Below are 57,671 nucleotides of genomic sequence, written 5' to 3' on the forward strand. Positions count from 1 at the left end.
CTTCCCATTTCTGCGCCGTCAGGCTGGCTTGCGCGGCATTGCCGGCCAGTTCGCCGAACTGCTTCGCGCTGCGCCCTTCCAGGCCCAGGGCGCGCAGGGTGCGTACGCCCGACAGCGACTCTTGCACATGGTCGTTGAGTGCCGAGAAGCGCTTGAGCGCATCGCCTTCGGCGGTGTGGATGTGGGTCGAGATATACCAGAACGCGAGCCCCATCAGCGGGAACGGCAGCAGCGCGACCAGGGCCAGGCGCCAGTCGACGCCCAGCATCATGATCCCCAGCACCATCACCAGCGTCAGCGTGCCGTCGAAGGCGGCCAGCAAGGCTTCGCCGGCCGCCATCTCGATGGCGTCGATGTCGTTGGTGGCCAGGGCCATCAGGTCGCCGGTGCGCTGGCGCTGGTAGAAGGCCGGGCCTTGCGCCGCCAGGCGCGCATAAAGGCGCGTGCGCAGCTCGACGCCCAGGTTGTAGGCGGCCGAGTACAGGCGGATGCGCCAGCAGACCCGCAGCACGTAGATCGCCACGCCGAGGGCGACCAGCTGGGCGATCCCGACCAGCAGGTCGTGCTGGCCGAGGCGGTTGGCGGCGAGGGCGTCGACCAGGGCGCCGACCTTGCGCGGGATGAGGACCGTACAGATGGCGACGCCGACCAGCATGACGGCCGACGAGGCATAGGATTGCCAATGTCGGCGCACGAAGCCGCCGATCAGCCTGGACAAACTCATTCGAAATCCTTGGAAATGCGCCCGAAAAAAAAGCGGGCCAGAGCCCGCTAGTGTAGTCGTTTTGCCTATCCGGCGCTTTTCGCTACCCCTGTTTGCAGCGGCTTTACTTGCGGCGCTTGGGCTTGTTGTGGACGCGGGCGACCGTGGCCGAATCCTTGTCCTCGACCGGCGCCGCCATCGGTTGCGGCACCACGGCCGCCTTCGGCGCACCCTTGGCGATGGCGCGCGCGATCGGCTTCTGCCTGGCGGCCGGCACCGGCTGCTCGCCGGTGGTTGCCTGGACTTCGTCGGCGCTGACGATCGGCGGTTCCTCTTGCACCATGACGGGCTCGGGCGGCGCTGCCTGCTCGGCCGGCGCCGGCGCGGCGTCGATCGCCTGGGCGGTGTCGTCGACGGCCGCCTCGCTGGTGTCGGTCACGGCCCTGAGGGCAGGCGAGCGCGCCTGCTCGACCGGCGCCGATGCCGATGCCGGGAGCGGTTCCGGGGCCGGTACTGCGGCCGATACCGGGGCAGGTTCAGGAGCGCTTTCGACGGCAAATGTCGAGGCAGGCTCTGGAGCGGGGGCCGGCGCGGCGAACGTCAGCGTCGCGGCCGGCGTCGCGGCGGCGATCGTGCGCAGGCCGTAGGGTTGGGCGTTGGCGCCGATGTTGAACAATTCGCGGCCGTAGTTGAACAGGCTGCGCACCTGTTCCTCGGCGTGCGTGCGCAGCACCAGCAGGTCGCGCGGCTGGGTCGCGTCGACCAGCTGGCGCAGCGTGTGCGACGAGCGCTCGACCGAGTCGCGCGAGGCCGACAGGTTCAGCGCGACGATGCGGCCGGCATTGTCGAGCGCCTGGGTGGCGAGGGTATGAAAGAAGCGGAACTGCGCATCCAACTGGGCGCTCAGTTGCCTGGTCGATGCTGCGGACAATTGCTCGGGAAGTGAATTCATGGGATTTTCCTATCGGTCAAGTATGGCGCGCTGCAATATCTTGAGTGTACCCATGATTGACGGGTGTTGCAATGCACCACGATGGCTTATTTACAACGGGTAATATTGCAATGCAGCATTGTTTGTTCGGCGTCAAGGTCAATATGCCGAAGTTGCTACAATTTACCGTCCCACCAAGGAGAAACCATGGACCTCGTGATCCGCAATGCGACGCTGCCCGACGGCCGCCAACACATCGATATCGGCGTCGTCCACGGTCGCATCGTCGCCGTCGAGCCGCACCTGGCCGCCCGGGGAGCGCGCGAGATCGACGCCGGCGGCGACCTGGTCAGCCCTCCCTTCGTGGACGCCCACTTCCACATGGATGCGGTGCTGAGCTACGGCCTGCCGCGCGTGAACCGCAGCGGCACGCTGCTGGAGGGCATCGCCTTGTGGGGCGAACTGAAACCGGCGCTGACCCAGGACGCCCTGGTCGAGCGCGCGCTGCGCTATTGCGACTGGGCGGTCGCGCGCGGCCTGCTGGCCATTCGCAGCCACGTCGACGTGTGCGACGACCGGCTGCTGGCGGTGGAAGCCTTGCTGGAAGTGAAGCGCCGGGTCGCGCCGTACCTCGACCTGCAACTGGTCGCCTTCCCGCAGGACGGCCTGCTGCGCAGCCCGACCGCGTTCGCGAACCTGAAGCGCGCGATCGCCATGGGCGTCGACGTGGTCGGCGGCATCCCGCACTTCGAGCGGACCATGGCGCAAGGCGCCGAATCGGTGCGCCTGCTGTGCGAATTCGCGGCCGAGCAGGGCTTGCGCGTGGACATGCACTGCGACGAGAGCGACGACCCGCTGTCGCGCCACATCGAGACGCTGGCGTACGAAACCGGGCGCCTGGGACTGCAGGGCAGGGTGGCCGGCTCGCACCTGACCTCGATGCACTCGATGGACAATTATTATGTGAGCAAGCTGTTGCCGCTGATCGCCGAAAGCGGCGTGGCGGCGATCGCGAATCCGCTGATCAACATCACCCTGCAGGGCCGCAACGACACCTATCCCAAGCGGCGCGGCATGACCCGCGTGCCCGAGCTGATGGCGGCCGGGGTCGACGTCGCCTTCGGCCACGACTGCGTGCTCGATCCCTGGTACGGCATGGGTTCGGGCGACATGCTGGAAGTGGCGCACATGGGCTTGCACGTGGCGCAGATGACGGGGCTGGCGGCCATGCAGGCCTGCTATGGCGCGATCACCGATACACCGGCGCGCATCCTCGGACTCGACGGCTATGGCCTGGCGCCGGGCTGCCATGCCGACCTGGTGATCCTCGATGCCGGCTCGGCGGTCGAGGCGATCCGGCTGCGCGCGGCGCGCCGGCTCGTGCTGCGGCGCGGCCGGGTGGTGGCCGAAGCGCCGCCGGCCACCAGCCGGCTGCACCTGGAAGGGCGGCCCGATGCTGTCGATTTCCGGCTGCCCAAAAGCAACTATTCTGGGAATCAGGATGCTCCGTGATTATTTGTGAGTTCTCAGGCAAAATAACTGACCGCCGGGTTCTGGCATTTGCATACTGACTGTTGTGAGAGATATTGAAATACGTCCCGCTGTGGAAGCCGATTTCGAGGCGATCTGGACCATTTTTTGCGCCCACATCGTGGCCGGAGAGAGCTATGTGTTCACCACCGCGACGTCGCGCGAGGCCGGCCACCATTACTGGCTGGGCCAGGGCGTGCGCAGCTTTGTCGCCGTGAGCGCGGCGGGCAGGGTGCTGGGCATGTACCGCCTGGTGCCGAACCAGGTCGGGCGTGGCCACCACGTGGCCAACGCCTCGTACATGGTCAGCCCGTCGGCGCAGGGCGCCGGCATCGGCCGCCTGATGGGCGAGCACAGCCTGGATGAAGCGCGCAGCGATGGCTACCTGGCGATCCAGTTCAACCATGTGGTCAGCACCAATGCCGCCGCCATCGGGCTGTGGAAGAAGCTGGGGTTTTCCATCGTCGGCACGCTGCCCAAGGCATTTCGCCACAAGCGCCTCGGCTATGTCGACGCCTATGTGATGTACCAGCTGCTGCAGGATCCCGATCACTGGCCGACCGCGGACGAGTAGTATGATCCGGCCATGACCGAGATCCTCCATACCGACCGCCTGCGCCTGCGCCTCGTTACCGAGGACGACGCTCCCTTCTACCTGGCCTTGGCGAACGACCCCGCCTTCATCGAGCATATCGGCGACCGCAAGCTGGGCACCGTCGAAGCGGCAGCGCGCGGGCTGCGCGAAGGCCCGATCGCGATGCAGGCCAAGCATGGGCACTCCTTGTACCTGGTCGAGCGTCTGCAAGACGGCGCGCCGCTCGGCCTGTCCGGCCTGGTCAAGCGCGACACCCTGGAGCACGTCGACATCGGCTATGCCTTCCTGGCCGAGCACCGTGGGCGCGGCTACGCCTTCGAGGCGGGGCAGGCGGTGGTGCGCCATGCGATCGGGCTGGGTATCCGGCGCCTGGCGGCGATCACGTCGCCCGGCAATACGGCGTCGATTGCCCTGTTGCAGCGCCTGGGCCTGCGTTTCGAACGCCGCGCCAGCCTGGCGCCGGGCCAGCCGCCGGTGAACATCTACCTGGCCGATCTGGATGGTTGAGTAGCGCACCTTGCGCCGGGTATTGACGGTGATACGATGGCGCATCCACAACGCTTATCTTATCGAATCGAACCGCGATGCCATCCACCGAGCTGCTGCCAGACGCCCATTTCTACATTGTCTTGAATGCGGGTTCCGGGCATTCCGAGACCGAAGAGCGCATCTCGACGATCCGCGAGGTCATGGACAAGTCGGGGCGGGTCTGCCATCTCGAGGTGGTGGACCAGCCGGAACGGCTGGAAGACATCGCCCGTGAAATGGCCGCCAAGGCGCTCGCCAACGATGGCGTGTTGGTGGCGGCCGGCGGCGACGGCACCATCAACACGGTGGCGCACCAGGCGGTCCTGGCCGGCTGCCTGTTCGGCGTCTTGCCGCAGGGAACGTTCAATTACTTTGGCCGCACCCACGGCATCCCGGAAGACCTGGCCGAGGCGGTGTATGCGATGCTGCGCGCCGAAGTGCGGCCGGTGCAGATCGGCATGCTCAACAACAAGATCTTCCTGGTCAATGCCAGCGTGGGCCTGTATCCGGCGCTGCTCGAAGCGCGCGAACACGACAAGCGCGAGTATGGCCGCAGCCGTGTCGTGGCCTTCCTGTCGGCGATCAAGATCGCCTTGCGTCCGCACCGCCACCTGCGCATCACGCTCGAACTCGACGGCAAGGAACAGCGCCTGCATACCACAACTTTGTTTGTGGGAAATAACCGCCTGCAGATGGAGCAGGTCGGCATGGAAGAATTGACCGAGGCGGTGGAAGAGGGGCAGCTGGTGGCGCTGGCGCCCAAGCCGATGGGCAAGCTCGGCTTATTGGGCTTGCTGGTCCGCGGGGCGTTTGGCAAGCTCAATGCCAGCGACGATGTCATTGCCTTCCCGTTCAAGACCATGACGGTGCGCACGCCCTCGTTCTATGGGCGCAAGCGCCTGAAGGTGGCGGCGGACGGCGAAGTCAGCAAGATGGCGACGCCGTTCGAATTCCGGGTGCTCGAGGGGCGGCTCAAGTTGCTGGTGTCCGAGCATGGCCAAGACGAGCCACGGCCGGTCAGGGGTAGTTTCGAGACGGCGTGAATCCCGCGCGCGCGGTAAGCGAAGAACTGCGTGGCGAGGCCCGCACGTCGTACCGGCGACGGCGGGGACCCAAGGGCGGCATGCGCTATCGGGATGCATGCAAACCTGCGCCCCCTTCGCGGGGGCGACAGTGACTGATCGGACCGCTCGGTCCAGCCAGGCCAGGATCTATTTCACCCGCAGCAGCCGCACGCCGTAGATGTCGAAGCGGTTCGACGGCGCCGCACCGCCGGCGCCGGTAAAGCTGCGGTTACTCTCGAGATAACTCATATTGTAGAAATCCGTCATCTCCAGACGATAGCTGCCCGCCTTTACGCGCGCCGCCAGCGGCGTCGAATACACGCTCGGCGTGTTTTCCTTGAACAGCGGCGCATGCGGCAGCTGGATCACGCCCTGGGCCACGATACGGCCACGGCCATCCTTCAGCGCCAGCCATTTCACGCCGCCGCTGATGCCCAGGTTCACCTGGTTGGCGCCGTTGTGGTAACGCACCTGGATCCGGTAGTCGCCCGGCCGCTCGACCTTGATGCCCTCGACGGCAAAGCGGTCATCCGGCTTGCCCCAGCCTGCCAAGTGGGCTTGGCCAAAGCGCGCATCGGGCGCGGTCGGCGCCAGGTTCGAGCGCACGCGGGCATCCGTCACGGGAATCAAGAGCCCCGCATCGACGCAGCGCGGCTGGCTGTGATGGCTCGCATTGCCGCTGTCGGCGAACAGCGCCTCCACCGCATAGCAGGACGTCGCACTGGCCGCGCGATCCGTCCACGCCCCGGCCGGCAGCTTGTCGGCCACCAGCTTGCCGTCGCGGTAGACGCGATAGCTGACGTTGGCCGCGTTGCCGTTGGCGCCGATCCGCAGGGTCACCGGGCCCGAGGATGCGCGCGACAGGCCGTCGATCGTCGGCTCGCGCGGACCGAAGACGGCGCTCGCTTCTTCGTACGGACTGGCGTTCACGCGGCGGATGTCCGTATGTCCCGCCACCAGCTTGCCCAGCACGATCTCGATGCGGTTGCTGTCGGCCAGATCAGGCAGGCGGATGGTGTCCTTCGCCGGCTTGCCATTCACGACGATGCGCTCGACGGCGTAATAGCCATCCTGCGCGCTCGCGGCGGGCAGCTGCAGGCGCACGTCGATGCGCTTGCCGTGCAGGCGCAGGTCGTGCAGCGCGATCTCGTGCGCGCCGCCGAAGGTCTCGCGGCGCAGCCTGGACGTAACGAAGGGCTTCAGCGCGATGCCGTCGTCCAGCATCTCGACCCCGAACACGTTCCCGATCACCATGCCGAGATAGCCGCCGACGGACCACAGCTGGCGGCGCGAGTTGATCACCGGCCCGCTCGAGCCGGGATTGTTCTCGTCGAGCAGCAGCGGCTGGCCCGACAGCCACTCGAGGTTTTCCATATTCGACAGGTTGACCGCCGCCCCGCGCATCAGCGAGGCATAGGCCACGTCGGCCACCGCCGCGTTCTTGCCCCGGCTCGCCGCGCGCAGGCCATAGGCGGTCACGAATGGCCAGGTCGAGCGGTTGTGGTACACCGGCGCGCCGATCTGCTGCGGCCAGATCATCGGCGCGCCCAGCGGGCCGTGCGGATAGCGCGCCAGGATCGAGCGCGCCTGGCCGTCGTCGGCGACGCCGCTGACGATGGCCAGCGCCTGTCCCAGCCAGTCGAACTTGTGCAGCGGCGCGTCGTCCAGGTGACCGGCGGTCAGGCTGCTGTACATGCCCGCGTCTTTCAACCACAGGCGCTCGTTGATCGCCCGCTTCAGTTCCGCCGCCCAGCGCGCATAGCGTTGCGCCTTGTCCGCATCCTTGTGCTCGCGCGCCAGTTTCGCCGCCAGGCCCAATGCCTGGTAATAGACGACGTTGGTCGACAGCGCCTTCGAGCTGGCCATCGAGGCCAGGTCGCCCGGAATCCAGGCGGCATAGGTCTGGTCGCGCCAGTCGAGGAAGGACTCCTCGCCCGTGTACAGGCCGGTCGCCGGATCGAAGGCCGCCACGCGGTCGATCTCGATCGTGTTCGACAGCGCTTTCAAGGCGCGCGCGGCGAACGGCGCACGCTCGGACCGGGGCAGGGTGCGCAGCGTTTCCTCGGCCGCCAGGGCCCAGGTCAAGCGGTCGGTGCTGACCGGCCAGCTGCCGCCGCTGCCGGTGTCCTGCACGATCTGCAGGCCGTCGGGCGAAGCGGGAACCTGCGGCGCTGCCTTGACCTCGGGACGCCAGCCCGAGAGCTTGAAGTCCAGTGAATTGCGCACCCGCTGCGGATCGAGCAGGGCCAGGCCCAGGTCGGCCGCATACGACAGGTCGCGGGTCCAGACATAGGCCCACTTCTCGCCGGTGGCAAAACAGGCGCAATCGATCGCATTGCCGCCGTTGTAGTTGCCGTCGTTGATCCGGCTGACCGAGTTCTGGCGCATCTCGCGGCCCGCCAGCGCGAACATGGCGTCGAAGGCCAGGTTGCCGCTGCGAACGCGCGGCAGGCCGTCTTCTTCGGCATACTCGACGTGCTGCGGACCGGGATCGCGCAGCAGCATGGTGCTCGACTGCACGTAGCGGCGCAGCAGCGCGTTCGCATCCGGCGTCGAGTAGCGTACCGTCTCCACCTTGCCGTCCCAGGTCGGCCATTGCTGGGATGCCTGGGCCGCGTGGCCCGCATGCGGATCGACGCCGCCGTCGCGCCTGGCGTCGGCAATGCGCGTCACCTTGAGCACGGGTTTCGACTTGTCGCGTGCATCGACCGTGAAGCGATACGTGCCCGGCTGGCGCACGAATAAAAAGGTCTCGGGACCGGACTGCTGCTCCAGGGGGTAGCCGGTATCGGGCTTGACGCTGGTGCTCTTGTCCGGATCGATTACCCACTCGGCGCGCCAGTCGCTGGTTCCCAGCTTGAAGGCGTGGTTGCCGGGCATGACCTCGACGTCGGCCTGGTAGACGCCATCGCCGCTGGCCGCGAGCGGGCTGGCCGTGCCCCAGCCATTGAAGGCGCCGCGCACGTACAGGGCGTCGACGTTCTGGGCAAGGACAGACCCGCAAGAGAGCAGGGCGGCCAGGGCGATGGCGTGGCGCTTCATTGCGGTGCCGCCAGTTCGAGGACGATGGCCGCGCGCGGCGCCAGCACCAGCTTCTGGCGCAGGTCGTAGGTCTTGCCGGTCAGCGCATCGGTGCCGCTGGCCACGCCGGAGAGCATCTCGCGGAAGCGGCTCACGTCCAGCGACATCTCCCTGGCGTTGTTGTTGAAGGCGACCAGCACCTTTTTCTCGTCGTTGTAACGGAAGTAGACCCAGGTATTGTCTTGCGGCCCATAGTGCATCATCTTGCCGTGATGGATGACCGGCTGGCTCTTGCGCCAGTTGGCCAGCTTGCGCACGAAGTCCTGCGCGTTGCGCTGCCTCGAGGTCAGGCCGATGCCCTTGAACGCATCCACCTTATCGCCCGCCCAGCCGCCCGGGAACGGGGTGCGGTAGGTGGCGTCGTTGCGCTCGCCGACCGCGCTGGTCATCAGGATCTCGTCGCCCGTGTAGAACTGCGCAATGCGCGGCGCCGTCATCATGAAGATCATCGCCATGCGGTACTTGTCGAAGTCCTCGCCCACTTCGCTGTAGATGCGCGACATGTCGTGGTTGTCCGCGAACAGGACCAGGTTGCCCGGTTCCGGATACAGGTAGTCGAGCGACAGCGTCTCGTAGACGTCGCTGAAGACGTTGCCCCCTTTTTTGTCGGCCAGCGCACGGCGCATCGCCTCGGCCACCGGGAAGTCCATCAGGCTCGGCGTGTAGGCGCGGTAGCCGTCGAAGTTCTGCTTGCCGCGCTGCCAGTAGGCCACCACCGGCACCTTGGTATTCCATTCCTCGCCCACCAGGTTGATGTTCGGGTACTCGGTCGTCAGGCGCCTGGTGTACTCGCTCAGGAAGGCCGGATCCGAGTAGCCGAAGGTGTCGATGCGCAGGCCGGACAGGCCGGCATATTCGATCCACCAGATATTGTTCTGGATGAGGTAATTCGACACCAGCGGATTGGACTGGTTCATGTCGGGCATGCTCTTGACGAACCAGCCGCGCGTGAAGTTGTCCGCGTCTTCCTTCGAGGCGTAAGGGTCCTGCACCGCCGTGTGGTAGTGGTGGGTCGGGACGAACTTGTTGTCGTAGTTGATCCAGTCCGGCGTCGGCAAGTCCTTCATCCACCAGTGGTGGCTGCCAATGTGCGACAGCACCACGTCCTGGATGATGCCGATGCCGTGCTTGCGCGCCTCTTGCGACAGGCGCTTGAAATCCTCGTTGCTGCCGTAGCGCGGGTCGATCTTGTACAGGTCGGTCGCCGCATAGCCGTGGTAGGAGTAGCCCGGCATATTGTTTTCGATGAGCGGCGTCGGCCACAGCTGGGTAAAGCCCATGCCGGACACGTAGTCGAGATGGTCGATGATGCCCTTGATGTCGCCGCCGTGGCGGCCCAGGCCGCCCTTGCGGTCGAGCTTGTCCGGCATGCCCTCGACGCTGTCGTTGGACGGATCGCCGTTGGCGAAGCGGTCCGGCATGATCTGGTAGATCGCATCCTTGCTGCTGAAACCCTGGCGCCTGGCCGAACCCGGCTCGCGCTCGAGCAGGCGGTAGGTATGGCTGGTGCTGCGGCCGGCGCCCTGGAAGGCGATGTCGAAGCTGCCGGGCTTGACCGTTGGTTCGAGCACCAGGTCGATGAACAGGTAGTTGCGGTTCGGGGTGCGGGTCACGCTGGCGATGCGCACGCCCGGATACGCCAGCGACGGGTCCAGGTCGGCGATCTTGTCGCCATACACCATCAGCTGGACCTGGTTGTGCTGCATGCCGGCCCACCAGAAAGGCGGCTCGATGCGGGCGATATCGGTGGTCTGGGCGTGGACGGCGAGCGAGGCGCCGCCGAGCACGATGCTGGCGAGGAGTTGTCTCATGATTATCATGCGCTGCCACTGCCGGGATCTGCTTAGGTAGTTAGACTACAAATCCATGCGGCGGGCATGTGGCGCGAGCGCGAAGTGTTGTTGTATTGGCGAAAGGGTACTATAGAAACCAGCGCCGAACAATCAATACACCCGGCGTTCTCCTTTCGTAGAACGCCTGTGTGAGACTCCCAATGATTCCAAGATTGCCTTTAGAAACAGGACGATTGTCGCGTTGGCGGGCTGAAATCGGCTGTTTTGGGTAGCTCCCTTACAACGAGCACGATACTGTTTTTTTCCAAACCTGCCATCATTCTCGATATACACGGTTATCCGACTGCAACATCTAGTTTTAGTACACCAAAACAGCCGGGCCTGATAAAAATTGTCGAGCCGACAGTCCGGCAGCGACAGTCCGGCAGCGACAGTCCAGCAGCGACAGTCCAGCAGGGACATGCCGCAGGACCAGCCTTCCATCGCGGAGGCATGTGAACGCTATCGCCACCAGGCGCGCCGGCAAGTCGGCGCATACCGCATCCCCGTTGTACCCGTTCGCGCGCTGGCCGTGCCCTGTGAATCGGTGTCGTCGCTGACGCCGTGCACGCGCGCCACCGCGCATCGATCGGGCTGGTAGTAGCGCATCCCGCTGCGGCGCCGTACCGGCAATGGCCATAGGGTTTGCAGCCATTTCATCGGCGGCGACGAGGCGGCGGCGGCCCTGCTGGCCAACTCGACGGCCGCGCGCTCGCCGAGCCGCGCATGATCAAGTTCCGCACCGGCATGCGCAAGCAGGCCTGGAACCGCAATGTGGTGGCGATCGGGCTGGCGGGCGGCTTCCTGGAGCGATCGAATCGACCAGCATCCACCTGATCCAGTCGGCGATCGCGCGCCTGGTCGAGTTCTTCCCGGACCGCCGCTTCAGCGACGCCGACCGCATCGAGTTCAACCGCCAGTCGCGCTTCGAATACGAACGCGTGCGCGATTTCATTATCCTGCACTATCACCTCAACCAGCGCGGCGGCTCGGCGTATTGGGGTAAATGCGCGCACATGGCGATTCCCGGCACCTGGCGCCAGAAGACAGACCTGTACCGCTCGCGCGGCAAGATCGTGCGCGTGAATAGCGAGCTGTTTCGGAAGTGGGCTGGCTGCAGGTGTTCGAAGGGCAGGACATGCCGATCGATGGGTACCACCCGCTGGCCGATACCCGGTCCGAGGCCGATATCGCCGACTACATGGGCAGCGTGCGCGATGTGATCCGCACATGCGTGGACGTGATGCCGTCGGATGACGGCTATATCGCCCAGCATTGCGTGGTGCGCCCGTCCCAGGCCTTGCACCAGCTGCGCCCGGTGGCCGTCCGCGGGCGGCTTTTTTCGCCGCTCACCGCCACACAAGCGCAGTCGCAAACCGGTCCTGTAGCAAATTTTCAGCGTTTGAAAGGCTTTCGAAACGATCTGAATGATTTACTACAAGATATGCACCATGATGGTGCACTGAGGCAATTTTATGCGAGGTTTTAGCGCTTTTGTAGCCCGACTACAGAGGTGCAAAAATAACGTGTCGCTCATATACAACGAAAAACCCCTGAATTTACCGAGACTTAGCGAAAAACCTGCCATGATCGTTGCTACAAATAACTCCCGTTGACAGTGCATCTAGTTTTAATACAGAATCCCGGCCAAGGTTGATTTTGTCGCAAAAAGCCGATCCCGGTCCGGGTCACGGGCTGTTTCGGGAACATATCGTTCTATCTGAGGGGACACATGAAAAACATCGCCACCAAGCGTGCCGCATTCCAGCTGAGCCCGGTTGCCGCCGGCTGCGCCATCTTTGTCACCGTCCTGGCCGGCAGCGCGCACGCGCAAACCGCCAGCACGGGTGAAACCGCCGCCCTGACGCCGGACGCGCCAGTCACGACCGTGACCGTCACCGGCATCCGCCGCGCGATCGAGGATGCGATCGCCGTCAAGCGCGAATCGACCGGCATCGTCGAAGCCATCTCCTCGGAAGACATCGGCAAGCTGCCGGACGTGTCGATCGCCGAATCGCTGGCCCGCCTGCCGGGCCTGTCGGCCCAGCGCGTCAATGGCCAGGCCCAGTCGATCAGCATCCGCGGCACCTCGGGCGACCTGTCGACCGCGCTGCTCAATGGCCGCGAGCAGGTCACCACCAGCTCGGACCGTACCGTCGAATACGACCAGTACCCATCCGAGCTGATCAATGCCGTCACCGTGTACAAGACCGGCGACGCCGCCGTGATCGGCCAGGGCCTGTCGGGCACGGTCGACCTGCAGACCATCAAGCCGCTGTCGCTGCGCGAGCGCACCATCAGCGTCAATGTGCGCGGCGAGAAGAATTCGAAAGGCTCGATCAGCGCCGGTTCGCCGGACACCGGCAGCCGCGTCAGCGCGTCGTACATCGACCAGTTCGCCAACCGCACCATCGGTGTGGCGATCGGCTACGCGCGCCAGGACAAGCCGAACGTGCACCAGCAATTCGAGACCTGGGACTGGGTGGACGACACCAACGCCGTGCCGGGCTCGACCGTCAAAGTGCCGAAAGGCATCAAGTCGATGGCCACCACCGGCGACCAGGTGCGTGACGGCCTGATGGGCGTGCTGGAATGGCGTCCGAACCGCAACTTCAGCTCGACCTTCGACGTGTATCACTCGCGCTTCGACCAGGAAGAAATCCGCCGCGGCATCGAGATCCCGCTGAAGGACGACGGCGAAGTGCGCTTCTCGAACGCGACCGTCGTGAACGGCACCGCGATCGCCGGCACCGCCAACAACGTCAATCCGGTCGTGCGCAACAACCGCATGACGCGCGACGACAAGCTGACCGCCTTCGGCTGGAACAACCGCTACACCAATGGCGACTGGGTCGGTATCGTCGACATCAGCCGCTCGAAGGCCGACCACAAGGAGCAATTGGTCGAGATCAACGCCGGCCGCGCTGCCCGCCAGACCCTGAACTACAGCTACAGCGGCGGCACCATTCCAGAGCTGGCCCTGTCCGGCGTGTATGACGACCCGTCGCAGATCGCCATCGGCGGCCAGTTCGGCGAAGGCTATGTCAACGCCCCGAACATGACCGACAAGATGACGTCGTTCCGCGTCAGCCTCGAGCGCAAGTTCGCCGACGGTCCGTTCAGCAGCATGGAAGTGGGCTACAACCACTCCAAGCGCGAAAAAGAAAAGGAACACCTGGAAACCGGCTTCTCGAAGATCGGCGACGGCACCTTCTCGCCAAGCGTACTGAACGGTTCGCAAGGCCTGTATGCGCTGCAGAACTCGCTGAGCTGGGATATCGATGCGGTGCTGGCGAATAACTTCGGCCCGTTCACCCCGACCGTCCTGGTGCCATGGGGCGCGACCAAGAACTGGTCGATCGAAGAAAAGGTCAAGACCGGCTATGCCAAGCTGAACCTCGACACCGAACTGATGGCGATGCCGCTGCGCGGCAATATCGGCATCCAGGTGATCGAGACCGACCAGAGCTCGACCGCCAACACGCTGCGCGCCTGGCCGTTTGCCGACCTGGTCCCGCTGACCGACGGCAAGAAGTACACCGACTACCTGCCGAGCGTGAACCTGGCCTGGAGCCTGCCTGACCAGCAGTTCATCCGCTTCGGCGCTGGCAAGACCCTGGCGCGCGCCAAGCTGAACCAGCTCAACGCCGCCCTGGAAGTGGGCCTGACCGCGCAGACCACCGGCACCCCATGGGGCAACGGCGGCAACGCCCAGCTGGATCCATGGCGCGCCAAGCAGGTCGACCTGTCGTACGAAAAATACTTCGGCAACAAGGGTTATATCTCGGCTGCCGGCTTCTACAAGGACCTGTCCTCGTACATCTACAGCGTGACCGTGCCGCGTGACTTCTCGGAGTTCAACCTGCAGGGCGCCCTGACCAATATCGGCACCATGACCCAGCCGATGAACGGCGAAGGCGGCACCCTGAAGGGCCTGGAGTTCGCGGCCTCGGCGCCGCTGGACATGATCCACCCGATGCTCGACGGTTTCGGCATTACCACCAACGCCTCGTTCACCAACAGCGAAATCTCGATCGTCGACCAGCGCTTCGGCAGCCTCGCGATCCCGCTGCCGGGCCTGTCCAAGCGCGTGTTCAACGTGACCGCCTACTACGAGAAAAACGGTTTCTCGGCCCGCGTCAGCCAGCGTTATCGCAGCGACTTCGTGGGTGAAATCGGCGGCATCGGCGGTGCGACCGAGCTGACCTACGTGAAAGCTGATAAAGTGGTCGACCTGCAGCTCGGTTACGACTTCAAGCAGATCGAAGGCCTGTCGGTGCTGTTCCAGGTGAATAACCTGACCGATACCGCGTTCCGCAGCTACGCCGGCACCGAAGATCGTCCGCGCGGCTACAGCAAATACGGCCGCCAGATGCTGTTCGGCCTGAACTACAAGCTGTAAGTATCGCATTGCAATACGGGCACGCCGCCGACCGCGGCAGCTGCCAGCCCTTGCAGGTTTGACCTGCAAGGGCTTTTGTTTTTTTCGGATTCTGTGGTTTTGGCCGCCGAATCCTCTCCTGTTTGGTCCGCGTGCGGGCCAATTTGGCGCCTTGCGCTGGGCGACGGTGTAAACTGTCGCTTTCGTTTCTACTTATTAAGAGCAATTCCTCCATGTCTGACACCCCTATCCCATCGTTTTCCGACCTTAATCTTTCGGCGCCCATCCTGAAATCGCTGAAAGACGTCGGCTACGAAACCCCGTCGCCGATCCAGGCCGCCACCATTCCCTTGCTGCTGGAAGGTCGCGACGTGTTGGGGCAGGCCCAGACCGGGACCGGCAAGACCGCCGCCTTCGCGCTGCCGATCCTGTCGCGCATCGACGTCAAGAAAACCGCGCCACAGGCGCTGGTGCTGGCGCCGACGCGCGAACTGGCGATCCAGGTCGCCGAAGCCTTCCAGAGCTACGCCGCCCACATCAAGGGTTTCCACGTGCTGCCGATCTACGGCGGCCAGAGCTATGGCCCGCAACTGTCGAGCCTGCGCCGCGGCGTGCACGTGGTGGTCGGCACCCCGGGCCGCGTCATCGACCACATCGAAAAAGGTTCGCTCGACCTGTCGCAATTGACCACCCTGGTGCTGGACGAAGCCGACGAAATGCTGCGCATGGGCTTCATCGACGACGTCGAGCAGATCCTGCAGCAGACGCCGGAAGGCCGCCAGACCACTTTGTTCTCGGCGACCATGCCGCCGGCGATCAAGCGCATCGCAAAGACCTACCTGCGCGACCCGGCTGAAGTGACCGTGGCCGCCAAGACCGGCACCGCCGACAACATCAAGCAGCGCTACTGGCTGGTGGCCGGCATGCACAAGCTCGACGCGCTGACCCGCATCCTCGAGGCCGAGCCGTTCGACGGCATGATCATCTTCGCGCGCACCAAGCTGGGTACCGAGGAGCTGGCGACCAAGCTGCAGGCGCGTGGTTTCGCGGCCACCGCCATCAATGGCGACATGGCCCAGCAACAGCGCGAGCGCACCATCGAGCAGCTCAAGAACGGCAAGATCGACATCCTGGTGGCGACCGATGTTGCCGCGCGCGGTCTCGACGTCGAGCGCATCAGCCACGTGATCAACTACGACGTGCCGTCCGATCCCGAGAGCTACACCCACCGCATCGGCCGTACCGGCCGCGCGGGCCGTAGCGGCGACGCGATCCTGTTCATCACCCCGCGCGAGCGCGGCCTGCTCAAGGCGATCGAGCGCGCCACCCGCCAGCCGGTCGCGCCGCTCGAGCTGCCGACCGTGAAGGCGGTCAATGAGGTGCGCATCACGCGCTTCAAGGACCAGATCCGCGCGGCCCTGGCCGAAGGCGGCCTGGAAGTGTTCCGTTCGCTGATCGAGGACGTCGAGCGCGAAGACAATGTGCCGGCGATCGATATCGCGGCGGCGCTGGCCAAACTGGCGCGCGGCGACGAGCCGCTGCTGCTGCAAAAACCCGACCGCGACGCCCGTCCCGAGTTCGTGCCGTCGCAGCGCGAGTTCGGTGGCGGCGTCCAGGAACGCGCACCGCGCGCGCCGCGCGGCGACTGGGAGGAGCGTCCGGCGCGTCCCGCGCGCGAACCGGGCTTCAAGAAAGAGCGCGTGATGCGCGACCCCGAGCCGGGCATGGCCACTTTCCGCATCGAAGTCGGTTTCGCCCACGGCGCCAAGCCGGGCAATATCGTCGGCGCGATCGCCAACGAAGCCAATATCCCGTCGAAGCACATCGGCCGCATCGAGATCTATGACGACTACTCGACCCTCGACCTGCCGGACGATATGCCGAAGGACCTGGTCGAGCACCTGAAGACGATCTGGGTCGCGGGCCGCCAGCTGGCCATCACGCGCGACGGCGAAACGCCGGCCACGCCGCCGGCCAAGAAGCCATATGCCGCGAAGGGCGCCGAACGTCGCCTGACCGAAAAGCCCGCGGGCAAGAAGCCGCACCGCAAGGGTCCAGGCCAGGGCTGATCGTTCGGCCGCGCCCCCCCGCACGTCGTTGCTGCCACTGGCGGCAACGACTTTCCCGCGCAGGCGGCAAACCCAAGTCCCATGCGCCGCACTGGCCACACACCCGGTCGGCCTGCACGCAGATCCGGGTTCCGGCCTGCGCGAGCACGACAGTCTGCAGGGCCTGGGTGGGCTGGGGCCGAATCGGTCCTGTTGTTTGACTACAAAAATCTGTCTTTACCCTGGGTTGTCGCGGTGTCCTCACTATGAGAACACCGCGATTGACACCTAGAAACCTCCATGTTATTTTGCTACAGATACGCTAGCCGGACTGTAGTCGTCTGTTTTTTCGTCCCTTCCGGCCCCGCGCTGCATCCTGCACAAGGCATCGGCGGTGCGCTCACGATCGAGCGGCCGTGCAATCACACACGAGAAAAGCCCGCCGACGTCGGGCCAGATTGGGGACACACAATGGATATGCAATCGACCGTGCTCAAGCCACGCCTGTCGTTCTGGCAGCTGTGGAACATGAGCTTCGGCTTCTTCGGCATCCAGTTCGGCTTCGCGCTGCAGAACGCCAATACCAGCCGCATCTTCGCCACCCTCGGCGCCGATCCCGACAACCTGGCCCTGTACTGGCTGGCCGCGCCGGTCACCGGCCTCCTGGTCCAGCCCATCATCGGCTACCTGAGCGACAATACCTGGCACCCGAAATGGGGCCGTCGCCGTCCGTTCTTCTTCGTCGGCGCCGTGCTGGCGGCGATCGCGCTGTTCCTGATGCCGAACTCCACCGCGCTGTGGATGGCGGTTGCCGTGCTGTGGATGATGGACGCGGCGATCAACGTGTCGATGGAGCCGTTCCGCGCCTTCGTGGGCGACAAGCTCGACCCGGCCCAGCAGACCGCGGGCTATGCGATGCAGACCTTCTTCATCGGCTGCGGCGCCGTCATCGCGTCCCTGCTGCCGACCTTCTTCGAAAGCATGGGCGTGTCGAACGCCGCCGTCGGCGGCGTGATCCCGGACACCGTGCGCTACTCGTTCTACGCCGGCGGCCTGGTGTTCTTCCTGGCCGTGAGCTGGACCGTGCTGTTCGCCGACGAACTGCCGCCGCCCGACATGGACGCCTTCCACCAGGAGCGCAAGGCTTCGCGCGGCCTGGGCACGATGTTCGTCGAGATCCTGGGCGGCTTCGGCAAGATGCCGCGCACCATGGTGCAGCTGGCCTTCGTGCAGTTCTTCACCTGGATCGCGCTGTTCGCGATGTGGATCTATACCGGCACCGCGATCGCCGACAACGTCTACGGCACCACCGACGCCCAGTCGAGCGCCTACCAGGACGCCGGCAACTGGGTCGGCATCATGTTCGCGGTGTACAGCGGCGTGTCGGCGCTGGCCGCCTTCATCCTGCCGGTGTTCGCCCGCGCGACTTCGCGCAAGACCGTGCACGCCACCTGCCTGACCATCGGCGGGCTGTCGCTGGCCAGCATGTTCATGATCACCGACAAACAGATGCTGGTGCTGCCGATGATCGGCATCGGCATCGCCTGGGCCTCGATCCTGACCATGCCGTACGCGATCCTGGCCGGCTCGCTGCCGGCCAAGCGCATGGGTTACTTCATGGGCCTGTTCAACTTCTTCGTGGTGATCCCGCAGATCGTCAGCGGCCTGCTGCTGGGCAGCGTGACCAAGCACCTGTTCGACGGCCACGCGGTCCTGACCCTGGTGCTGGGCGGCGGCTGCATGCTGGTCGCGGCGTTGCTGACCCTGTTCGTCACCGACAAGGCGGCGCCGGTCTCGAAGGCCTGACCCGACGCCGACGCCGACGCCATTACTGCGCCGTCATTTTTGCGGCTGTCGTATCGTAATGTTTTACTAACATATTTGCCCCGGCCAGTCCTGGCCCGGGACGGATGCGTGAGCACAAACTTACCCAGACAGGAGCACAGCATGACCATCCAGACCGTCGCGACCACCCCGTTCGCCGGGCAGCGTCCCGGCACTTCGGGCCTGCGCAAGAAGGTGAGCGAATTCCAGCAGCCCGGCTATCTCGAGAACTTTGTCGAATCCATTTTCCTGACCCTGGGCGAAGGCAAGTGCCGTCACCTGGTGGTGGGCGGCGACGGCCGCTATTTCAACCGCGAGGCGGTCCAGACCATCCTGCGCATGGCCGCGGCGCATGGGGTCGAGAAGGTGCTTGTTGGCCGCGGCGGCATTTTGTCGACGCCGGCCGTGAGCTGCGTGATCCGCAAGCACGCCTGTTACGGCGGCATCGTGCTGTCGGCCAGCCATAACCCGGGCGGTCCCGAAGGCGACTTCGGCATCAAGTACAACATCGAGAACGGCGGCCCGGCGCCCGAGAAGATCACCGACGCCATCTACGGGCACACCACCACGTTGACGCAATACCGCATCAGCGACGCACCCGCGGTCGACCTGGACCGGCTGGGCAGCATCCGCATCGAGAACACGACGATCGAGGTGATCGACCCGGTGGCCGACTACGCCGAGCTGATGGCGCGCCTGTTCGACTTCGATGCGATCCGCGCGCTGTTCGCGAGCGGCTTCCGGATGCGCTTCGACGCCATGCACGCCGTGTCGGGACCGTATGCCAAGGCGGTGCTGGAAGACATCCTCGGCGCACCCGCCGGCACCGTGGTCAACGCGCAGCCGCTCGAAGACTTCGGCGGCGGGCATCCGGACCCGAACCCGGTCAACGCGGCCGAGCTGATCGCGGCGATGTCGGCGCCCGATGCTCCCGACTTTGGCGCCGCCTCGGACGGCGACGGCGACCGCAACATGATCGTCGGCCGCGGGATCGCCGTCACGCCGTCGGACAGCCTGGCCATCCTGGCCGCCAATGCCACCGTGGCGCCCGGCTACGCGGGCTGCATTGCCGGCATCGCGCGTTCGATGCCGACCTCGCAAGCGGCCGACCGCGTGGCCGAGGCGCTCGGCATCTCGTGCTTCGAGACGCCCACCGGCTGGAAGTACTTCGGCAACCTGATGGACGCCAACCTCGCCACCATGTGCGGCGAGGAGAGCTACGGCACCGGCTCCTTCCATATCCGCGAGAAGGATGGCCTGTGGGCGGTACTGTTCTGGCTCAACCTGCTGGCCGCGCGCAAGCAGTCGGTCGAACAGGTCGTGCGCGCGCACTGGGCGCGCTTCGGCCGCAACTATTATTCACGCCATGACTACGAGGCGGTCGACGCGACACAGGCCGCGGACATGATGGACGCGCTGCGCGCACGGCTGCCCGAGCTGGCCGGCCAGACCCTCGACGGCCACCATGTGGCGCAGGCCGACGACTTCGAATACAGCGACCCGGTCGATGGCTCGATTGCGACGAAGCAGGGCGTGCGCATCATCATGAGCGACGGTTCGCGCATCGTACTGCGCCTGTCCGGCACCGGCACCGAAGGCGCCACCATCCGTCTCTACCTCGAACGCTATGAAGCCGATCCGTCGAAGCACGACCTCGACACCCAGCAGGCCTTGCAGGGCTTGATCGCCGTGGCCGAATCCGTGTCCGGCCTGCGCCAGCGCACCGGCCGCAGCGAACCCACCGTCGTCACCTGACCACCACACTCATTGACCCACCTACAGGAAACCGCATGAAACTACCCGTCCTCGCCGCCTCCATGCTGCTCGCCTTTGGCGCCATGTCGTCTGCGAACGCCCAGACCACGGCGCCAGCCGGCAAGCCCTTCGTCTGGGAGAACGCGACCGTCTATTTCCTGCTGACGGACCGCTTCAACAACGGCAATCCGGCCAACGACAAGGCATATGGCCGCAAGGACGATGCCGCGACGATGCGTGGCTTCATGGGCGGCGACATTGCCGGCATCACGGCGAAGATCAAGGAAGGGTATTTCAGCGACCTGGGCGTGAATGCGATCTGGTTCACGCCGGTGGTGGAGCAGATCCACGGCTCGACCGACGAAGGCACCGGCAAGAGCTACGGTTTCCACGGCTACTGGGCCAAGGATTTCACCGCGCTCGATGCCGCCTTCGGCACCGAGGCCGAGCTCAAAGAACTGGTCGACACGGCCCACGCGAACGGCATCCGCATCGTGTTCGACGTGGTGATGAACCACACCGGCCCGGTGACGCAGCAGGACCCGGTGTGGCCGGCATCGTGGGTGCGCACCGGCCCGCAGTGCACCTACAAGGACGCGCGCACCACGGCCGACTGCACGCTGGTGGCGAACCTGCCGGACTTCCTGACCAATAGCGACGCCAACGTCGCGCTGCCGCCGCACCTGGTGGCGAAGTGGAAGAAGGAAGGCCGCTACGAGCACGAAGTGAAGGAACTGGACGACTTCTTCAAGCGCACCGGCTACCCGCGCGCGCCGCGCTACTACCTGATGAAATGGCATGCGGACTGGGTGCGCAAGTACGGCATCGACGGCTTCCGCGCCGACACCGTCAAGCACACCGAGCCTGGCCTGTGGAAGGAACTCAAGAAAGAGGCCAGCATCGCTTTCGACGACTGGAAGCGCGCCAATCCCGGCAAGCGCCTGGGCGACGACAAATTCTGGATGGTGTCCGAGGTCTACAACTACGAGATCAAGCATGCGCGCAAGTTCGACCTGGGCGGCGGCGAGGTCGTCGATTACCTGGGCCAGGGCTTCGACAGCATGATCAGCTTCAGCCTGCGCAGCGACGCCAAGCAGCCTTACGAGAAAATCTTCTCTGATTACTCGGCCATCCTGCAGGGCGGGATGAAGGGCTATTCGGTCCTGAACTACATCAGCTCCCACGACGACAGCAGCCCGTTCGATCCGCTGCGCGAGCGTCCGTTCGAATCGGCCAACAAGCTGCTGCTGGCGCCGGGCGCGGCCCAGATCTATTATGGCGACGAGACCGCGCGCATCCTGCGCGTCGAAGGCGCCGAGGGCGACGCCACGCTGCGCTCGTTCATGAACTGGGACGAATTGACATCGAACGCGGCACGCGGCGCGCACCGCGTGGCCGACATCCGCGCGCACTGGGCGCGCCTGGGACGGTTCCGCGCCGCCCATCCGGCCGTCGGCGCGGGCGTGCACCAGATGATCGGTTCCAGCCCCTATACCTTCAAACGCACCTGGGAAAAGAACGGCGTGAGCGATCGCGTGGTGGTGGCGCTCGACCTGCCAGGCGCTCGGCCGACGGCGATCCAGGTGGGCGGCGTATTCAATGACGGCGCCACCGTGCGCGACTGGTACACCGGCAAGACGGCCGTGGTCAAGGGCGGCAAGGTACAGTTCGATACCGCCGCCCCGGTGGCGCTGATCGCCCAGGACTGATCGCCCGAGACCGGTCGTCCACGACTGATCGCCCATTCTCCGCGCGCGGCCGAATATCATCGGCCGTGCGCGACCCTGGTCCGTGCGCCATGCCTGGCGCATGGATTCCTGCCGCGCGGAATTCCCATCCGCGCATCCGCTGCGTTCGTCCGAAGGCTGTTAAGCTGGTAACAACATTCATGTCTTGCGCGACCGCCGCCGGCAGAGCGTGCGGCCGCAGCGCGTCACTGCGAACGACGCGAGAGGGGAGGGAATATGGGCAGCATGGTCAGAGCACGAACCATCTATCGCCAGGTGCGGGGCAGGGCGCGCCAGCTGATGCACGGCGGCCCTGCGCATCCGGGCCTGGCGGCACTTTACGAAACGGCGAGCCCGGATGTGCTCACCGATTCGCCCGATCCAAAGCTCGACTACATCACGCGCCTGGCGGTGCAGGCCGCCGGGGCCGACATCGGCGGCATCAGCCTGATGTTCAAGTCGCAGATCTGGCTGCCGTCGCATATCGGCATCCAGCAAAGTTTTTTCCCGCGCATCGGATCGTTCTGCGATACGGCCGTGGGCACCGGCGCCGACTGGTTCGAAGTGGCCGACGCCAGCCAGGATCCGCGCTTCGCCGCCAACCCGCTGGTGACCGAGGCGCCGCATTGCCGCCACTACGCCGCCATCCCCCTCCGGGCCGACAGCGAGCACCTGCTCGGCAACCTGTGGGTGATGAGCGCCAGCGCCCGCACGCTCGACGTCGCCCAGGCCGCGCAACTGCGGCTGCTGGCGCGCATCGCGGCCGACCTGCTCGAGCTGCGCTATTGCGACCCGGTCACCGGCATGTTCAACCGCGCGGTATTCCTGCACCACCTGGAAAGATTGCTGATCGAGAAGCATGACGTGGTGGTGACCGTCGGCATGATCGACCTGATCGGCTTTCGCCAGGTGAACGACCTGTTCCGGCGCGAGACGGGCGACCGCATCCTGTGCCTGATGGGCAAGCGCATCGAGGATTGGGCCGATGGCGCGCTGGTCGGTCATCTCGGCGCCGACCAGTTCGCGTTCGCGCTGTTGTCTCCTCCCGCGCAGCACCAGGCCCGCCTGGAGCGCCTGTGCGCCGCCATCGACCAGCCGTTCGAGGTCGAGCCGGGCAGCATGCACACCCTGCACGCGCGCATCGGCATCCGGCGCCAGAACTTGCCATGCGAGGAGAGCGCCGACGGCCTGCTCGATGCCGCCGACATCGCGCTCTCGTCGATCCGCCAGCAACAGGACGCCAGCGCCGTGCACGAGTACGATGCGGCGCTGATGGCCCGCGCGCGGCTGCGCTACGAGCTGCGCGAGGCGATCCGCGGCATCCACCGCTTCGGCCGGCTCGAAGTGCATTACCAGCCGCAGGTCGATGTCGCGCATGGGCGCCTGATCGGCCTGGAGGCGCTGGTGCGCTGGCGCCATCCGGTGTACGGGCTGGTCGGGCCCGCGATGTTCGTGCCGCAGGCCGAGAGCTCCGGCCGCATCTTCGAACTCGACATGCATGTGCTCGAACTGGTCTGCCGCGACCTGATGGCCTGGCGCAAGCGCCGCCTGGCGGCGCCGCCGGTGGCGCTCAACTTCTCGCGCGCTTCGCTGATGCATACCCAGATATTCGCGCGCCTGGCCGACATTCTCGCGACCAGCGGCGTGCCGGGCGAACTGCTCGAGTTCGAGGTCACCGAAAGCCAGTTGCTCGATTCGCCGACCTTGCTGCACCAGCGCATCTCGGCGCTGCGCGCGCTCGGGGTGAGGGTGGCGGTCGACGACTTCGGCACCGGCTACTCGAACCTCGACGCGCTCACCAGCTTTCCCTTCGACCGCCTCAAGGCAGACCGCCGCTTCGTGCATGGCGTGGCCAGCGACGCCCGCACCGCCGGCGTGTTTACCCTGATCCAGGGCATCGCCGCCGTGTTCGACGCCGAGCTGCTGTGCGAGGGCCTGGAAGACGAAGCCGACCTGTCGTGGCTGGCCGAGCGCGGCGTGCATTGCGTGCAGGGCTGGTACTTCAGCCGCGCGCAGCCGGCGCAGGCGATCGAGCGTGTGCTGCAGCGTTTCCAAGAGGCGCAGGCGGCGCCCCTGTCGGTATCCGAGATGCGCGCACTGCTGGCGTGAAAATCGCGGTACCGAAACGCCGGTGAACTGCGATAGACTGGACCTTCCGTCAACTCTGCATAGATTGCCATGCCAGTCTTTACACGCATTGCCCGCCTGGACCCGGGCATGGGTTTCCTCCGTGCTGTCGCGGGAATGAGTTTCGCCCTCGCGCTGCTGCCGGTGCACGCGTTTGCGCAGTCCACCGCGGAACCGGTGTACGGTCCCGAGCTCGAGGAATTCGGCTACCCCGAACCGACGCAGCAATACCGTTTCACCTCGCAGGGCGTCGATCTCCAGATGACCTATATGGACGTCAAGCCGGCCAAGCCGAACGGCCGCACCGTGGTGCTCATGCACGGCAAGAACTTCTGCGGCGCGACCTGGGACGGCACCATCAAGGCCCTGACCCAGGCCGGCTACCGCGTCGTGGTGCCCGACCAGATCGGCTTTTGCAAGTCGACCAAGCCGCGCCACTACCAGTACACCTTCCAGCAACTGGCCGACAATACCCACCAGCTGCTGCAATCGATCGGCGTCAAGAACGCGATCGTGCTGGGCCACTCGACCGGCGGCATGCTGGCCACGCGCTATGCGCTGATGTATCCGGGTTCGACCGACCAGCTGGTGATGGTGAATCCGATCGGCCTCGAAGACTGGAAGACACTGGGCGTGCCGTCGCTGGGTGTCGACAAGTGGTACGAGCGCGAGCTCAAGACCTCGGCCGACAAGGTGCGCGAATACGAGCGCACCACCTACTACAACGGTCAATGGAAGCCTGAGTACGAGGTATGGGTGCAGATGCTGGTCGGTATGTACCGCGGCAAGGGCAAGGAAGTCGTGGCCTGGAATTCGGCGCTGATCTACGACATGATCTACACGCAGCCGGTGGTCTACGAGTTCCCCTTGATTAAAGTGCCGACTTTCCTGTTGATGGGCTTGAAGGACACGACGGCGATCGGCAAGGATGCGGCGCCGGCCGCGATCCGGCCGACGCTGGGCAACTACCCGGTGCTGGCCCGGAAGACAAAGGAGGCGATTCCCGGCGCGAAGCTGGTGACCTTCCCCGAGATGGGGCATGCGCCGCAAATGCAGGAGCCGGCAACGTTCCACAAGGCGCTGGTGGAGGGACTGGTGCGCTGATCGTGGTGGTGCCGGCGCCGCCGCCGGCACCATTCTCCGGCATTTCGTTCAATGGTATCCTTCCGCGATGACCGTTGATCCAGACACCAAGAGCAAACCCACGCGGGCCGCCTTCGCCGACGGCCCGCGCCTGCTGGCCGACATCGGCGCCACCCACGCGCGCTTCGGTCTCGAGACCGCCCCGGGCGTGCTGAGCCAGGTCACCGTGCTGCGTTGCGACGACTACGACGGCATCGTTCCGCTGCTGCACGCCTACCTGGCCGATCGCCCGAACCAGCGCATCAACCACGCCGCCTTCGCGCTGGCCAATCCGATCAGCGGCGACTTGATCCGCATGACCAACCGCGACTGGCAATTCTCGACCGACGAGGTGCGCCGCGCGCTGGGCCTGTCGACACTGCTGATCGTGAACGACTTCACCGCGCTGGCGATGGCGCTGCCCGGCTTCCAGCCGAAAGACCTGCTGCAGGTCGGCGGCGGTTCGGCCCAGACCCATGCGGTATCGGGCGTGCTCGGTCCCGGCACCGGCCTTGGCGTGTCGGGCGTGATCCCGACCATCGACGGCTTCGTGACCCTGGGCAGCGAGGGTGGCCACGTCAATTTCGCGCCGAGCGACGAGCGCGAATTCGCGATCCTGCAAACCGCCTGGCGCGAATGGAAGCACGTCTCGAACGAGCGCCTGATTTCCGGCCCCGGCATCGAACTGACCTACCGCGCGCTGGCGCAGAGGAATAATGTGGATGCGCCGCCGCGCAGCACCGCCGACATCATGGCCGCCGCGCTGGACGCGGGCGATGCGCTGTGCCTCGAGGTGCTGGAAACCTTCGCCGGCATGCTGGGCAGCGCCGCTGCCAACCTGGCGGTCACCCTGGGCGCCTTCGGCGGCATCTTCATCGGCGGCGGCATCGTGCCGCGCATGGGCGAATGGTTCGCGACTTCTCCATTTCGCGCGCGCTTCGAGGCCAAGGGCCGCTTCACCGACTACATCGCCCAGATCCCGACCTTCGTCATCATGACGCCGAACCCGGCGTTGCACGGCGTCTCGGCGATCCTGACCGAACACCTGCGCGGCCGCAGCGGCGCCAACACGCTGATGGATCGGGTGCAGCAGCTGCGCCATGAGCTCTCGCCGGCCGAGCAGCGCGTGGCCAGCCTGGTGGTCGACCATCCGCGCAAGGTGCTGTCCGAGCCGATCGCCGAGATCGCGCGCCTGGCCGACGTGAGCCAGCCGACCGTGATCCGCTTCTGCCGCTCGCTGGGCTTCCAGGGGCTGGCCGAATTCAAGCTCAAATTCGCCGGCAGCCTGACCGGCACCATCCCCGTGCGTCATAGCCAGGTGCGGGTCAGCGACAGCACCCATGACTTGTCGGCCAAGGTGATCGACAACACGGTGTCGGCGATCCTGAAGTTCCGCGATGCGCTCGACGTGCATGCGATCGACCGCGCGATCGAGCTGCTGCGGCGCGCGCGCCGGGTCGAGTTCTACGCGATGGGCAATTCGCGCGCGGTGGCGCTGGACGGCCAGCACAAGTTCTTCCGCTTTCGCATTCCGGCCGCGCTGTATGGCGACGCGCACCTGCTCAACCTGGCGGCAGGCTTGCTGGGTCCGGGCGATGTGGTGATCGCGATTTCCACCGGTGGCCAGCTGCCCGACCTGCTGGAGGCGGTCGATACCGCCCGCGCCCAGGGCGCCGACGTCATCGCCATCACCAGCAGCAAGTCGGCGCTGGCGAAGAAGGCCAGCGTGTGCCTGGCGGTCGACCATAGCGAGGACAGTACGACCTTCCTGTCGATGATCTCGCGCATCCTGCAGTTGCTACTGATCGACATCATGTCGGTCGGGATCTCGTTCGGGGCGCAGGGGGAGGGCGGCCAGCAGAGCCAGGACGACATCGAGCAGCGCCGGCTGCTGATTTCGCACCTGGACATCTGAGAAGACATGATCCATCACCTCTCGCTGGGCGTGCGCGCGCTGCAGGCCAGCGCGCGTTTTTACGACGGCATCCTCGGCGCGCTGGGATTCTGGCGCGTGTTCGAAGACGACGAGGCGATCGGCTATGGCCTGGAAGACGGCCAGGACATCCTGTGCCTGAAGCAGCGCGACGATGCCGCGCCGCCCGGCCCGGGCTTTCACCTGGCGTTCGCCGCGCCGGCGCGCTCTGCGGTGGACGCCTTCCACGCGGCCGGGCTGCGGGCGGGCGGCCTTGACAACGGCGCACCGGGACTGCGGCCCGACTACGGTCCGCATTACTACGCGGCCTTCCTGGTCGATCCGGATGGCCATCGGGTCGAGGCGGTGGTCAAGGGGCCGGCTGGCTGAACGCCGCCAGGGGTATCCTGTGTCGCGCCATGCCGACTTGGTGGCGCCGTACAAGACCATTGTCATCCCGCGCGATGCGGCAGGCGCGATCCGGCCTACCTGGAGGCGGGCGTGGATGCGGTGTTCACCGACGATCCGGCAACTGGACGGGCGGCTGTTGATACTTTGTGGAAACATTGGCAATCCACGCTTGCCCTGTGCCGTTGCCGTGTATGGACGTCTCGCGCGTCCGTGTGCGAAACCGTCTACGCCACGCAACGCTCTCAGCAGAAACAGTAGTTTCCGCCAGGAACCCAAGGTAAGATTCCGCCGTGGACGCCCCGAACCCTGGTGTCCCTTCATCGTTCCGGCCTCGACCCGCCGCCCCTGAACCGGTATTTGGAAGAGCACCATCATCGTCACCTACGCACACACCGAACAGGCCCGCCTCGCGGCGCTGGCCGAGCTCGAGATCCTCGATACGCCTGCGGAGACGCGCTTCGACCGCTACACGCGACTCGCCGCGATGACCTTCGGCGTACCGATCGCACTCGTCTCGCTGGTCGACGTCGACCGCCAATGGTTCAAGTCGCGTACCGGACTTGAACCGCAAGAGACGCCGCGCTCGATCTCGTTCTGCAGCCATACGGTGGAGGCGCGCGACATGCTGGTGATCGAAGACGCCAAGCTCGACCCGCGCTTCGCGGACAATGCCCTGGTGACGGGCGCGCCGCGTATCCGCTTCTACGCCGGCCAGCCGGTCTACAGCGATGGGCAGGCGGTCGGCACGCTGTGCATCATCGACCGTGCGCCGCGCAGCTTCGGCGACGAACAGCGCCAGGTGCTGAAGGACCTGGCTGGGCTGGTCGAAGTCGAACTCAATCACATGAAGGCGGTAGGCGCGCGCATGCTTGCCGAGCAGGCGCTCAAGTCGCTCAACACCGAACTGGAAGGCCGCATTGCCGCCCGCACCGCCGAGCTGGAAGAGCGCGTGGCCGAAGGCATTCGCATCCGCCAGCAGCTCGAAGAAAAGCAGGAACTGCTGGATGCGGTGCTGGAGTCGATCGACATCGGCGTGGTCGCGTGCGACGCCATCGGCAACCTGACCCTGTTCAACCGCACGGCGCGCGAATTCCATGGCCGCGACCTGACGGCGGTGGCGCCTTCGGAATGGTCGCAGCATTACTCGCTCTATCGGGACGACGGCCATACGCCGATGGCGATGGACGAGGTGCCGCTGGTGCGTGCGCTCAAGGGCGAGGTGGTATGCGACGGCGCGCTGGTGATCGCGCCGCAGGGACGCGCGCCGTGCACCCTGATCGCTAGCGGGCGTCCGCTGCGCAATGCCCAGGGCAAGACCCTGGGCGCCGTGGTGGCGATGAAGGACGTCACCGAGCTGAAGGCGTCGCGCGACCGGCTGGTGGAGAGCGAGGAGCGGCTGCGCACGATCACCGACAACCTGCCGGTGCTGATCGCGCATCTCGACCAGGACCACCGCTATGTCTTCGCCAACGCGGTGCACCAGTCCTGGTTGGGCAAGGCGCCCGGGCAGGTCGTCGGCCAGACCATGGAAGAAGCCTATGGCGAGGAATACTGGTCGCAGCAGCAGGAAGCCCTGAAGGATGCCTGGGAAGGCAAGGCGTCGCAGTGCGAGCACGACATCGTGCGCAAGAAGCACATCCGCATCGTGCACTCGACCTTCCTGCCGCACCTGCGCGACGGCAAGGTGGTGGGCGTCTACATCCTGACCACCGACGCCACCGCGGCGCGCATGCACGAGCGTAACCTGCATGCGCTGGCCCACACCGACGCGCTGACGGGCATCCCGAACCGGCGCCAGTTCGAGCTGGCGCTGCAGGCGGCGGTACAACGTGCGCCGCAGCGCGAGCGCGCCTTTGCCCTGCTGTACCTGGACATCGACCACTTCAAGCGGATCAACGACACCCACGGCCACGCGGTGGGCGACATGGTGCTGGTGGAGTTCGCGCGCCGCGTACGCAATGTCGTGCGCAGCTCCGACCTGGTGGCGCGCCTGGCCGGCGACGAGTTCACCGTGCTGCTGGACGAAGTCGGTTCGCCGCGCGATGCCGAACTGGTGGCCAAGAAAATCATGCAGGCGATGGAAGCGCCGTTCATGGTCGGCAGCAACGCGATTCGCGTCGGCGCCACCATCGGCGTCGGCCTGGCCGATGCGCGGGATGTGACGGCGCAGGGCATCAGCGAACTGGCCGACGGCGCGCTGTACCAGGCCAAGGCCATGGGCCGCAATACCTTCGCGATTGCGCGCGTGTCCGAGACGCTGGCGCTCGACCACGCGGCGTGATCCTGGCATGACGGTGACGCCAGCCGGCGCCATCGTCGATGTGCTGCATTACTCCACAAACACCACGGCGGTACGCGCCGGCACCGTGAAGGTGCCGCTGGCGCTCTCGAAACGCGCCTCGAGCGCGCGCTGGTCCGCCGCGCCCTTGGCCGTGTGCACCGGATGCAGGCGCAGTTTCCTGCCGAGCAGACGCGCGTCCTTGATGGTGTGCGCCTTCGTGTCCACGTTCACCAGGTAGCCCAGGCCGGCGAAGTTCGCGCCAGGGTAACCCTGGCCGTCGATCCAGGCCGCCACCACGGTCGGCACCTGTCCAGGGCCGGTGTTGAAGAAGCGCAGGCGGCGGTTGATGTCCTCGGTACTGCGCAGGCGCAGCAGGGTGGAGCTCGCGCGGATGCCAAGCAGGTCGCGGAATGCATCGCGCGCGAACGCGATGTCGGCGGGCGCCGGCCTGAGCGCCGCATTGGCCAGCAGCGGCTTGAACAGCGGCCAGTCCTTGGCGTTGTCGTCGCTGGGCGGCAGGCCGGTGCCGAAGAAGTTGTCCTGGTAGGTCCAGTCGAGGCGGTTGAACCAGTCGCCCGAGTTGAAGCTGTTGCGGTCCAGGGATTTCGAGCGCAGCACGTCGATGCCGGCGTGGTAATAGGCCACGCCCTGGCTGAAGGCATTGATCGCCATGCCCAGCACCTGCACCCGCGCGCGCTCGTTGGCGCTAGTCGCCAGCGGCAGCTTGAGCGCATTGATGTCGTACAGCGTCTGGTTGTCGTGGTTCTCGACGTAGTTCACCGCTTCGGCCGGCTGGCTCGCGTAGCCGGCCGGCTGGTTGCCGCCGTAGACGATGTCCTGCAGCTGGCGCACCTTGCCGTCGAAGGTCTGCAGCGGATAGCTGCGCACCGAGCCGGCCAGGCCGATGCGGATCATGTCCGCCGCGCGCAGCAGCGACTCCGGCCCATGCTCGCGGCCGAGGGCGTTCGGGTCGTACACCAGGCCGTTGATATAGCCCTGCTGGCGGATCACGGTGTCGCCCGAGTCGCCCGGCGAGCCGCCGCGCACGGCGTCGCGCGCGCGGTCGCTGAAGGTGCCGATGCCGGTGCCGTTGAGCGACAGCTGCGACGCCTGCACGAAGCGCGCGCCGTCCTGCACCTCGCCGAAGTTCCAGCCTTCGCCGATCAGCTGCACGTGGCGGCCGGCGGCCCGGTCCACTTCCTTCTGCAGGCGCTCCATCGCCGCGCGCGGCTGGTGGCCCATCAGGTCGAAGCGGTAGGAATCGATCTTGTAGTGGCGGGTCCACAGCACCGACGAGTCGATCATGAGCTTGGCCATCATCGTGTTCTCGGTGGCCGTGTTGAAGCAGCAGGTCGAGGATTCGATGCCGCCCACCGCGTTCAGGCGGTGGTAGTAGCCCGGCACCACGCGGTCGAGGATCGATTTTTCGTCCTGGCCGGCGATGAAGGTGTGGTTGTAGACCACATCAAGGCCGACGCGCAGGCCGGCCTTGTGCAGGTTCATCACCATCTCGCGGAACTCGATGATGCGGCGCGCGCCATCCTGCGGGTCGCTCGCATAACTGCCTTCGACCGCATTGAAGTGCTGCGGGTCGTAGCCCCAGTTGAAGCAGTCGGCATGGGCCGTCTTGCGGATCAGCGCTTGCTGGCTCTCGCCGTCCGGCGCGCCGGACGGCTGCGGCAGCGCGCAATCCACCTCGGGGATGCTGCCGATGTCGTACACCGGCAGCAGGTGGATGTCGGTCAGGCCGGCCTTGGCCAGTGCGCGCAGGTGCTGCATGCCGTTCGAGTTCGCCTCGGAGAAGGCGGTGTACTTGCCGCGCTTGGCTGCAGGTACGGTCGCGTCGATCAGCGAGAAGTCGCGCACGTGCAGCTCGTAGATGACCATGTCGGTCTGGGCCTGCACCGTGGCCGGCGGACGGGTCGCGTCCCACCCCGCCGGTTTCAGGTTCGGCGCATCGAGGTCGGCGATATAGCTGCGCTTCGAGTCGGCGTTGAGGCTGATCGAATAGGGATCGGTGACCAGGTTGCGCACCACGCCGGCGCCCGGCACGACGACGTCGACCGCATACTTGTAATAGCTGCCCGACAGGTCGCGCGGCAGGCTGGCGCTCCAGGCGCCGGTCTTGTCGTCGAGCTTCATCGCGTGCACGGCGCTCGCCTTGGCCGTCGGGCCGTCATAGGTGCAGACGGCGACCTGGCGCGCCGTCGGCGCCCACAGCCTGAAATCCGTCTTGCTCGCGGTCGGCGTGGCGCCGAGGTCGGGAATGGCTTCGGCCGCGGCGTACAGGTCGTCCAGGGCGCCGGCAGATTGGATCAGGGTGGCAGCGACCACGGCGCCATGCGCATCTTCCTGCACCAGCACCAGCTGTTCGCGGTGCAGGGCCGGCAGGCGGGGCAGGTCGCTGTCCGCCACGCGCAGGGTCGGGCCGGCGGCGACCCATTTGAAGCGCTCGGCGGCGGCCTGCGGGACGGCGGTGGGAGAGATGTCGAGCCTGATCGAACCGGCGGCGCCGGCGACCTTGCCACCGGCCTTGGCGACGATGGAGGCGGCAGGGGAGTGATACAGGCGGAAGCTTGCACTGGCCCGGGCGCCGGGCCAGCGCACCAGGCGCTTGTCGAGCCAGACGGCGCGGGCCTCGCGCTGCTCGCCGCCCGCTTGCAGGACTTCCTGGAAGCCGGCGCTGTTGCACGTTTCAAGGGGAACCGCGGCATAGGCGGTCGAGGACAGTGATGCCGCCACGAGGGCGATATGAAGTTTGCTCATGTAGGGTGGACGGCTCCGCCGTCCACGCGTACAAGCGGCCGGAGAACACCGCCATGGATTGGCAGTTGATAGGAGATTTGAACGCGTGGGCGGCAACGCCGCCCATGCGTTCAGCGCAGCGGTGCGATCAAGCAGCGTTGCCGCGATAGTGGTCGACCATCTTGTAGCGCGTCGCATACCAGCCGAACACGATCGCCGACAGCAGCGCGAAACCGGCGAAGAAGTACATCTGCGCCGCCATCACGCCCACGCCCGTACCTTCGATATACCCGACCACCGACTCGTTCTTGACGCTCGCGTTCACGATCAGCACCCACAGGTTGCCGACCGTGACGGCCAGGTACCATAGCGCCATGATCACGCCCTTCATCGAGGCCGGCGCCTGGCTGTAGGCGAATTCGAGGCCGGTCGCCGAGACCAGCACCTCGCCCAGGGTCAGCAGCGCATACGGCGCGATCTGCCAGGCGATCGAGACGGCGTCGCCGGCATCGAGCGCCACCTGCAGGTTGCCTACCACGACCCAGGCCGCGGCCGACAGCATGATGCCGGCGGTCATGCGGCGCAGCGGCGTCGGCTCCACGCCGAACTTGCGCAGCAGCGGGAACAGGGCGAAGTTGTTGAACGGGATCAGGATCATCACCAGCAGCGGATTCAAGGCCTGCATCTGGGCCGGGATCACGTCGAAGGTCCAGCCGAGGAAGTTTACCTGCGTGGTCATGGCATTGGCCTGCACGATCCAGGTCGAGGCTTTCTGGTCGAACAGCGACCAGAACGGCGTCACCAGCGCGAACACGATCAGGATGCGCAGCACGGCGCGCACGCCGTCCACCGCTTCCTGCGGGTGAATGCCGCGCGCACGCTCCAGCTGCATCGAGGCGCCGATGCCGCCGAAGGCCATCAGCAGCACCAGTGCGGTACAGGCGCCGATCACGAAGCCCCACTGCACCGACATCGCCAGCGACACCACGGCGCCCACGGCGCCGACCAGCGCCATGTTCAGGCCCGGCCGGCCCTGGCCGGGCGCCTTGGCCAGCAGGGCGGTCTTGGCGACCCGCATGAAAGAGTGCGGATTGGGCGGCGCTGGCGGCACGTGCACGTATTTCTTCTTGCCGCTCCAGAACACCATGGTGGCGATGAACATCAGGATGCCGGGCACGCCGAAGGCCCAGGCCGGACCATAGTCGCGCAGCAGCAGCGGCATCAGCAGCGACGCGAAGAAGGAACCGAAGTTGATGATCCAGTAGAAGGCGTCGAACACGATCTTCGCCTTGTCCTTGTTGGTCTGGTCGAACTGGTCGCCCACGAACGAGGCGACCAGCGGCTTGATGCCGCCCGAGCCGAGCGCGATCAGGAACAGGCCGAAATAGAAGCCGTTGACGTTATCCTCGAAGATGGCCAGGCAGGCGTGGCCCACGCAGTACACGAGGCTGAGCCAGAACACGGTGTTGTACTTGCCGAAATAGCGGTCGGCCAGCCAGCCGCCCAGCAGCGGGAAGAAGTACACGCCGATCACGAAGGTGTGGAACACGTGCTTGGCTTCGCCGGTGCGCATGTCTTCCGGCAGGAACATCAAGAGCGTCGTGATCAGGAAGGGTGTCAGGATGTTGCGCATCCCGTAGAAGCTGAATCGCTCGCAGCCCTCGTTGGCAATGATGTAGGGGATTTGCCGCGGCATTCTCCCGGAACCTGGTTTTGCTAGATCAGTCATCGACCGCTTCCTTGAAATGTCAAACAGACGCGATGCTATGACGAGGGCGTATGACTTTGCAATAAAAATATTTTTGCGAAACAAACGAGAAACATATCGGCGTAGTTTAGTTACGCACGCAACGTTCATGGAAACGTTTTCTTGTTCTCAAGTCGTTGAAATGCAAGGATAAATCAGGTGTTTGTCGGAATGGACGCCAATTGTCAAGTTTTCTTGCATCCTGTATATTGCCTAGAATTCCAAACCATGACTCAGCCATGACCCAGACCACGACGACGACGACGAATCCGAACTGGTGGCGCGACGCCATCATCTACCAGGTGTACCCGCGCAGCTACTTCGACAGCAATGGCGACGGCATCGGCGACCTGGCCGGCATCACCGACAAGCTCGACTACATCGCGAGCCTCGGCGTGGACATCGTCTGGTTGTCGCCGTTCTTCAAGTCGCCGATGCGCGACTTCGGCTACGACATCGAGGACTACTGCGACGTCGACCCGATGTTCGGCACCCTGGCCGACTTCGACCGCCTGGTCGCGAAGGCGCACGGCCTGGGCCTGAAGATCATGATCGACCAGGTGATGTCGCACACCGCCGACACCCATCCCTGGTTTGCCGAAAGCCGCGCCAGCCGCGACAATCCAAAGTCGGACTGGTATGTCTGGTCCGATCCGCTCCCGGACGGTAACCCGCCCAACAACTGGCTGTCGGTGTTCGGCGGCTCGGCATGGCAGTGGGACACCCGCCGCAAGCAGTACTACATGCACAACTTCCTGGTGAGCCAGCCGCAGCTCAACTTCCACAATCCGGACGTGCAGAAGGCGCACCTGGCGGCCCAGCGCTTCTGGCTCGAGCGCGGCGTCGACGGCGTGCGCATGGATGCCTGCGTATTCCACTTCCACGACCGGCAACTGCGCAGCAATCCGCCCGCTCTGGTGCGCGACACCTCGACCGTGACCGACGTGAACCCGTATGGCATGCAGGCCCACATCTATGACAAGACGCAGCCCGAGAACATCGCGTTCATGGAAAAGCTGCGCGCCCAGCTCGACGAATTCGGCGCCATCTCCATCGGCGAGATCAGCTCGGACGATGCGCTGGCCCAGATGAACGAGTACATGGCAGGCGGGAACAAGCTGCACATGGCCTACAGCTTCAACTTCCTGACGCCGGTATTTACGGCCGCCCACATCCGCGCCCAGGTCGAAGACTTCGAGCGGCGCGTGGAAGAAGGCTGGGCGTCCTGGTCGATCGGAAATCACGATGCGATCCGCGTGATGACGCGCTGGGGCGGCCCGCAGGCCACGAGCTCGTTCGGCAAGCTGGCGCTGGCGATGCAGCTCGCGCTCAAGGGCACGCCCTGCCTGTACCAGGGCGACGAACTGGCGCTGCACGAAGCCGACGTCCCGTTCGAACTGCTGCAAGACCCGTACGGCATCACCTTCTGGCCCGAGTTCAAGGGCCGCGACGGCTGCCGCACCCCGATGCCGTGGCAGGCCGATGCGCCGAACGCCGGGTTCACCGAAGGCAAGCCATGGCTGCCGGTGGAACCTGCGCATGCCGCCGCCGCGGTCGACGTGCAGGACCGCGACCCGGACTCGATGCTCAACTTCCAGCGCCGCTTCATCGCGCTGCGCCGCACAATGCCGCAGCTGACGCGCGGCGAGATCACCTTCTTCGATGCGCCGGAGCCGATCCTGGCCCTGCAACGCGACCTCGATGGCCATGCCGGCGTGCTGGCGGCCTTCAACCTGTCGAACCAGGAAGTAAGCTTCGACTGGCCGGCGTCGACCGGTGCGGCGCAGCTGGACGTCGGCCTGCCGGGCAGCGCCCAGGCGGGGCGCGTGACCCTGCCGCCTTACGGCGCCTGGTTCGGCACCCTGGCGCGGGTAGCATGATGAACGGCCGGCAGGAACCGGAAAAGTTCGCGCGCACGGCCTTCGCGGACGGACCGCGCCTGCTGGCCGACATCGGCGCGACCCATGCGCGCTTCGCACTGCAGACCGCGCCGGGCGTGTTCCGCTCGGTCGAGGTGCTGCGCTGCGACGACTTCGAGGGCATCGTGCCGCTGCTGCGCCACTACCTGCGCGACCATGAAGACGTGCGCCTGAACCACGGCGCCTTCGCGGTCGCCAACCCGATCAACGGCGACTACGTGCGCATGACCAACCGCGCCTGGGAGTTCTCGACCGATGCGGTGCGGCGCGAGCTGGGCCTGTCGACCCTCCTGATCGTCAACGACTTCACCGCGCTGGCCACTGCGCTGCCGGGCTTCGCCAAGGAGGACCTGATGCAGGTGGGGCCTGGCACGCCGGTGCCGGGCGCGGTGATCGGCGTGCTGGGCCCGGGCACGGGCCTCGGCGTATCGGGCGGGATTCCGACCGCCGACGGTTTCGTCACGCTGGGCAGCGAGGGCGGCCACGTCAACTTCGCGCCGGCCGACGAACGCGAGTTCGCGATCCTGCAATACGCCTGGCGCGAGTGGCCGCACGTGTCGAACGAGCGCCTGATCTCGGGCCCGGGCATGGAAGTCATCTACCGCGCCCTGGCGCACCGCAACGGCGTCGATGCCGAAGCGCGCAGCGCGGCCGCGATCGTGGCCGGCGCGCTCGAGGCCGACGACCCGCTGTGCCTCGAGACGCTGGAATGCTTCTGCGGCATGCTGGGCGGCGCCGCCGCCAACCTGGCGGTGACGCTGGGCGCCTTTGGCGGCATCTTCATCGGCGGCGGCATCGTGCCGCGCCTCGGCGAGTGGTTCGCGCGCTCGCCGTTTCGCACCCGTTTCGAAGCCAAGGGGCGTTTCTCGGACTACCTGGCGGACATCCCGACCTATGTGATCGTCACGCCGAACCCCGCCTTCCACGGCGTGGCGACCATCCTGGCCGAGCACCTGCGCGGCCGCAGCGGGGCCAACACGCTGATGGAGCGCATCGGCCAGTTGCGCCAGGAGCTGTCGCCGGCCGAGGCGCGCGTGGCGACGCTCGTGCTCGAACATCCGCGCACGGTGCTGAACGAACCGATCGCCGAGATCGCGCGCCTGGCCGACGTGAGCCAGCCGACGGTGATCCGCTTCTGCCGCTCGCTGGGCTTCCAGGGCCTGGCCGAATTCAAGCTGAAATTCGCCAGCAGCCTGACCGGGGCGATCCCCGTGCGCCACAGCCAGGTGCGCATGAGCGATAGCACCCATGACCTGTCGGCCAAGGTGATCGACAACACGGTATCGGCGATCCTGCGATTTCGCGACCAGCTCGATGTGCGTTCGCTTGATCGCGCCATTGAACTGGTGAGCAAGGCGCGGCGGGTCGAGTTCTACGCGCTGGGCAATTCGCGTGCGGTGGCGCTGGACGGCCAGCACAAATTCTTCCGCTTCAAGATCCCGACCGCGCTGTATGGGGACGCCCACCTGTTCACGCTCGCCGCCGGCTTGCTGGGACCGGGCGACGTGGTGATCGCGGTGTCGAATTCAGGCGGACTGCCCGAGCTGCTGCAGGCGGTGGATATCGCGCGCGCCGCCGGCGCCGACGTGATCGCCATCAGCAACAGCCAGTCGCCGCTGGCGCGCAAGGCCAGCGTGTGCCTGGCGGTCGATCACAGCGAGGACAGCACCAGCTTCCTGTCGATGATTTCGCGCATCCTGCAGTTGCTGCTGATCGATATCATGGCGGTCGGGATCTCGGTCGATGGCCAGCATGGGCCGCATGGCCAGGACGGCGGCCACGATCCGCGCCGGCTCCTGATCTCGCACCTCGACAGCTGACGCTGCGGCGGGCTTACTTGATGTCGACGCGCTCGATCGTGCGGCGCCATTCCTGGAGGCTCAGCAGCTTGTCGGACCCGGTGTCGTCGACCAGGATCTCGCTGCCGTCCTGGGCCACCAGGAAGCTCTCGCGGCGGCGCGCATCGTCGCTTCGGTTCTCGACAAAACTCAGCTGGTAATACTTCTTGCCGTTGACGTCGCGCGGGACCGGATCGTCCTCGATCACGGCGCCGTGGGCCTTGCCCTTGCTGCGCTGTTCGATCTGCTGCGACCAGGCCTGCAGTTCGGGCAGCGCGAGCAGCGAGGCCATCGCATCTTCTTTCGTGTGGGCCGGCGCCTGGGCGACCGGCGCGGCGGGCGCCGGCGTCGGCGCCGTCTCCCGTTCGGCGCGCTTGCAGCCGGCAATGGCGCAGCACAGCGCGAGCGCGGCGACGGTCAGGCGCAGGGTAGGGGAGGAAGCGGCGCGTGTGGACATGGCAAGTCTCGTGATGGCAGGCGGCCATGGTAAACCATGCGTATTCGGCCAGCAATATAGTCTGCTCGGCAAGCCTGCATTGCCCGGAACGACAAGGTCTTGTCGCTCTATACTGCACCATTTATTGAGCATATTTCCCTGTGGAAAGTAATTCGTGGTTTTCGCCACGAAATCACATTTTTCACCACAGAACTGAAATTTATTTGTAGAAATAATGCTATCCTGTAGGATCACTCCTACCTATATACCCCATGGACCGCCGCCGCGCTGCCTATACCCGACGTGTAGAAAAGACTTCGCAACGCGAGAAGCGCCTGGCTGCGCTCGCCGTCCTTGGCGTTGCTGTCGGCGTCGCTGGCGTGCTGGCGCCCCCTTTGCATATCGACTGGCCGAACTTGTTGCGCGAGCGCGACGAGATCACCCATTTCGGTACGGCGTCCCCGGTAATGCGGGCGCCAACAGCGGCCAGCCCGACGCCGGCCGCGGAGCCGGGCGCCGCGCGGCGCATCTATCCGTATTCGATCATTCCCGGCGGCGTATCGGGCAAGGAAGAGCTGGCGCGGGTCCTCAAGGCCGATCTCGTGGTCGCGGCGCACTATGCGGGTTTCGACGTCGCGAATGCGCGCGCGGTGACCGTCACCGCGCCGCGCGCCGTGTATGTGTCGTACCGCAAGGGCGACCAGGTGTACTGGACCAAGAAGAAACTCATGCTGGCGCCTGGCGAAACCCTGTTGAGCGACGGCAAGAACGAAATGCGGGCACGCTGCGCGAACCGGATTTCCGACGTGCCCATGTTCCCGGTCGAGGCCAATGGGCCGACCGAGACCGAACTCGATTCCTTTGTCGTCGAGGACGGGGGCGCTCTGGTGGCCGTGGCGGCCGAGGTGCCCGGAGCGACTGACTTGGCGACGGGCTCGCGCTTCCAGACCGCCAGCTTCCCGTATGGCGCCGGCCTGGTCGTGCCCACCGCGGGCAACCCGGCGCCGACGCGCAGTGGCTTCACGCCTGCCGGCAACACGCCGGGAATTCCACCCATTTACAGCGGTGGCAGGATCGACGATCAGACGGTCGAGACCGGCATTACGCCGCCGGCCGCGACGCAACCGACGATACCGGATACGCCGGGCAAGCCGGATACGCCAGGTACTCCCGACACACCGGGAACCCCGGACCGTCCGGTGACGCCGGATACCCCGGACCGCCCGGTGACGCCGGACACTCCCGACCGTCCTGTGACGCCGGACAAGCCGGATACCCCGGACAAGCCGGATAGCCCGGATACTCCGGACCGGCCCGACCCTCCGGGGACCCCCGATGACCCGGAGCTTCCGCCGGAGCCGCCCGATCCCCCGGTCGTGCCGCCCGTGAACCCACCCGTGAATCCGCCCGATATTCCGGTCGACCCGGAAGACCCGCCGGTCGAAGTGCCCGAACCAGGCACGCTGTGGCTCGGCGGCGCGGCCGTCGTGGCCATGCTGTGGCTGTGCCGCAGGGGCGCGCGCGCCAAGGGCTGATCCGCCGCACTGCCTACCGATACGCCAGACAGCAAAAAGCCCGCAAGGCGTGAACCTTGCGGGCTTTTTTGTCGGGGAAGACCCGCGCCGACTGTGGCTGCAATCGGCGCCGGTCCGGCGACAGCGTGATTTACATCATGCCGTCCATGCCGCCCATGCCACCCATGCCGCCCATGCCGCCCATGCCGCCGGCTGGCTTGTCTTCAGCCAGTTCCGAGACCATGCAGTCGGTGGTCAGCATCAGGCCAGCGATCGACGCTGCATTCTGCAGGGCCGAACGGGTGACCTTGGCTGGATCCAGGACGCCCATTTCGACCATGTCGCCGTAGGTGCCGTTGGCGGCGTTGTAGCCGTAGTTGCCGGTGCCGGCCAGGACTGCAGCGACCACGACCGATGGCTCTTCGCCGGCGTTCTGGACGATCATGCGCAGTGGCTCTTCCATGGCGCGCAGGACGATCTTGATGCCTGCGTCCTGGTCCGGATTGTCGCCTTTGATGTCGATCGAAGCGCGAGCACGCAGCAGGGCAACGCCACCGCCGGCGACGATGCCTTCTTCCACCGCAGCGCGGGTAGCGTGCAGTGCATCTTCGACGCGTGCTTTCTTCTCTTTCATCTCGACTTCGGTAGCGGCACCGACGCGGATCACGGCAACGCCGCCGGCCAGCTTGGCCACGCGCTCTTGCAGTTTTTCGCGGTCGTAGTCCGAAGTCGCTTCTTCGATCTGGGCGCGGATCATCTTGACACGACCTTCGATCGATTCAGCCTGGCCGGCGCCGTCGATGATGATGGTGTTTTCCTTGCCCACTTCGACGCGCGAAGCCTGGCCCAGTTCGGCCAGGGTGACCTTTTCCAGGGTCAGGCCGACTTCTTCGGCGATGACCTGGCCGCCGGTCAGGACAGCGATGTCTTCCAGCATGGCCTTGCGGCGGTCGCCGAAGCCAGGGGCCTTGACGGCGACGGTCTTCAGGATGCCACGGATGTTGTTCACGACCAGGGTCGCCAGCGCTTCGCCTTCGATGTCTTCGGCGATGATGACCAGCGGACGGCCGGCCTTGGCGACTTGCTCCAGCACCGGCAGCAGGTCACGGATGTTCGAGATCTTCTTGTCGCACAGCAGGATGAACGGCTGTTCGTGCACGGCGACTTGCTTGTCCGGGTTGTTGATGAAGTAAGGCGACAGGTAGCCGCGGTCGAACTGCATGCCTTCCACGATGTCCAGCTCGTCGTTCAGCGACTTGCCGTCTTCGACGGTGATGACGCCTTCCTTGCCCACTTTTTCCATCGCTTCAGCGATGCGCTCGCCGATCGAGGTTTCCGAGTTGGCCGAAATGGCGCCGACTTGTGCGATCTCTTTGGTGGTGGTGGTTGGCTTGGCGATCTTCTTCAGTTCTTCGACGGTCGCTGCGACGGCCTTGTCGATGCCGCGCTTCAGGTCCATCGGGTTCATGCCGGCGGCAACGAACTTCATGCCTTCGCGCACGATGGCTTGTGCCAGCACGGTCGCGGTGGTGGTGCCGTCACCGGCGTTGTCGCTGGTCTTGGAAGCGACTTCCTTGACCATTTGCGCGCCCATGTTCTGGAGCTTGTCTTTCAGTTCGATTTCTTTTGCGACCGAGACACCATCCTTGGTGACGGTCGGGGCGCCGAACGAGCGCTCGAGCACGACGTTGCGGCCTTTCGGGCCCAGGGTGACCTTGACTGCGTTGGCGAGGACATTGACGCCTTCAACCATCTTGGCGCGCGCTGCGTCGCCGAACACTACTTCTTTAGCTGCCATTTGTTATTTCTCCGAATGTATCGTGAATGGGGTCAGGGAATTACTGCTGGACGACGGCCATGATGTCTTCTTCGCGCATCACGAGCAGTTCTTCGCCGTTGACCTTGACGGCCTGGCCGGAGTACTTACCGAACAGCACGCGATCGCCGACCTTGACTTCCAGCGGACGGACCTGGCCGTTGTCTTGCACTTTGCCGTTACCGATGGCGAGGACTTCGCCTTGGTCTGGCTTCTCTGCCGCGGCATCAGGGATGATCAGGCCGGACGCAGTCTTGGTTTCCTGGTCGAGGCGCTTGACGATTACGCGATCGTGCAGAGGACGAAGGTTCATGCAAAACTCCTTAATATTCAGTGGTTTAACTAGCGTTGTTTTGACACCGTCGCAGCCTTTGGTTCAAGACTGCGATGGTCTGCAAAGAGTTGTTAGCACTCTCTACTAACGAGTGCTAATTATAGGGACGATAATTTGCCATTTCAAGCAGCAAGATGGCTAAATACGTTCATGAGCTTGAGAAAGCGCAATTCTGTCAAGTCTTGGGCAATGTGTTTCTGGCATTACTTGCCGACGGTGGCGAACTTGGCAAGAGGCGGGCAGCGTACACTGCCTGGCGCTTTCCTGCCGCACGCCAGGCTGCCGCGACAGTCGTTGCTGGCCTGTCGTGCCGCACCGCAGCGCGATTCGGTTGACGGAAAATCCATCTCGATCCTATAGTGTCGAATGATTTCCGAATTCCAAGACCTCTCAGACAAAATCGACCGGCTCGCCCAGCTGACCCAGTCGCTGCGCGCCGAGAATTATCTGCTGCGCCAGGCCAATACCCTGCTCAGCGCCGAGAACCTCGCATTCAAGGAGCGCCTGATCGAGGCCCAGCGGCGGGTCGAGGCCCTGCTCGACGAACTTCCCAAGCCGCCGGAAGATCCGGCGAGCGAAGAGGACGGCGAGGGCGCCGAGGATGGCGAGGACGCCGCCGCGCATCCGGCGACCGACCAGGCAACTGGCGTTCCAGGCAATAGCGCGGGCAACGGCGCAGGCAATAGCGAGGCAGCACGATGATCCATCTCGACGTCACCATCATGGGCCAGCCCTACCGCCTGGCGTGCCGCGACGGCGAAGAACGCACGCTGCGCGAAGCGGTGAGCTACCTCGACGGCAAGATGTGCCAGCTGCGCGATTCGGGCAAGGTCAAGGGCACCGACCGCATCGCGGTCATGGCCGCGCTGAGCGTCGCCGCCGAATTCCTGTCGGTCAAATCGCCGCAGGGACCGCTGTCGGACATGTCGATCCTCGAGGTCAAGCAAAAACTGGAATCGATGCATACCGTGCTCGACAAGGTGCTGGCGCCCCAGGAAAATCTTTTTTGAAAGGCGAATCCGTTTGACATGCCGCTTCAAAAGAGTAAACTGCGCTCTACCCTGCGGTGTTCGAGATTTGCCATATATTCCTTGAACCATTCTTACGCATAGGTCGTGGAACAAGTTCGATGGGAGTGAGCGTCACTCGTTTGACGAACCCGAAATTGATCTGACCGTGACCGCCTTGAACCGTTTTGGTTCAGGATGCCGGCAAAAACGGCACTGGCGGGGGCTAGAATACATAAGCGGTTGCGCACTTTGTCGCAGCCGCTTTTTTTTGTGCGCATAGCCACCGATATCGATGTGGGGAGAACGGCGCGATGCGCTATTGGTTGATGAAATCCGAACCGGACGAAGTCAGTTTCGACGACGTCCTGTCCGCGCCCGGCCAGACCGTGGCCTGGTTTGGCGTGCGTAACTACCAGGCGCGCAACTTCATGCGCGACGCGATGGCCGTCGGCGACGGCGTCCTGTTCTATCACTCCAGCTGCGCGGTGCCCGGCGTGGCCGGCCTGGCCGAGGTGGCGAGCGGCCCCTATCCCGACGCCACCCAGTTCGACCCGGCCAGCCACTACCACGACCCGAAGGCCACGCAAGAAGCGCCACGCTGGATCTCGATCGACGTGCGCGCGAGCGAGCAAGGGCGCTACCTGCCGCTGGCCGAGATGCGCACCGTCCCGGCGCTGGAAGGCATGGTGCTGCTGCAGAAGGGCAGCCGGCTGTCGATCTCGCCCGTCACCAGGGGCGAATGGGACGCGGTGGTCAAACTCGTGCGCGGCAAGGGAGCCTGAATGGACCCCTGGCTGATCCTGGCCCTGCTCGCGATGGGCACCTTCGGCGGCTTCGCGGCGGGCCTGCTCGGCATCGGCGGCGGCATGGTGCTGGTTCCGTTCATCACGATGATCTTCACCGCGCGCGGCTTCGCCGACGAACTCGTGGTCCACATGGCGATCGCCACCGCGCTCGGCGTAATCCTGTTTACCTCGATGTCCTCGGTGCGCGCCCACCACAAGCACGGCGCCGTGCTGTGGCCCGTGGTGCGCCTGCTGGCGCCGGGCATCCTGGTCGGCTCGTGGATCGGGCCCTGGATCGGCAAGCAGATGAACACTTCCGTGCTGGCCTTCTTCTTCGGCTGCTTCGTCGCCTTCTCGGCGACCCAGATGCTGATCGGTAAAAAGCCGACCGCGGCGCGCGAGCTGCCGGGCAAGCCGGGCATGTTCGCGATGGGCGGCTTCATCGGCATCCTGTCGGGACTCGTGGGCGCCGGCGGCGGCTTCGTCTCGGTGCCGTTCATGACACGCTGTAATGTGCGGATCCATAACGCGGTCGCTACCAGTGCGGCGCTGGGCTTCCCGATCGCGCTGTCGGGCACGCTGTCGAATATGTACTATGGCTGGGGCGAGCCGGGCCTGCCGGCCTGGTCGCTGGGTTTTGTCTACCTGCCGGCGCTGGCCATCATCGTGCTGGCCAGCGTGACCATGGCGCCGCTGGGCGCCCGCACCGCGCACAAGATGCCGGTGCGCCAGCTGCAGCGCATCTTCGCCGTGATCCTGTATGCGCTGGCGGTGTATATGTTCTGGAAGGCCTTCAACTAGCTTTTCTCACGCGCGCCCGATCCAGCGGCAAGTCGCGCATGCGCAGGCCGCAGGCATCGAACACCGCGTTCGCGATCGCCGCCGCGGCCGGCCCCTGGGCCGCTTCGCCGGTGCCCAGGAAAGGCTGGCCGGGGCGGTCGATCAGGTGCACTTCCAGCTTGTCGGGAACCTGGCCGAAGCGCAGGATCGGATACGAGGCCCAGTCCACGCTCAGGACGCGCGAGGCGTCGAAGCGCACCTGTTCCAGTAAAGTCCAGCTGGCCGACTGCACGATGCCGCCCTCGATCTGGTTGCGCACGCCGTCCGGGTTGACGATCTCGCCGCAGTCGACCGCGCTCGACACGCGCGTGATGCGCACCAGTCCCGTCTCGCGGGCGACTTCCACCTCGACCGCCAGCGCGCAATACGACGCCAGGTTCTTGTAGCGCGCGAAGGCGAAGCCGCGTCCGCGCCGCGGTGGCCTTCTGTAGCCATCCCAGCCGAACTTCGACGCCGCCAGTTTCACCACGTCGACGGCGCGCGGATCTTCCAGGTGGCGCAGGCGGAAGGCGACCGGGTCGGCCTGCGCCGCGCGCGCCAGTTCGTCCATGAAGCTCTCGATCGCGAACACATTGCAATAGGCGCCGAGCGAGCGCAGGGCCGAGGTGCGCAACACCGCCTTCGGCTGGAAGTGATGGGTCACGCGCGCATTCGGCAGCAGGTAATAGGGGATCGCATTGCGGTCGCCGCTGCCTTCCGGCTGCGGGCTGGGTTTCGGCTCTGGCGGCGTGAACGGCCTGGCGAGATGCGTGGCCGGCAGCAGGTTGCCGGCCTTGCCGGGACGGGTATTGTGCGGCGGCGTGAAGACGTCGTACTGCCAGTCGGCGATGCGGCCGTCGGCGCCGAGCGTGGCCGCCACCTGCGCCACCATCGCGGCGCCGAACGGTTCCCAACCGTGTTCGTCCTCGCGCATCCACTGGACCCGCACCGGGCGGCCCGGGAAGGCGCGCGCCAGCAGGGCGGCATCGGCTGCGACGTCGTCGGCGGCGTTGTGGCCGTAGCAGCCGGACCCCTCGACGTGGATGCAGCGGATCGCGTGTTCCTGGGTCGCCAGCAGCTCGGCCAGCGCGCTCCTGAGCGGGAACACGCCTTGCGAGTGGGTCCAGACCGTGTAGCGGTTGTCGATCAGCTGGGCGATGGCGCAGGATGGGCCGATGGAGGCGTGCAGCTGGAAGGGGCGGGTATAGGTCGCCTTGAAACGCCGGCCGTCCTCGACCGGTGCGCCGCGATCGAGGATGGTCGTCGGTTCGGCCGGCAGCGCCATGACCAGTGCTTCGACATTCGGATGGACCGGCAGCGCGGCCGGCGTCTCCCAGCGCGCGGTGCGCGCCAGCGCAGCGGCGGCCTTCACGGCGCGGTATTCGCCATCCGCGATCACCGCCAGGAAGCGGCCGTCGCGCACGATCTTCACCACGCCAGGCATGCGCAGGACGGCGTCATCGTCGATCGCCAGCAGCCTGGCCGCCTGGGCCGGTGGACGCACCACGCGTGCATGCACCATGTTCGGCAGGCGCAGGTCTTGCACGTAGGCGCGTCCACCCATGACCTTGGCCGGGATGTCGACGCGCGGCAGCGACTGGCCGATCGCCGTCCTGGGGCCGGGCGCGGGGGGCGCCGCGTCAGGCGTCGCGCGCACGTGGAGTTCCTGACCGGCGACCAGCTGGCCGAAGCTGGCGCGGCGGCCGTCGGGCGCGATGAAGGCGCCATCCTTCAATGCCAGGCTGGATGCGGGCAGCGCCAGGCGCGCCGCCGCCAGCGCCATCAAGCGCGCGCGCACCTGGCCGGCCGCATGGCGCAGCGCGGTGCCGCTGTCCTTCATCGAGTTGCTGCCGGCGGTCATGCCTTCGTCGGGTGTGCGCGCGGTGTCGGCGGTGACCAGCTGCAGGCGCGCCGGGGCGAGGCGCAGCTCGTCGGCCACGACTTGCAGCAGCGCGGTCTTGATGCCCTGGCCCAGCTCCGCCTTGCCGGTGAAGACCGTGATGGCTTCGCTGGCGTCGATGCGGATCCAGGCGTCGAGCCAGGGTGATTTTTCCATGCTCTTCGGTAGCTCGCCAGGCGCCGACCACACGGGCATCGCGAACGACAGCGTCAGCGCGCCGCCAGCGGCCAGGAAGTGGCGCCGGCCTGGATCAGGGCTCATCGCTTGCCTCCCGCCGCGAGCTTGTCGGCCGCGCGGCGCACCGCGCGCAGGATGCGCATATGGGTACCGCAGCGGCACAAATTTGGCGACATATGGGCGCGGATCTCGGCATCGGTCGGCGCCGGCGTCTTGTCGAGCAGCGCCGTGGCCTGCATGATCATCCCGGCGATGCAGTAGCCGCATTGGGCCGCCTGCTCGTCGATGAAGGCCTGCTGCAGCACGCCTGGCATGCGCGCGTCGCCCAGGCCTTCGACGGTGCGCACCTTGCGCGCGCCGATGGTGGACACCGGCACCATGCACGACATCACGGACTGCTCGCCCAGCAGCACGGTGCAGGAGCCGCATTGACCGAGTCCGCAGCCGAACTTGGCGCCGTTCAGGGCGAGCTCGTTGCGCAGCACGTACAGCAGCGGGGTGTCGGGTTCAACGTCGATGGCGTGCTGCTTGCCGTTCACCTGCAGGCGATAGGTGGTCATGGTGTTCTCGCTTTGCGTACTTGTTCGTCCAGGTCCGGCCAGGCCGGCTGGCCGGCGCCGTACTTGCGCAGGTAGGCGGCCAGGGCGCCCGCCTGCTCGTCGCTGAGAATCGCCTCGAAGCCCGGCATCCAGCGTCCGGGTTCGCCGTCGGGCGGCAGGATGCCGTCGTCGACGATGTGGATCAGGCTGCGCGGATCGGGGTCGTACAGGGCGATGGCCTTTTGCAGCGGCAGGGCGGCGCCCGAGCTCGGGCTGCGGCCGACGTCGTGGCAGCGCGCGCAGGAGTTGGCATACAGTTCGTAGCCGAGGCGCATGCGCGGCAGTTCGGGGTCGTCGGCCGCGGGCGGCGGCAGCGCGCCGGCCGCCTGCGCCGGCGTGGCGCGTGCCGGCGCCTGCGACAGGTGGCTGTGGGTCCATGCCGCCAGCGCGGCGACGTCGCCCTCATCGGCCTGCGCAAGGTGCATTACCACGTCCTGCATCGGTCCGCCGGCCACCGCGTGGTCTTCAGCCATGCCGGTGCGCAGGTAAGTGTGCAGCTGTTCGCGCGTCCATGGCAGCGGCGAGGGCGAATTCCTGTTCAGCGCCGGGGCATACCAGTCCTCGGCTTCGCCGCCATCGAGCTGGCGCTCGAGGTCCGGTCCTCCCAGCTTGGTGCGCGGCGTATGGCAGGCGGCGCAATGGGCGACGGCGTCGGCCAGGTAGGCGCCGCGGTTCCATTCGGCCGACTGTTTCGGGGCGGGCCGCCATGGAGCATCGTCCAGGTACAGCACGTTCCAGAAACCGACCAGGGGCCGGAAACCGAAGGGGAAGGTCATCGCGTTGTCGCGCGCCGGGGCGTCGATCGGTGCGCGCGTCATGAAGTAGGCGTACAGGTCCGAGATGTCGTCCTGCGTCATGCGCACGTAGTGGTTGTAGGGGAAGGCGGGATACAGCAGGTGGCCGTCGCGTGACACGCCTTTTCGCATCGCGCGCGCAAAGGCTTCGAGGCTCCAGGCGCCGATGCCGGTGGCGGCGTCGGGTGTGATATTGGTGCTGTGGACGGTGCCGAACGGCGTCTCCATCGGCTTGCCGCCGGCGAAGGGGCGCGCCAGGTCGGGCGTGTGGCAGGACGCGCACATGCCGAGGTGCGCGAGCTTGGCGCCGCGCTCGATGCGTGCCCGGTCGAAGGAAGGGATGGTGTCGTGCGGCGCCAGCGCGGGGCGCCACATGATGGCAACGGCGACGGCCGTCAATACGATGGCCAGCGCGAGGAGCAGCCACCATCCGGTATGCCGCTTGCGCCTGGGTTGATCCATGGGAGCTCCGTGTCGGGGAACCCCATTGTCAAGCAGGAATGCGCGAGCGCTCTGTGCGCCCGCTCACGCAGGTCGAGCGTTCAGCTCGAGCGCCTGGGCGTCAAGCCGTCACTGGCCGCGCGGGCGGCTGGCGATAGGCCCAGCCCAGCATGACCAGGGCCGCGACGATCATCGGCAGCGACAGCACCTGGCCCGAGGTGATCGGCAGGCCGAACACGGTGGTTTCCCAATCCGGCACGCGGAACCATTCGGTGAAAAAGCGCGCGCAGCCATACAGCAGCGTGAACATCGCGCCGACCGCCAGGCGCGGGCGCGCCTTGCGTGCGAACAGCCACAGGATCAAGAACACCAGCACGCCGTCGACCAGCGCCTGGTACAACGGCGATGGGTGGCGCGGACCGGCCACGCCGGGCCACAGCATCGCCCATGGCAGGTTCGGGTCGGCCAGGCGGCCCGGCAGTTCGGCGTTGATGAAGTTGCCCATGCGGCCGGCGGCATACCCGAGCGGCACCAGCGGCGCGATGAAATCGTACACGTCGAGCAGGTTGCGCCGGCGCTTGCGCGCCCACAGCGCCATCGCGATCAGCACGCCCAGGAAGCCGCCGTGGAAGGACATGCCGCCTTTCCAGATCATGAAGATCTCGAGCGGGTGCGCGAGGAAGTACAGCGGCTGGTAGAACAGCACTTCGCCCAGGCGTCCGCCCACGATCACGCCCAGCATCCCGTAGAACAGCATGTCGTCCAGGTCGTCCCTGGTCCAGCCCTGCGCCGCCACATGCGGCATGCGGATGCGCACCCGGCCCAGGATGATGAACAGGGCGAAGGCCACCACGTACATCAGGCCATACCAGTGGATTTGCACCGGGCCGAGCGCAATCGCGATCGGGTCCGGCTGCGGATGAATCAGCATAGTCAGTCTCTCTTCAATAATTCGAGGAAGCCCTTCAGGACGGGCGAATCGTTATCGCGCCGCCAGGCCAGGCCGGTTTCGGCCAGCGGCGCCGGGTCGATCAAGGCACGGTATTCTACGCCGGGGCGCATCAGGTTCGACACGGATTGTGGCACAAGTGCCAAGCCCATGCCGCCGGAGACCAGGCTGACGATGGTCTGCATCTGGATCGCTTCCTGCCCGATCGTGGGCGACACGCCGGCGGCGCGAAAAGCCGCCAGGATCGCATCGTGCAGGCTCGGGGCCACCGGGCGCGGGAAGATCACCAGCGGCAGCGGCGGCAGGTCGCGCAGCCGCACCGGGCCGGGTTCGCTCAGCGCCGGCAGTCCGCTCGGCGCGCACAGCACCAGCGGTTCGTCGACCATCTTGCGGTAGTCGAGCGCGCCGTCGGCCATGGCGCCTGGCATGCCGGGCTGCGATGGAATCACGAAGCCGGCGTCGATGCGGCCCGAGAGCAGCTCGTCGAACTGGACGTCGGACGTCGCCTCTTGCAGCACCAGGCGCACGGCGGGATAGGCGGCGCGATAGCGGCGCAACATATCGGGCAGGAGCCCCAGTCCGGCGGTCGAGACGAAGGACAAGGCCAGGCGGCCGGCTTCGCCGCTCGCCGCGCGCCGCACCAGCTCGGGCAGGGCGGAGGCTTCCTCGATGATGCGGCGCGCGTCGGGCAGCAGGGCGGCGCCGGCCGCGGTCAGGCCGACCATGCGCCGGTTGCGCACGAACAGCGGTGCGCCGAGCAGTTCTTCGAGATTGGCGATGCTTTGCGACAGCGGTGGCTGGGTCATGTGCAGGCGGCGCGCGGCGCGGCCGAAATGCAGCTCTTCGGCCACGGTGACGAAATGGCGCAGCTGGCGCAGTTCGGGATACATTGATGATTGGACGAAGGCTGTGATATGTCGAATGTATCACAGGGGGCAGGCCACCCGGTTCAGCGGCGCTTGTCGAGGGTTTTCTTGACGCGTTCGTCGCGGCGTTTTTCCTGGAGCCGATGGTCTTTCTTCTTGTCGAGCCCGAGTATCTTTTCGATGTACTCGAACCAGATGAAGGCGGCCACGACCAGCCCGACGATGACCCACCAGGACATCCCGGCGAAACGCCAGACTTCGAAGAAGCGCAGGGCGGCGAGGGCAACGATCAAGAGGATTAACGGCATGGTATGGGTTCCTTCCAGCCCTGTATCATACAAAGAAAAAATGCCAACGGGAAAAAGTTGCTAATTTCTTGTTACAGGATATTGATAAACGTGGCGATCGCGTTACAGAGTGTATCGACCCTTTGCCGCAGTGGGAAAGGCGGTAAAATTCAATCAGTCATCAATTCGGAGAAACAAATGAAGCGGTCCCTGATGTTGTGTGTGGTGCTGTCGGCATTCGCGTCGTCGGGTGCATTCGCCCAGGCCGACCTGGCCAAGGCCAAGAATTGCATGGCTTGCCATACCGTCGCCACCAAGCTGGTCGGTCCTGCCTACAAGGACGTCGCGCAGAAGTATGCGGGCCAGAAGGGCGCCGAGGACAAGCTGGTGCAGAAGGTCTTGAAGGGCGGTGCGGGTACCTGGGGCCCGATCCCGATGCCTGCCAATCCGCAGGTGAGCGAGGCCGAGGCGCGCTCGCTGGTCAAGTGGGTCCTGGCGACCAAGTAATCCGCAACAACACGAGAAACGAAGCGCGCCTGCGTGAGCAAGGCGCGCTTCGTCGTTTACGGCGTTCGCGAGGAAAAAACGGTAATGGCTGGGCTACACTATTGTTTCATTCACCAGGAGCCATGACGACGATGAACCGGGTTGCCGCTACCATTCTTGCCCTTGCCACCGCCTGGACGCCGAACGCGTTCGCACAGCAAGTCCCGATCAAGCCTGGATTGTGGCAGTTCGACATGAAGTTGTCCGACGAGGGAAGGAGCAATCCCCTGGCGGGCCATCTCGCGCGGATGCGCAGCCAGATGGCGTCGATGCCGCCCGCGCAGCGCCAGGAGATGGAGAAGATGCTGGCCCAGATGAGTGCAGGCGGCACCGAAATCACGGGCGATGGCTTGCGCACCAGGCAGTGCCTCACCAAGGAAGACATTGCACGCTACGATGTGCTGGGCAAGAAAGGGCTGGACGGTTGCACCACCAAGTCGGCGCCCGTGCCTGGCGGAGCGAAGCTGAGCATGCAATGCGCCCAGCCTCCGATGAAGGTCGATGCGTCCGTGAAGTACCAGAGCGACACGGCCTACACCTTCGAGTCGACCGCCGTGCTGCGCGACGGGGAAGGCAACCAGCAGACGCAGAAGAGCAGCGGCGCCGGCAAGTGGCTGGGCAGCGACTGCGGCAAGATCAAGCCGGCGTCCGGCAAGGGCTAGGACGACCCGCTACAGGCGCAAGCCGCCTCTGCCCGGCAGGGCGGCCGGCGGCACGTCGTCGGGCGAAAAGAACAGCCAGTCGTGGTTGGCGAGCCTGACGCCGATCCCGGCCACCTGGAAGTGACTGCGAGGTCGGGCGTGAAGAAGATCTGCGGCGTGTCGTCGAACGCGGCGCCGGACAGCATGACGACCAGGGTGGAGCCGCCGGCGTCGAATGTTTAGCGCCATCTCGTCGAACACGGTGACGCGCCCGCGGCCCGATTGCACCAGGCCGCCCGGCGACCGCGCGTAGACGAAGCCCAGGATGCTGGCCGTGCGCTGCCGGTCGCGCAGGCGCGCCACGATGTCGGCGCCGTCCCGGCAGGAGGCGGGAAGCAGTTCCCGTGGCGCGCAGAGGATGGACATCGGGATTCTTTCCGGTTTGCACCGCTTAGCGAATCACGTCCGCGTGCGCTTGCCGCCCTTGTCGGTGTACAGGGTCACCACGCCATTGACCTTGGCGTCGACCACCATGGATTGCAGAGCGACGCTACCGCAAATCACAGGCTTCGAACAGCGATCGATACAGGCGGCGCGGCGCGCGACGGCGGCGGCAAGATGCGCCGCAGCTGGGCCCGATCAGCGCGTGATACGGCGCTTGGCGACGTCCGCCAGCGTCCTGGCCAGGCCCTGGGCGCCGGTTTCGCTGGTGGCGGCCACGTAGCCGCGCACATAGGCGGCCTGCCTGGCGACCTGGCTGCTGCCGCCCTTGAGTTCCTCGAGCAGGTGGTCGGCCACCGCCAGGTCGTTCAGCAGGCCGAGGCGGTCCTGCAGCTTCTCCAGGTGGCCGACGTAGCGCTTGACGCGGCGCGCCGGCAGCAGGTCGCGGAAGAACTCGGCCGCGTAGCGCGCCTTCTTGGCCGCGATGCGCACCCGGTGGCGGCCCGGCGCGTCACCCTCGTCCAGGCCGCCGATGCGCTTGGCCAGGCGCTTCTCGGCCTTGCGCAGCAGGGGCACGGCGGCCCTCGCGGCGCGTTCGGCCAGCGGCGAATCCTTGTCCAGCGTACCGTCGGGACGCCAGCCACGCTCGCCCAGCCATTCATTCAGCCGGGTCATCAGTTCAGCGTAGCGCGGCTCGCGCAGCACGTTCACGATGTGCGCGTGGTGCGCGTTGGCGCGTTCGTGGGCGGCCTGGCGCAGCGCCGTCGAATCGAAGCCTTGCACCCGCTCGAGGGTGGCATCGGCCAGTACATCCCAATCGCGCGCCGGTCCCAGTTCGCCGGACAGCCACTCGATGCTGGCATGCAGGGCGACCGGCGGCGGCGCCAGGTCCTCGAACATCGCGAGCAGCGCGCGCAGGCGGCGCAGGCCGACCCGCATCTGGTGCAGGCTCTCGACGTGCTGCTTGAGTACGCCCGGCACGTTGGCCTCGATCTGCCGGACGCAGTTCAAGCCGATGGACTGGAACGCGTCTTCCAGCGTCATGCGCCCGCGCAGGCGCACCGGTTCGGCCTTGACGGCGCGCAGCGGTTCTCCCTTCGGCAGCGGCTGGTCTTCCTGCGGATCGTCCGCACCCTGCGCCGCGACCGGCGGCGTGGCGGCCGGCGGTGTGGCCGGGGAGGCGTCCGGGCGCAGCTCCTTGTCCAGCTGCTTGAACGACTCCAGGCCGCTGGGCGCGCTCTGGAGTGGCTTGTTGTCCGCCGCTGCGGCGTCCTTCGGCGCTGGCTGCGCCGGTTTATATTGCCTGGCCATGGTGGTCCTTTCACTGACAAGACGTCGATGCGCCAAGCATACGCTTGCTCACTGCACAGCACGCTACATCATGACAGGGGGATGACACCGGGTGCGTGCGCCACGACGCCTACCTGGCGATCCGGTAGATGACGTCCACGCCCTGCACCAGCTTCTGCACGCCCACCAGCAAGGGGTCGCGCGGCGAAGCGACCGAGGCATGGCGCGGACCGTCGGCGGCCAGCCCCATCGCATTCGACAGGTTCTTCAGCGGCGCCAGCGCGACGCCGTTGACCGGCCCCAGTTTCGCGCCGATGCCGCGCGCGATGTTCTGCGCCTTCAGGCGCGCGGCGCCCAGCGCCTGGCTCACCAGTTCGGCCTCGATCTCGTCGGCGTCGCTGCGGCTGAAGGCCACGGCCAGCGATTCGAGGTTCGGCGTCGTCATCAGGGTCTGGATCAGCGTCGTCCAGCCATCGAGGTTGCGCACCGTGGCGTGCACCGCGGCGCGGGTCTCTATCGCCTGCACCGTGTCGCCCTGTTTCAGGGGACGGCGCAGCAAATCCTGCACCGCAATGTCTTCGACCGCGACGCCATGCTGGGCCAGCAGCGCGCGGCAGGCTTCGAGCCGTTCGCTCACCAGCTTCCAGGCCGCTTCCAGGTCCGGGTCCGTGCTGACGATCTCGACATCGATCTCGCCCGTGTCCGGCATGACATGCAGGTCGGCGGCGGCGTTGACGTGGATGAAGGGATAGCCGGGCAGGTCGGCGGCCTGCGCCGGGACGGAGGTGGCGGCGGCGACGGCGGCGGCGAGTGCGACGGCGAATTGCTTGAGCATGACGGTCCTTGTGATGGCGGGACGAACCCCGATGACAGTCAGCTTAGGTTATCTAGACATTGATGTCTAGAAGCGTTCCCGATTTTATGTGGCGTGCATCGATCACGCATAGGCCGTCGGTCGCAGAAGCGCGCAGGTGCGACCACGTAGTCTTCGCGGTCCTAGATGGCGTCGCGCAATGGTTCCGTGGACGTCAGCAGGTCATTTCACTCTACGACCTCGAAGCCCAGGTCGCGCCCCTCCTGCGCCAGGTTGCCGGCGAAGTCGGCGGCATGGATGCGCAGGATGTACTGGCCCGGCGCGAGCTCGCCGATGCGCCAGCCGCCGATTTCGATCTCGCCATCGCGCAGGCGATTGTTGAGCGCGTAGTCGAACTGGGTCGACTTGCTGCCGTAGACCGTGATGCCGCTGGTCGGCGCATAGACGGCCTTGACGGCGTCCTGGTTGCGCGGCAGGCGGTCGTAGACCTGGGTGATGACGGGTTGCCCGAAACCGGCGAGCGGCGTGCCGTCGGCGCGCAGCAGCTGGTAGCCCAGCTTGTACAGGCCCAGCTTGCGGCGCGCCAGGTTGCCGTTCACCTGGTCGTAGGCGTTGACGACCACCTGGACGTCCCCGAGGCTGCGCGCCAGCCGGACCGGCTGGCCCTTCTTCGCCACGATGCGCTTGCCGGCGGCGTCGTACAGCGCGATGCGCTGGATGAACGGCGGGACGGTGTCGGTAAAGCCCACGAAGGGCAGGGTCAGTGGATTGACCACGTTGCCGCCCTGGTAGTAGTCGAGGTGGACGTGGGCCATCGCATTGATGGTGCCGAGCGGCTCTCCCACCGCGAAGCGGGTGCCGCGCGGTACGCGCACGCGCTCTGCCTTGCCGTTGGCGTCGCGCAGGATCTGGAAGCGTGGATCGAGCGGCCGGCCCTGCGGGTCGCGGCCGACGCGCATGTGGATGTACGACAGCGGGCCCACGCTCAGGCCTTCGCTGAGCGTATTGAAGCCCCAGTTGGCGTGCGGGTCGGTGACCTTCGATGGCAATACCGCCAGCACCTTCGCGCCGACGTCGGCGCGCACGTCCAGGCCGGCGTGGAAATGGTGGCGGCTGTCGCCGTTGTAGGCGCCGCGCACCTCGCCCATCACGCCCACGACTTCATGCACCATGTCTTGCGGGCCGACCGGCCAGGGCATCGGTTCGGTGCGCGTGACGAGCGCCGGCCGCGCCAGCTGCGGCGCCGCTTCGCCCTCGCGCGGCGGCGCCAGCCGGTGGACGCGGTGGGCAGCGGCGTCGGCCACCACCAGGCTGCCGTCGCGGCCGACCGCGATGCCGCGCGGGGCGTACAGCTGCACCGTGCCGTCGCTGCCGAAGCCGTTGGGGTCGAGCGGACGGTCGACGTCCTGCAGCGGCCGCATTTCGCCCTCTGGCGTCAGCTGGAGGATGCGTCCGCCCGCGCTGGCGGCGATGTACAGGTAGCCGTCGCGCGTGAGCGCCAGACCCGCCGGGCGCCGCAGCGGCGGGCGGATCTCGCCCTCGAGCCGGATCGCCAGCGTATCGACCGTGCCGTCGGGCTTCACGCGGCGTACCGCGTGGTTGCCGGTGTCGGCCACGTACAGGATGCCGTCGCGGCTCAGCGCCAGTGCGCTCGGGGTGTCGAAGCCGGCCTCCAGCAGCGGCCCGTCGAGCTGGGTCGGCTTGCCGTTGCCGGCCAGCGTGGTCACCGTGCCGTCCGGGGCGATGCGGCGGATGCGGTCGTTATAGGTGTCGGCCACGTAGACGATGCCGGCGTCGTCGACCACGACGCCGACCGGGCCGTTGAACTGGGCCGCGCGACCGATGCCGTCCAGGTAGCCGGGCGTGCCGTTGCCGGCCAGCGTGGTGACCGTGCCGTCTGGCGCCACCTTGCGCACCGCGTGGTTGCCGGTGTCGGCCACGTACAGGTTGCCCTCATGGTCGAGCGCGAGGGCGGACGGGGTGTGGAAGGCCGCGGCGGAACCGACGCCGTCGGCAAAGCCTTCCTTGCCGCCGGCCAGGGTCGAGACCGCGCCGTCGGTCTGGACCAGCCGGATGCGGTTGGCTTCGCCCCCGTCGGCGACATAGACCGCGCCGCGCGGGCCGATGGCCACGCCGTACGGGTCGCTGAAGCGGCTGGCGTCGGCCGGGCCGTCGATCACGCCATCGCGGCCGTCGCCGGCCAGCAGGCTCACGCGCGCTGGCCAGAATGGCGTGGTCTTGGCGACCGGCGGCGTCAGGATGGCCAGCGCGCCGGGGCGATGCTCGATGGTGTCGGTGAAGTAGATGGCCGTGCCGATGGCCAGGATGGCTGCGCCCACGAGCGCGGCGATGAGGGGAATTCGTTTCACGGATCAATACAAGTTGGGGTGGACGGAGCTCCCGTCCACGAAGTGATAGTTACCGGCAAGATCCCCCGGAACGATCACGGAGCCGATAGTAATCACCGCGTGGACGGCCAAGCCGTCCACCCACGTCAGATCCGGAAAACCAGGTATTGGCGCTGTTCAGATTCGCAGATCGTCCAGCGACTTGCCCTTGCCCAGCGCCTCGACGACCCATTTCGGCTGGCGGCCGCGGCCGGTCCAGGTCTGGGAGTTGTCGGCCGGGTTATGGTATTGGGGATTTACCTTGGCGCCGCTGCCGGCTTTCTTGGCTTTGCTGCTGCCGCCCTTGGCCAGCAATTCCTCCACCGAGATTCCCATATTCTGGGCGATCTCGAGAATCTGTTCGCGCGCTTTCTTGACGTCTTGCTGCTGGCGATTTTTGATCTCCTTTTCGATATCGAATTGAAGACCTTTCAGCTCGGCGAGGTTATAACCCGACAGATCGATGTTTGCCATTTTGTTTCCATCCTTGATGTGGTGATTCGATTCGTTTCGAAGTGCCGCGCAGGGATTTTACTATTTAATCATCAAATATGAATGACAATCGTGCGCAGGGTGATGCCGAATCAAATCAATGGCAAATCGTTAATGCAGGCGGGGTTATTTCCCCAAATTCTGGAGATGGGCAATTTCTTGGGAAACGGCGCGGGTCACGACCTGGCCCAGGGATTCATGCAGATTCCTGCGAATTTCGGCCGAAAAACCC

At 66.0% G+C, this 57,671-nt stretch carries 45 protein-coding genes, 1 other RNA gene and 1 pseudogene (2 of these 47 cut by a window edge); 26 read left to right on the top strand and 21 right to left on the bottom strand.

What is annotated here, in order from left to right:
- Window positions 1-724, bottom strand: partial view of an ABC transporter ATP-binding protein gene (locus tag AC56KW_RS17470; RefSeq protein ID WP_497171949.1) — the 5' portion only. Its footprint begins 1,040 nt before the window's first position; the window shows 724 of its 1,764 coding nt (coding positions 1-724); its start codon is at window positions 722-724; its stop codon lies beyond the left edge, outside the window.
- Window positions 725-827: 103 nt separating this feature from the next.
- Entirely contained in the window at window positions 828-1,655 is an 828-nt protein-coding gene (locus tag AC56KW_RS17475) for a phasin family protein (RefSeq protein WP_497171950.1), read from the bottom strand.
- A 186-nt stretch (window positions 1,656-1,841) separates the two neighbouring features.
- Between AC56KW_RS17475 and AC56KW_RS17480 the strand changes: the two genes are divergently transcribed.
- The 4 genes from AC56KW_RS17480 to AC56KW_RS17495 all read left to right on the top strand — a co-directional run bounded on the left by AC56KW_RS17480 (window position 1,842) and on the right by AC56KW_RS17495 (window position 5,330).
- Window positions 1,842-3,146: an amidohydrolase family protein gene (locus tag AC56KW_RS17480; protein WP_497171951.1), complete on the top strand. Its 1,305-nt coding sequence runs from the start codon at window positions 1,842-1,844 to the stop codon at window positions 3,144-3,146.
- Between the two features lie 64 nt (window positions 3,147-3,210).
- On the top strand, window positions 3,211-3,738 hold the full coding sequence (locus AC56KW_RS17485) for a GNAT family N-acetyltransferase (protein ID WP_497171952.1): 528 nt from the start codon (window positions 3,211-3,213) through the stop codon (window positions 3,736-3,738).
- A gap of 12 nt (window positions 3,739-3,750) precedes the next feature.
- Window positions 3,751-4,266 (top strand): GNAT family N-acetyltransferase, encoded by a 516-nt coding sequence (locus AC56KW_RS17490; protein WP_497171953.1) that lies wholly within the window; start codon window positions 3,751-3,753, stop codon window positions 4,264-4,266.
- A 77-nt stretch (window positions 4,267-4,343) separates the two neighbouring features.
- Complete coding sequence (locus AC56KW_RS17495; RefSeq protein WP_497171954.1) at window positions 4,344-5,330, top strand: diacylglycerol/lipid kinase family protein; 987 nt, start codon at window positions 4,344-4,346, stop codon at window positions 5,328-5,330.
- A 168-nt stretch (window positions 5,331-5,498) separates the two neighbouring features.
- On the opposite strand, the gene AC56KW_RS17500 is transcribed toward AC56KW_RS17495, so the two are convergent.
- Both AC56KW_RS17500 and AC56KW_RS17505 read right to left on the bottom strand, forming a co-directional pair.
- Window positions 5,499-8,393: an alpha-L-rhamnosidase-related protein gene (locus AC56KW_RS17500; protein WP_497171955.1), complete on the bottom strand. Its 2,895-nt coding sequence runs from the start codon at window positions 8,391-8,393 to the stop codon at window positions 5,499-5,501.
- Complete coding sequence (locus tag AC56KW_RS17505) at window positions 8,390-10,243, bottom strand: glycoside hydrolase family 13 protein (RefSeq protein WP_497171956.1); 1,854 nt, start codon at window positions 10,241-10,243, stop codon at window positions 8,390-8,392. Before AC56KW_RS17505 ends, AC56KW_RS17500 begins: the two co-directional genes overlap by 4 nt.
- A 768-nt stretch (window positions 10,244-11,011) precedes the next feature.
- Here AC56KW_RS17505 and AC56KW_RS17510 point away from each other — a divergent pair.
- From AC56KW_RS17510 to AC56KW_RS17565, 12 genes and pseudogenes are all read left to right on the top strand, one after another.
- Window positions 11,012-11,487, top strand: a pseudogene (locus AC56KW_RS17510) (tryptophan 7-halogenase).
- Window positions 11,370-11,753 (top strand): hypothetical protein, encoded by a 384-nt coding sequence (locus AC56KW_RS17515; RefSeq protein WP_497172045.1) that lies wholly within the window; start codon window positions 11,370-11,372, stop codon window positions 11,751-11,753. The pseudogene AC56KW_RS17510 and the gene AC56KW_RS17515 overlap by 118 nt, the downstream one beginning before the upstream one ends.
- 243 nt (window positions 11,754-11,996) lie before the next feature.
- Window positions 11,997-14,666, top strand: coding sequence for a TonB-dependent receptor (locus AC56KW_RS17520; protein ID WP_497171957.1), 2,670 nt, complete (start codon window positions 11,997-11,999; stop codon window positions 14,664-14,666).
- A 212-nt stretch (window positions 14,667-14,878) separates the two neighbouring features.
- Window positions 14,879-16,714, top strand: coding sequence for a DEAD/DEAH box helicase (locus tag AC56KW_RS17525; protein WP_497171958.1), 1,836 nt, complete (start codon window positions 14,879-14,881; stop codon window positions 16,712-16,714).
- 450 nt (window positions 16,715-17,164) lie between these two features.
- Complete coding sequence (locus AC56KW_RS17530) at window positions 17,165-18,499, top strand: MFS transporter (RefSeq protein WP_497171959.1); 1,335 nt, start codon at window positions 17,165-17,167, stop codon at window positions 18,497-18,499.
- A gap of 141 nt (window positions 18,500-18,640) precedes the next feature.
- Complete coding sequence (locus AC56KW_RS17535; RefSeq protein WP_497171960.1) at window positions 18,641-20,272, top strand: alpha-D-glucose phosphate-specific phosphoglucomutase; 1,632 nt, start codon at window positions 18,641-18,643, stop codon at window positions 20,270-20,272.
- 35 nt (window positions 20,273-20,307) lie between these two features.
- The gene (locus AC56KW_RS17540; RefSeq protein WP_497171961.1) at window positions 20,308-21,981 is read left to right on the top strand and encodes an alpha-amylase family glycosyl hydrolase; all 1,674 of its coding nucleotides are present in this window, start codon (window positions 20,308-20,310) and stop codon (window positions 21,979-21,981) included.
- A gap of 264 nt (window positions 21,982-22,245) precedes the next feature.
- Window positions 22,246-24,108 (top strand): sensor domain-containing phosphodiesterase, encoded by a 1,863-nt coding sequence (locus AC56KW_RS17545; protein ID WP_497171962.1) that lies wholly within the window; start codon window positions 22,246-22,248, stop codon window positions 24,106-24,108.
- A gap of 69 nt (window positions 24,109-24,177) precedes the next feature.
- Entirely contained in the window at window positions 24,178-25,230 is a 1,053-nt protein-coding gene (locus AC56KW_RS17550; protein ID WP_497171963.1) for an alpha/beta fold hydrolase, read from the top strand.
- 67 nt (window positions 25,231-25,297) lie between these two features.
- Window positions 25,298-27,163: a glucokinase gene (locus tag AC56KW_RS17555; RefSeq protein WP_497171964.1), complete on the top strand. Its 1,866-nt coding sequence runs from the start codon at window positions 25,298-25,300 to the stop codon at window positions 27,161-27,163.
- A 6-nt stretch (window positions 27,164-27,169) separates the two neighbouring features.
- The gene (locus AC56KW_RS17560) at window positions 27,170-27,550 is read left to right on the top strand and encodes a VOC family protein (RefSeq protein ID WP_497171965.1); all 381 of its coding nucleotides are present in this window, start codon (window positions 27,170-27,172) and stop codon (window positions 27,548-27,550) included.
- 451 nt (window positions 27,551-28,001) lie between these two features.
- The gene (locus AC56KW_RS17565) at window positions 28,002-29,852 is read left to right on the top strand and encodes a sensor domain-containing diguanylate cyclase (protein ID WP_497172043.1); all 1,851 of its coding nucleotides are present in this window, start codon (window positions 28,002-28,004) and stop codon (window positions 29,850-29,852) included.
- Window positions 29,853-29,900: 48 nt separating this feature from the next.
- Here AC56KW_RS17565 and AC56KW_RS17570 read toward each other — a convergent pair whose 3' ends face one another.
- The gene (locus tag AC56KW_RS17570) at window positions 29,901-32,618 is read right to left on the bottom strand and encodes an alpha-1,6-glucosidase domain-containing protein (protein WP_497171966.1); all 2,718 of its coding nucleotides are present in this window, start codon (window positions 32,616-32,618) and stop codon (window positions 29,901-29,903) included.
- A 127-nt stretch (window positions 32,619-32,745) separates the two neighbouring features.
- On the bottom strand, window positions 32,746-34,293 hold the full coding sequence (locus AC56KW_RS17575) for a POT-type proton-dependent oligopeptide transporter (RefSeq protein WP_497171967.1): 1,548 nt from the start codon (window positions 34,291-34,293) through the stop codon (window positions 32,746-32,748).
- Between the two features lie 290 nt (window positions 34,294-34,583).
- On the opposite strand from AC56KW_RS17575, the gene AC56KW_RS17580 reads away from it, so the two are divergent.
- Both AC56KW_RS17580 and AC56KW_RS17585 read left to right on the top strand, forming a co-directional pair.
- Window positions 34,584-36,224, top strand: coding sequence for an alpha-glucosidase (locus tag AC56KW_RS17580; protein ID WP_497171968.1), 1,641 nt, complete (start codon window positions 34,584-34,586; stop codon window positions 36,222-36,224).
- The gene (locus AC56KW_RS17585; RefSeq protein WP_497172044.1) at window positions 36,224-38,083 is read left to right on the top strand and encodes a glucokinase; all 1,860 of its coding nucleotides are present in this window, start codon (window positions 36,224-36,226) and stop codon (window positions 38,081-38,083) included. The genes AC56KW_RS17580 and AC56KW_RS17585 overlap by 1 nt, the downstream gene beginning before the upstream one ends.
- A gap of 13 nt (window positions 38,084-38,096) precedes the next feature.
- Here the strand turns inward: AC56KW_RS17585 and AC56KW_RS17590 are convergent, their stop codons facing one another.
- Complete coding sequence (locus AC56KW_RS17590) at window positions 38,097-38,558, bottom strand: hypothetical protein (protein ID WP_497171969.1); 462 nt, start codon at window positions 38,556-38,558, stop codon at window positions 38,097-38,099.
- 374 nt (window positions 38,559-38,932) lie between these two features.
- Here AC56KW_RS17590 and AC56KW_RS17595 point away from each other — a divergent pair, with 374 nt between their 5' ends.
- Window positions 38,933-40,072, top strand: coding sequence for a PEP-CTERM sorting domain-containing protein (locus tag AC56KW_RS17595; protein WP_497171970.1), 1,140 nt, complete (start codon window positions 38,933-38,935; stop codon window positions 40,070-40,072).
- A gap of 130 nt (window positions 40,073-40,202) precedes the next feature.
- Here the strand turns inward: AC56KW_RS17595 and groL are convergent, their stop codons facing one another.
- Window positions 40,203-41,849, bottom strand: a complete 1,647-nt coding sequence (groL, locus tag AC56KW_RS17600; RefSeq protein ID WP_497171971.1) for a chaperonin GroEL — start codon at window positions 41,847-41,849, stop codon at window positions 40,203-40,205.
- A 40-nt stretch (window positions 41,850-41,889) separates the two neighbouring features.
- Complete coding sequence (groES, locus tag AC56KW_RS17605) at window positions 41,890-42,180, bottom strand: co-chaperone GroES (protein WP_137171720.1); 291 nt, start codon at window positions 42,178-42,180, stop codon at window positions 41,890-41,892.
- A 387-nt stretch (window positions 42,181-42,567) separates the two neighbouring features.
- Between groES and AC56KW_RS17610 the strand changes: the two genes are divergently transcribed.
- The 5 genes from AC56KW_RS17610 to AC56KW_RS17630 all read left to right on the top strand — a co-directional run bounded on the left by AC56KW_RS17610 (window position 42,568) and on the right by AC56KW_RS17630 (window position 44,797).
- Window positions 42,568-42,903, top strand: a complete 336-nt coding sequence (locus AC56KW_RS17610) for a hypothetical protein (RefSeq protein ID WP_497171972.1) — start codon at window positions 42,568-42,570, stop codon at window positions 42,901-42,903.
- Window positions 42,900-43,211 (top strand): cell division protein ZapA, encoded by a 312-nt coding sequence (locus AC56KW_RS17615; RefSeq protein ID WP_497171973.1) that lies wholly within the window; start codon window positions 42,900-42,902, stop codon window positions 43,209-43,211. Before AC56KW_RS17610 ends, AC56KW_RS17615 begins: the two co-directional genes overlap by 4 nt.
- Window positions 43,212-43,256: 45 nt before the next feature.
- Window positions 43,257-43,438, top strand: a non-coding RNA gene (gene ssrS / locus AC56KW_RS17620) — 6S RNA.
- An 84-nt stretch (window positions 43,439-43,522) separates the two neighbouring features.
- Entirely contained in the window at window positions 43,523-43,993 is a 471-nt protein-coding gene (locus AC56KW_RS17625) for an EVE domain-containing protein (protein WP_497171974.1), read from the top strand.
- A complete protein-coding gene (locus tag AC56KW_RS17630) occupies window positions 43,994-44,797 on the top strand; it encodes a sulfite exporter TauE/SafE family protein (RefSeq protein ID WP_497171975.1) in 804 nt (267 codons plus the stop codon). It begins immediately after the preceding gene.
- Here AC56KW_RS17630 and AC56KW_RS17635 read toward each other — a convergent pair.
- The 6 genes from AC56KW_RS17635 to AC56KW_RS17660 all read right to left on the bottom strand — a co-directional run bounded on the left by AC56KW_RS17635 (window position 44,790) and on the right by AC56KW_RS17660 (window position 50,849).
- Window positions 44,790-46,976 carry a xanthine dehydrogenase family protein molybdopterin-binding subunit gene (locus tag AC56KW_RS17635; RefSeq protein WP_497171976.1) on the bottom strand — a complete coding sequence of 729 codons (2,187 nt, stop codon included), beginning with the start codon at window positions 46,974-46,976 and terminating at the stop codon, window positions 44,790-44,792. The two genes, AC56KW_RS17630 and AC56KW_RS17635, sit on opposite strands and share 8 nt — an antisense overlap.
- On the bottom strand, window positions 46,973-47,452 hold the full coding sequence (locus tag AC56KW_RS17640; RefSeq protein WP_497171977.1) for a (2Fe-2S)-binding protein: 480 nt from the start codon (window positions 47,450-47,452) through the stop codon (window positions 46,973-46,975). The genes AC56KW_RS17635 and AC56KW_RS17640 overlap by 4 nt, the downstream gene beginning before the upstream one ends.
- Window positions 47,449-48,747 (bottom strand): c-type cytochrome, encoded by a 1,299-nt coding sequence (locus AC56KW_RS17645; protein ID WP_497171978.1) that lies wholly within the window; start codon window positions 48,745-48,747, stop codon window positions 47,449-47,451. Before AC56KW_RS17645 ends, AC56KW_RS17640 begins: the two co-directional genes overlap by 4 nt.
- A gap of 100 nt (window positions 48,748-48,847) precedes the next feature.
- Window positions 48,848-49,657, bottom strand: a complete 810-nt coding sequence (lgt, locus tag AC56KW_RS17650; RefSeq protein ID WP_497171979.1) for a prolipoprotein diacylglyceryl transferase — start codon at window positions 49,655-49,657, stop codon at window positions 48,848-48,850.
- 2 nt (window positions 49,658-49,659) lie between these two features.
- Window positions 49,660-50,565 (bottom strand): LysR family transcriptional regulator, encoded by a 906-nt coding sequence (locus AC56KW_RS17655; protein ID WP_497171980.1) that lies wholly within the window; start codon window positions 50,563-50,565, stop codon window positions 49,660-49,662.
- Window positions 50,566-50,624: 59 nt separating this feature from the next.
- Window positions 50,625-50,849, bottom strand: coding sequence for a TIGR04438 family Trp-rich protein (locus AC56KW_RS17660; protein WP_497171981.1), 225 nt, complete (start codon window positions 50,847-50,849; stop codon window positions 50,625-50,627).
- A 177-nt stretch (window positions 50,850-51,026) separates the two neighbouring features.
- Here AC56KW_RS17660 and AC56KW_RS17665 point away from each other — a divergent pair, with 177 nt between their 5' ends.
- A complete protein-coding gene (locus AC56KW_RS17665) occupies window positions 51,027-51,335 on the top strand; it encodes a c-type cytochrome (RefSeq protein WP_005665668.1) in 309 nt (102 codons plus the stop codon).
- Between the two features lie 122 nt (window positions 51,336-51,457).
- Complete coding sequence (locus AC56KW_RS17670; RefSeq protein ID WP_497171982.1) at window positions 51,458-52,036, top strand: DUF3617 domain-containing protein; 579 nt, start codon at window positions 51,458-51,460, stop codon at window positions 52,034-52,036.
- A gap of 9 nt (window positions 52,037-52,045) precedes the next feature.
- Here AC56KW_RS17670 and AC56KW_RS17675 read toward each other — a convergent pair whose 3' ends face one another.
- From AC56KW_RS17675 to AC56KW_RS17700, 6 genes are all read right to left on the bottom strand, one after another.
- Window positions 52,046-52,441: a hypothetical protein gene (locus tag AC56KW_RS17675; RefSeq protein WP_497171983.1), complete on the bottom strand. Its 396-nt coding sequence runs from the start codon at window positions 52,439-52,441 to the stop codon at window positions 52,046-52,048.
- 213 nt (window positions 52,442-52,654) lie between these two features.
- Complete coding sequence (locus AC56KW_RS17680) at window positions 52,655-53,767, bottom strand: CHAD domain-containing protein (protein ID WP_497171984.1); 1,113 nt, start codon at window positions 53,765-53,767, stop codon at window positions 52,655-52,657.
- A gap of 109 nt (window positions 53,768-53,876) precedes the next feature.
- Window positions 53,877-54,581, bottom strand: a complete 705-nt coding sequence (locus AC56KW_RS17685; protein WP_497171985.1) for an SIMPL domain-containing protein — start codon at window positions 54,579-54,581, stop codon at window positions 53,877-53,879.
- Window positions 54,582-54,787: 206 nt separating this feature from the next.
- Window positions 54,788-56,929: an NHL repeat-containing protein gene (locus AC56KW_RS17690; protein ID WP_497171986.1), complete on the bottom strand. Its 2,142-nt coding sequence runs from the start codon at window positions 56,927-56,929 to the stop codon at window positions 54,788-54,790.
- Window positions 56,930-57,085: 156 nt separating this feature from the next.
- Window positions 57,086-57,421, bottom strand: coding sequence for an H-NS histone family protein (locus tag AC56KW_RS17695; RefSeq protein ID WP_497171987.1), 336 nt, complete (start codon window positions 57,419-57,421; stop codon window positions 57,086-57,088).
- Between the two features lie 144 nt (window positions 57,422-57,565).
- A protein-coding gene (locus AC56KW_RS17700) for a DUF2486 family protein (protein ID WP_497171988.1) crosses the window boundary here: on the bottom strand, window positions 57,566-57,671 show its end. Its footprint extends 392 nt past the window's final position; 106 of the gene's 498 nt are visible here — the last part of the coding sequence; its start codon lies off the right edge, out of view; its stop codon occupies window positions 57,566-57,568.

This window comes from Telluria sp. RT2P19 (genome assembly GCF_059685725.1).

Coding starts and splice junctions, on each gene's coding strand:
- AC56KW_RS17695 (WP_497171987.1), bottom strand. CDS start 57,421: ATGGCAAACATCGATCTGTCGGGTTATAACCTCGCCGAGCTGAAAGGT.
- AC56KW_RS17480 (WP_497171951.1), top strand. CDS start 1,842: ATGGACCTCGTGATCCGCAATGCGACGCTGCCCGACGGCCGCCAACAC.
- AC56KW_RS17640 (WP_497171977.1), bottom strand. CDS start 47,452: ATGACCACCTATCGCCTGCAGGTGAACGGCAAGCAGCACGCCATCGAC.
- AC56KW_RS17520 (WP_497171957.1), top strand. CDS start 11,997: ATGAAAAACATCGCCACCAAGCGTGCCGCATTCCAGCTGAGCCCGGTT.
- AC56KW_RS17500 (WP_497171955.1), bottom strand. CDS start 8,393: ATGAAGCGCCACGCCATCGCCCTGGCCGCCCTGCTCTCTTGCGGGTCT.
- AC56KW_RS17495 (WP_497171954.1), top strand. CDS start 4,344: ATGCCATCCACCGAGCTGCTGCCAGACGCCCATTTCTACATTGTCTTG.
- AC56KW_RS17675 (WP_497171983.1), bottom strand. CDS start 52,441: ATGTCCATCCTCTGCGCGCCACGGGAACTGCTTCCCGCCTCCTGCCGG.
- AC56KW_RS17570 (WP_497171966.1), bottom strand. CDS start 32,618: ATGAGCAAACTTCATATCGCCCTCGTGGCGGCATCACTGTCCTCGACC.
- AC56KW_RS17530 (WP_497171959.1), top strand. CDS start 17,165: ATGGATATGCAATCGACCGTGCTCAAGCCACGCCTGTCGTTCTGGCAG.
- AC56KW_RS17525 (WP_497171958.1), top strand. CDS start 14,879: ATGTCTGACACCCCTATCCCATCGTTTTCCGACCTTAATCTTTCGGCG.
- AC56KW_RS17665 (WP_005665668.1), top strand. CDS start 51,027: ATGAAGCGGTCCCTGATGTTGTGTGTGGTGCTGTCGGCATTCGCGTCG.
- lgt (WP_497171979.1), bottom strand. CDS start 49,657: ATGCTGATTCATCCGCAGCCGGACCCGATCGCGATTGCGCTCGGCCCG.
- AC56KW_RS17590 (WP_497171969.1), bottom strand. CDS start 38,558: ATGTCCACACGCGCCGCTTCCTCCCCTACCCTGCGCCTGACCGTCGCC.
- AC56KW_RS17550 (WP_497171963.1), top strand. CDS start 24,178: ATGCCAGTCTTTACACGCATTGCCCGCCTGGACCCGGGCATGGGTTTC.
- AC56KW_RS17580 (WP_497171968.1), top strand. CDS start 34,584: ATGACCCAGACCACGACGACGACGACGAATCCGAACTGGTGGCGCGAC.
- AC56KW_RS17670 (WP_497171982.1), top strand. CDS start 51,458: ATGACGACGATGAACCGGGTTGCCGCTACCATTCTTGCCCTTGCCACC.
- AC56KW_RS17555 (WP_497171964.1), top strand. CDS start 25,298: ATGACCGTTGATCCAGACACCAAGAGCAAACCCACGCGGGCCGCCTTC.
- AC56KW_RS17655 (WP_497171980.1), bottom strand. CDS start 50,565: ATGTATCCCGAACTGCGCCAGCTGCGCCATTTCGTCACCGTGGCCGAA.
- AC56KW_RS17685 (WP_497171985.1), bottom strand. CDS start 54,581: ATGCTCAAGCAATTCGCCGTCGCACTCGCCGCCGCCGTCGCCGCCGCC.
- AC56KW_RS17560 (WP_497171965.1), top strand. CDS start 27,170: ATGATCCATCACCTCTCGCTGGGCGTGCGCGCGCTGCAGGCCAGCGCG.
- AC56KW_RS17475 (WP_497171950.1), bottom strand. CDS start 1,655: ATGAATTCACTTCCCGAGCAATTGTCCGCAGCATCGACCAGGCAACTG.
- AC56KW_RS17505 (WP_497171956.1), bottom strand. CDS start 10,243: ATGAGACAACTCCTCGCCAGCATCGTGCTCGGCGGCGCCTCGCTCGCC.
- AC56KW_RS17615 (WP_497171973.1), top strand. CDS start 42,900: ATGATCCATCTCGACGTCACCATCATGGGCCAGCCCTACCGCCTGGCG.
- AC56KW_RS17645 (WP_497171978.1), bottom strand. CDS start 48,747: ATGGATCAACCCAGGCGCAAGCGGCATACCGGATGGTGGCTGCTCCTC.
- groL (WP_497171971.1), bottom strand. CDS start 41,849: ATGGCAGCTAAAGAAGTAGTGTTCGGCGACGCAGCGCGCGCCAAGATG.
- AC56KW_RS17625 (WP_497171974.1), top strand. CDS start 43,523: ATGCGCTATTGGTTGATGAAATCCGAACCGGACGAAGTCAGTTTCGAC.
- AC56KW_RS17490 (WP_497171953.1), top strand. CDS start 3,751: ATGACCGAGATCCTCCATACCGACCGCCTGCGCCTGCGCCTCGTTACC.
- AC56KW_RS17540 (WP_497171961.1), top strand. CDS start 20,308: ATGAAACTACCCGTCCTCGCCGCCTCCATGCTGCTCGCCTTTGGCGCC.
- AC56KW_RS17635 (WP_497171976.1), bottom strand. CDS start 46,976: ATGAGCCCTGATCCAGGCCGGCGCCACTTCCTGGCCGCTGGCGGCGCG.
- AC56KW_RS17660 (WP_497171981.1), bottom strand. CDS start 50,849: ATGCCGTTAATCCTCTTGATCGTTGCCCTCGCCGCCCTGCGCTTCTTC.
- AC56KW_RS17575 (WP_497171967.1), bottom strand. CDS start 34,293: ATGCCGCGGCAAATCCCCTACATCATTGCCAACGAGGGCTGCGAGCGA.
- groES (WP_137171720.1), bottom strand. CDS start 42,180: ATGAACCTTCGTCCTCTGCACGATCGCGTAATCGTCAAGCGCCTCGAC.
- AC56KW_RS17585 (WP_497172044.1), top strand. CDS start 36,224: ATGAACGGCCGGCAGGAACCGGAAAAGTTCGCGCGCACGGCCTTCGCG.
- AC56KW_RS17535 (WP_497171960.1), top strand. CDS start 18,641: ATGACCATCCAGACCGTCGCGACCACCCCGTTCGCCGGGCAGCGTCCC.
- AC56KW_RS17545 (WP_497171962.1), top strand. CDS start 22,246: ATGGTCAGAGCACGAACCATCTATCGCCAGGTGCGGGGCAGGGCGCGC.
- AC56KW_RS17610 (WP_497171972.1), top strand. CDS start 42,568: ATGATTTCCGAATTCCAAGACCTCTCAGACAAAATCGACCGGCTCGCC.
- AC56KW_RS17630 (WP_497171975.1), top strand. CDS start 43,994: ATGGACCCCTGGCTGATCCTGGCCCTGCTCGCGATGGGCACCTTCGGC.
- AC56KW_RS17680 (WP_497171984.1), bottom strand. CDS start 53,767: ATGGCCAGGCAATATAAACCGGCGCAGCCAGCGCCGAAGGACGCCGCA.